The sequence below is a fragment of the Streptomyces sp. NPDC031479 genome, from assembly GCF_055581065.1.
The window spans coordinates 49910-104667 of sequence record NZ_JBVIKC010000013.1; the positions used below are offsets into that span (position 1 = coordinate 49910).

Consider the following 54758-nt stretch of genomic DNA (forward strand, 5'->3'; position numbering starts at 1 on the left):
CCGAAATGAACCGAACCAAGCCCGAACTGGCCGCTTTTTTCCTGCTTCTTTGGTGCCCCCCCCCCCACGACGGGCGATCGGGCCCCGGGTCAGGGGCAGCTGATGCGGATGTCTCCGGAGTCGGTGGTGCAGGTGTCGGTGCCGCTGCCGCCGTTGGCGGTGTCGTTGCCCGCGACGCCGTCGGTGGTGGTGAGGCGGTCGTTGCCGTAGTAGCCGGTCAGGGTGTCGCTGCCGGGTCCGCCGTCGAGGGTGTCGTCGCCGAAGCCGCCGTCGATGTTGTCGTTGCCGTAGCCGCCGTAGACGGTGTCGTTCCCGTAGCTCGCGCGCACGGTGTCGTTGCCGCCGAGCGCGCAGATCACGTCGTTGAAGTAGCCGCCGTTCAGGGTGTCGGTTCCGCTGGTGCCGATGACCGTGCAGCCGTGTGCGTTGTTCACCGAGGTGGTGGAGGTGGCCGTGTTGTCGGAGGCGGCCGGGTCCGGCTGGGTGGCGCTGACGCTGGCCGTGCCGGTGAGCGTGCCGGTGGCCCGCGGTTCGGCGGTGACCGTGACCGTCGCGCTCGCGCCCGGCGCCAGGCTGCCGAGGGCGCAGGTGGCGGCGGTCGCCGTGGTCGTGCAGGTGCCCTGGGTGGGGGTGGCCGAGGTGAGGGTCACACCGGCCCCGGAGAGCGTGTCGGACAGGCTGACGCCGGTCGCGGTGGCGGTGGAGGACGCCGAGTTGGAGACCCGCACCGTGTACGAGGCGCGGTCTCCGATGCTGACGGTGGTCGTTCCGGTCCTCGTCACCGACAGGTTGGCGCTCGGCGGCGGCGGGGGTGTGCCGTCGCCTCCCTCGTAGCGGGCGAGGGCGAAGGCGGAGCCGGCCGTGTAGCCCGCTGCGACGATCTTCCCGTCCGGCTGGACGAGCACCCCGCGCGCGGCGTCGAAGTCCCCGAAGCCGGTGACCACGAAGCCGTCGCCGCCGAAGCCGGTGTCCACGGTGCCGTCGGTGTTGAAGCGGGCCAGGCCGAAGTCGTTGGCCTCGGAGCTGTTGGGGTCGTCGGCCTGCCCCGCGGTGACGATCTTTCCGTTCGGCTGGAGCGCCAGGGCGGAAGCGCCTCCGCCGTCGCCGGGGAAGCCGACGGAGCGGCGTCCGCCGGTCCCGAATCCGGTGTCGGCGCTGCCGTCGGCGTTGTAGCGCAGCAGGGCGATGCCCGCGCCGCCGTCACCCGCGGCGACGACCTTCCCGTCCGGCTGCACCGCCACGGCGTTGCCGAACTCGGTGCCGCCGAAGTCCGCGGTGACCATGCCGTCGCCGCTGAAGGTGGTGTCGAGGGTGCCGTTGGTGTTGTAGCGGGCGACGCCGATGTCGAAGGCGGTGTTGCCCACGTAGCCGACCAGGAGGACCTTGCCGTCCGGCTGGAGGGCCATGCCGCGGGCGGTGCCCCCGGCGTCCTGGGGCGAGGCCGGGGTGAAGCCCGCGACCACCGCCCCGTCCCCGCCGAGGCTCGGGTCGAGGCTTCCGTCGGTGGTCAGGCGGACCAGCGCGAAGCCGCCACCGCCGCCCTTGCCCCCGGCGATGATCCTGCCGTCGGGCTGTACCGCCACGTCCGCGCCGTCGGCGGACCCGCCGAACTCGTCGACCCGTACGAGGCCGCCGTCGCCGAATCCGCCGTCCAGGCTGCCGTCGGTGTTGTAGCGGGCCACGGAGAAGAAGCAGCAGCCGCCTCCTTCCCCGGGCACCTCGGTGGTGCCCGCCACGACGATCTTCCCGTCCGAGGGCTGTACCGCCACCGCGTTGGCCACGTGCGCGCCACCGCCGAAGTCACTGGTCACCCGGCCGTCACCGTCGAAGGTGGTGTCGAGGGTGCCGTTGGTGTTGTAGCGGGCGAGCGCGAAGCCGTCCTGGCTCAGGCCCGCCACGACCAGCTTGCCGTCGGCCTGCCGGGCGACGTCGTGGCCTTCCGCGAACCCGGGGAAGACGGTCGTCACCCGGCCGTCGGGGCCGAAGGTGGGGTCGAGGTCTCCCGGGGCGGCCAGCGCGGTGCCGGGCAGCAGGAGTACGAGTACCAGGCCGAGCGCGGCCGGCAGCCCGGCCCTCCCGCCGGGTCTGCGGCGCGGCTGCGCCGGTCTGGGGTGTGCGTGGGTCATGGGGGTACGGACCTCCGGTCCTCGCGCGTCGTACGGGAAGCAGCGCACAGCTTCGTCCCGCGCACCGCCCGCACCCCGCGGAACGTGCCGCACCACGCCCGCCGGAGCGCCGGGAACCACCCCGGCGGAGGAGCGCGCGGGGTGCACTCGGCGACGAGAGCCCGCCGGCGCCCGGCGCCCGCCCGTCCGGTGTCCGCCGCCGGTTCCGCCGGGGCTGACGGGTCGGGTGCGTTCGGGGCCGTCAGGGGCGGGGCGCGGAAGTGATCGTGGTGAGCGCGTCGTGGAGGCTGGTGGCGCTCGGCGGGCGGCCCCGCCAGCGGGCGCCGATGTGGCCGTCGGGGCGGACGAGCAGTGCTCCGTGCGGGGCGAGTCCACAGCGCTGCGCGTGCTCGCCCCTGAGCGGCTCGATCCGCAACGGCCAGGACGGGGCGATCTGGCGCGCCCAGAGGGCGGGGTCCGCGGTGAGCAGGGTGAACCACGGGCCGAAGGCGTCGAGCGTGGAGCGGTCACGGGTGAGCCAGAGGTGCGGCATGCGGTGGCCCGGCTCCGCGGTGGGGACGTAGTGCGTGTCCGCGTCGTCCGCGCCGTCGGCGTCATCCGTGTCGTCGGCGTCGTGCGTGTGCCCGCCGTCCGTGTCCCCGGTCGCCACGTCGTCCGCGTCGGGAGCCGTGCCGTCGCCCCCGAGCACGGCGCCGGAGCGGTAGGCGACGCCGAGTACGAGACCGAGCTGGGCGAAGAACCCCTCCGACCACGGTAGTTCGACCTCTCCGGGCCGCGCCGCCGGACCGCCGGCCGTACGCTGCTCGCGGCGCCGCCCCTGCACGTCGAGCGCGCGTCGGGTGTTGGCCACCGTCCGGCGGAGCGTCCGGCCGGCCACCGGCAGGCGTTCGGGCTCGTAGGTGTCCAGTACGCCCGGGCCGGCCCAGCCCCGCAGGACACCGGCCAGTTTCCAGCACAGGTTGTGCACGTCGGCGAGGCCGGTGTTCATGCCCAGGCCGCCGAAGACGGGGACGGCGTGGGCGGCGTCGCCCGCCAGCAGGATCCGGCCGCTGCGCAGGCGTTCGGCGACGAAGGCGTTCATCACCCAGTGCTGGACCCGCAGCACGTCGGCGCGTACGCCGTCGCCGGGGCCGAGGGCGCGCGCGAGGAGAGCGGGCCAGTCGACGTCCGCCGGATCCTCGGGGGTGGGCCCGAACCAGGCCCAGCCCCCTTCGGGGTACAGCGGGGCGAAGGAGCCGTGCGCGGTGAAGTAGACGCCGGCCGGCCGGTCGGCGCACCATCGTCCGAGGTCGGCGTCGAAGACGACGGTGGTGAAGGCGCCCAGCGCTCCGGGGCCGGTGGTCCCGATCCCCAGCCGTCGCCGCACGGGGGAATCGGCTCCGTCGGCGGCCAGCACGTAACGGGCGCGGACGCGCGAGCGCGCCCCTCCGTGCCGGTGGTCCACCAGCGTGGCCAGGACGTCCCGCGGCCCTTCGGCCAGGCCGACGAGCTCGACTGCGAACCGCACCCGCGCCTCGGCTGCGGCGAGCAGGACGGGCTCCAGCCGGTCCTGCGAGGTGACCACGCCGATCACCGGGCTCTCCGGGACCGGCGCGTTGACCCCGGCCATCGGCGCGGTGGCGAAATCGCCCGCGCAGAAGGTGTCGCGGAATCGGATGCGGCCGAACTCCGGCGCGAAGGCGCGGGCCGCGATGCCGTCGGCGAGGCCGAGCTGGCGGTAGATCTCCATCGAGCGCGCGTTGACCAGCCGGGAGCGGGGAAACGGCGACAGGGCCCGGCGTTTCTCGACCAGCAGGGTGGGCACGCCCCAGCGCTCCAGCAGCGCCCGCGCGGTGAGCCCGACCGGCCCGGCCCCGACGATCAGGACGTCGACCTCGGTTTCTGCCACGGACATGTCGGGCTCCTCCTGCTCGCCTCGGGCAGCCGGGGCCCGCGCGAACCTCTCGCGCGCCGCGCCGGCCTGGGACCGTCGCGACCATCAAGCACCTCCACCCGCGCCGTCCGCCCGCGCCTCGCCCGTCCTTCGCCCCGAGCGGAGATTCCTTCACCCCTCACCAATAGTCTATTTGGACTGATAGATTTCGACCATGCCTCGTCGAGCCCTGGACAACCCGATCGTGCTGGCCGTGCTGGGCCTCCTCCTGGAACAGGCCGCACACCCCTACCAGATGCTGTCCGAGCTGCGGGAACGCAGCGACAGCCATGCCGCCGCGATCACGCGCGGCACCCTCTACAACACCGTCGCCGCGATGGCCGAGGCCGGCTGGGTGACCGCCCGGGGCCAGCAGCGCTCGGGCAACCGGCCCGAACGGACCGTCTACGAGCTGACGGGAGCGGGCCGCGAGGAACTCGTGCGGCGGCTGGACTCCCAGATCCGCAACCCGGAGCGGGAGTTCTCCCGCTTCCTCGGAGCCGTCACCTACCTGGGCGCCCTGGGACCCGACGGCGCCGCCGAGGCGCTGACCGAGCGCGTCGGGCGCCTCCGGGAGCGCACGGCGGCGGACGAGAGCCGCCTCGCCGAGGCCCTCGCGGCCGGCGCGCCCCGGCTGTTCGTCATCGAGGCCGAGTACGCGCTCTGCCTCGCACGCGCCGAGACGGCGTGGATCGACACCGTCCTCGACGACATCGGCACCGGTGCGTTGACCTGGCCCCCGGCCGGCTGAAGCCGGGACCGGGACCGGACAGAACGAAGGGAAAGCGAAGACATGACAGCGACAACGCCCGGGGGATTACTCTTCGGGATCTACCCCGGCGGACTCAGCGGCGACGACAGCGGCGGTCTGACCACCGGCCCGCCCGACGACCCCGCCCGGGTGACCGCGGCCCTCGACCGGCTCCAGGGCCGGGCGGACCGCCCGTTCCTCGTACGCGCGTACGTGGGTTTCGACGACGCCACCCGGCTCGGCGGCCCGCATCCGACGGCGACACCGGCCGACGCCGGGCGGTACGCGGTCCGGGGCCGCCGGCTCGACCTGGTGGCCCAGTACCGGTCCCCCTCCGGGGACGTGGACGGCTACTGCGCCTTCCTGCGGGAACTGGTCGTCCAGTACGGCGCGGTCACGCGCACGCTCCAGGTCGCGGAGGAACCGAACGTCACGTCCAACCCGCTGCTGGACGGCTACTACCCGCGCGTGCGCGAGGCGATCGTGCGCGGGGTGTCCGCGGCCGGGGCGCAGGCCCGCGCGCTCGGGCTCACCCACCTGCTCATCGGCTTCAACACCACCCCGCTCTTCGGGCCGGACACCTCCTTCGCCGGCGACCTGACCGATCTGGGCGGCGCACGCTTCGTCGCCGACCTCGACTACGTGGGGCTGGACTTCTTCCCCGACGTCTTCCGGCCCGTGGCCGCCGCCGGTCTCGCCTCCGCCGTCGAAGGGCTGCTACGGCACCACCGTGACGCGGTGCTGGCTCCGGCCGGCCTGGGGCACCTGCCCCTGCACATCACCGAGCACGGCTGGCCCACCGGCCCCGACCGGCCCGCGCTCCGCCAGGCCGAGGTCGTGGAGACCCTGCTCGGCGTCGTCGCCGCGCGCGCGGGGGAACTCGGCCTCAGCGGGTACACGCACTTCGCGCTCCGCGACGCCGACAGCGCCGGCCCGGACCTCTTCCACCGGTTCGGCCTCACCACCGACGACTACACCCCCAAGCCCGCCTTCGAGACCATGCGGAGGCTGGTGGAACGGCTCAGCATCTGACGGCCCCGGCGTCACCGGTGGCCCCCGCGGCGCTTCCCGCGACCCCTGCGGCCGGTGACACCCGGCCGCAGGGCCACCGGGCGCCGCGGCGTTCCGGTTCCCTTGCGAACGCGTGACATGCGTCACGCCCCACTCGGCGGCCCGGGCGGCCCGGCAGGGGCTGCACCGTCGCCGACATTTCAGCTTTTGTACCTATTTCACGTGGACATTCCGGCCTCTGCCAGAAACGGAATCAGAGCCTCCTGTCTTGTTCGGGGCAACGCGGCTGGTGGCGAGGGGTCCTAGTGCCGCGTCAGATGCGTGCCCGACCGGCCGCCGCAAGGACATGCACGATCTTCCGGACGTTTCAAGCCGCAGCCTCCCGTCCCCCGGCGGTGCCGGGACCACGGCTTGCCAGGCCGCTGCCGGGTTTCTAAGAATGGCGGCTCCTCCGGCGTCCTCGCGGTCCGGCGCCGGAAGGTTCGCGATCACCGAGTGAGGTCAGGCATGCGGAAGCACCGTAAGAAGACGCACCATCGGAAAATAATCGTCACCCTCGGGGCCCTGGCCCTCGTGGGTGTGCCCTCTGCCGCCATGGCGTGCCTGGGCCCGCAGGGCTCCGGCCCCGCGTCGGCCGGCGCCGCCCGGCACGACGGCCGGCCCTGGGACGACGCTCCCGGCTTCGGGGGCCCGGGTTCGCAGCCGCCCGTGGAAGCCCCGGTCGAGGCGGCCGCCCCCGCGGCCCCCGCCCAGCCCGTCGCCGAGCCGGCCTCCGAGCCGCCGGTGGAGCCCGCGGACGAGAGCGCGCCGACCGCGGAGCAGCCGCAGGCGCCGCAGCCCGTGCAGCCGCCGGCCGAGACGGCGGCGCCCGCCGCCCCCGCCGCCCCCGCGGCTCCCGAGGCCTCCGCGGCACCCTCCGGCCCCGTGGCCGAGGTCGTCGCGCTCGTCAACAAGGAGCGTGCGGCGGTCGGATGTCCGGCGGTCACCGTCAACGACCGGCTCACCAAGGCCGCGCAGGACCACAGTGCCGACATGGCCGCCCACGCCACCATGTCCCACACCGGCTCCGACGGCTCCGATCCGGGCCGGCGCATCACCGGTGCCGGATATGTGTGGAGCACGTACGGCGAGAACGTCGCCTACGGCTACCCCACGGCCGCGAAGGTCATGGAGGGCTGGATGAACAGCCCGGGCCACAAGCGGAACATCCTCGACTGCTCCTACAAGGAGATCGGGGTCGGCCTCGCGCAGCCGGGCCAGTACTGGACGCAGGACTTCGGCGCGGCCCGCTGACCCGCACCGCCGTCTCGGCGAACGCAACGAAGGCCCCGGCCTCCCTGAGGAGGCCGGGGCCTTTCGGTCGAGCGCTGGGCAGGCCTTGCACCTGCATTCCCCCACGGGAAGTGGGGTGTCTTTCCTTGGACCACCAACGCCGGTCCCACCACCGTGTTTCCACGGCTGCGAGAACAAGATCAGCATAGCGCACGGATCCGGTCCCGCGCACCGGGCGGTCAGCGGCCCGTGGACACGGACGGCTTGCGACCCGGGTAGACGTGGCCGGGGGTGACGACGCTCGTGATCGCCTCGCCGAAGAAGGTGCTGGGTTCCTGGCCGCCGACCGTGACGTCGGTGTTCATCAGCACGACCATCGTCGCCTTCTCCTCCGGCAGGTAGACGGTCAGCGTCTCGTACCCGGGGATCGACCCGTTGTGGCCGATCCAGCCCTGGACGTCGAAGATGCCCAGGCCGTAGCCGGCGCCGGGAATGCCGATGGACCGGGTCCTGAGGCGTTCGGCCTGGGTGGCGGGCGTCAGCAGGGTGCCCGTGGCGACGGTCTTCGCCCAGCTGCGCAGGTCCTGGAGGTCGGAGATCATCGCTCCGGCCGACCAGGCCCAGGAGGGGTCCCAGTCGGTGGAGTCCTCGATCTTTCCGCTCGCGGTCTGGTTCGTGTAGCCGCGTGCGTGCGGCGTCGGGAACTGCGCGCCGGCCGGGAAGAGGGTGTGGTGCAGCCCCGCCGGCTTCAGGACGTCCCGGGCGATGACGTCGCCGATCGGGCGGCCCGTGATCTTCTCCACCACCAGGCCGAGCAGGATCAGGTTGGTGTTGGAGTACTCGAACTCGGCGTCCGGGGCGAACTGCACCGGGTGCTTGAAGGAGTACCCGAGCAACTCCCGCGGGGTGAAGGGGCGGTCGGGGTCCGTGGCGAACGCCTTGTCGAAGGCGGGGTCCTCGCTGTAGTTGAAGAGCCCGCTGCGCATCCCCGCGAGCTCGCGCAGGGTGATGCGGTCACCGTTCGGCACTCCAGCGACGTACCGCCCGATGGGGTCGTCCAGGCCGACCTTCTTCCGGTCGACGAGCTGCAGCAGGGCGGTGACCGTGAACGTCTTGGTCTCGCTGCCGATGCGGACCAGGAGGTCGGGCGTCATCGGGGCGGACGTCGCCTTGTCGGCCACGCCGAAGGCCTTCACGTAGCTGCCCTTGCCCGGCGCCCACAGGCCGACGATCACGCCCGGGACCCTGGTTTCGCGCAGGGTCCCGAGGATGGCGGCGTCGAGCTTCGCCGCGACGGCCGGGGTGAGCTTCGGGAATCCGGTGTCCGCCGGCGGGGAGGGGGTCGCGCGGGCCGGGGCGGGCGCCCCGTACGCGGAGCCCGCGGCGACCGGGGCGATGAGCACACCTGCGGCGGCAACGGCCACACAGGCCCGGCGCAGCCCAACGCGGATCGGCTTCACGGCGCGGCCTCCTGCCGCCGGGAGCGGGACGACATCACCACCGTAGGGCCGCGCCACCCCGCCCGCGCGGTGAGCCGTCGAGGACCGTCGGCACGAAAGGCCGGATCCCCCGCGCCGGCGGATGGTCACTGCTCTTCGAAGGACCGGATCCGGTGGTTGCCCATCAGGCTGCCGCCCGCGCCGCCGGGGGTCGATCCGGCGGAACCCGCGTCTACTCGCCGCTTCCGCCGGCCTCGCGCGGGCCCGCGTGGACCAGCGCGGCGTAGCGGCCGCGCCGGTGCAGCAGGCTGGTGTGAGTGCCCGTCTCCACGATGCGTCCCTTGTCGAGGACGATGATCCGGTCGGCGTTGCGGATGGTGGAGAGCCGGTGCGCGATGGTGACGGTGGTACGGCCCGCGGAAAGGGCGTCGAGGGCTCGCTGGACGCTCGCCTCGGTGTACGTGTCCAGGGCGCTGGTGGCCTCGTCGAGGACCAGCAGCGGCGGATTCCTGAGCATGGTGCGCGCGATGGCCAGGCGCTGCTTCTCGCCGCCGGAGAAGCGGTATCCGCGTTCGCCGACGAGCGTGTCGTAGCCGTCGGGAAGTCCCGTGATCAGTTCGTGCAGGTGGGCGGCCTCGGCGGCGTCGATCAGTTCGCGGTCGCTCGCTCCGGGTTTCGCGAAGCGGAGGTTGTCGGCGACGGTGGTGTGGAACAGGTGGACGTCCTGGGAGACCACCCCGACCGTCTCGGCGAGGCCGGCGAAGCTCAGGTCGCGGACATCGACGCCGTCGATGGTGACCCGGCCCCCGGTGGCGTCGTAGAGGCGGGGTATCAGGTAGCCGAGGGTCGTCTTGCCCGCGCCGGTGGCCCCGACCACGGCGAGTTTCCCTCCGGCGGGCAGGTCGAAGTCGATGTCGTGGAGGACGGGTCGCGCGCCGGGGTAGGCGAAGTGGACGTGTTCGAAGCGCAGATGGCCCGCGGGCGAGGCGAGCCGGACGGGGTGGGCCGGTTCCCTGATGGAGCTCTCCAGGTCCAGGTACTCGAAGACCCTCTCGAACATGACGCGGGCGCTCTGGAATCCGATGGCGGACTGGAGGAGGGTGACGGTCGGGCCGAAAAGGCCCTGCTGGAGCGAGGTGAAGGCGACGATCGTACCGACGGACGCGGTGGGCCGCCCGTGCTCCCCGAGGGCCCCGGCGCTCCAGTAGAGGCCGATCGGCATGGCGGCGATCACCATGGAGACGGCCGACTGGCGCCAGCGGCCGACCGCGGTGGACCTGACGCTCAGGTCGGCGAGGTCGCGCGAACGCCTCGCGAACTCGCGCACCACGGTGTCGGTCCGGCCCATCGTGCGTCCCAGGAGGAATCCGCTGACCGAGAGGGACTCCTCGACCAGGGTGGACATCACCGCGAGCAGGTTCTGCCGCTCGCGGGTGAGGGCGCGGCGTTCGCCGCCGACGCGCCGGCTGATCCAGACGAACAGCGGGAGGACGGCGACGGACACCGCGGTCAGGCGCCAGTCCAGGGAGAACATCGCCACCAGGGTGGCGACCACCGTGGTGACACCGGACACCACGGTGGTCGCCGTGCCGGTCACGGTGGCCTGCATACCGCCGATGTCGTTCGAGATCCGGGACTGGACCTCCCCGGTCCGCGTCGAGGTGAAGAAGGACAGGGGCATGCGCTGCAGATGGGAGAACACCGCGTTGCGCAGGTCGTCCATGACCGCCTGGCCGAGGGACGCCGACAGGAAGGCCTGTCCGACGCCCATCGCGATGCCGACCACGATCAGGAGGAGCATGGTCAGGGCCAGTACGGTGAGCAGCCCGAGCCGGCCCTCGGGCAGCGCGACGTCCAGCATCGTCCGCAGGACGAACGGCGGCACGACGGCCGTGAGCGCCCCGCCCATGACGAGCAGGACGACGGCCACCAGGCGGCCGCGGTAGGGGGCGAAGAGCCGTGCGATGCGGAGCAGCGGGACGTGCCGCGCACCGGTGTGATCGGTGGCCATGCGGCCCACCTCGTTTCGGTCCTGGCGTGGGTACGGTCCGCCGTTCCGGGGCACGGCGTGCGTCAGCCCACCGCCAGCAGGCCCTCGCGGACCAGGGTGTGCACGAGCAGCAGGCGGCCCGGCCGGTCCAGGTCCCCCGTGATCGAGGCCGCCGTGAAGGGGTCGTGTCCGCTCTCCACCACGAAGCGCACCTCGTCGGCGACGTGGCGGGGCAGCCGGACGGTCTTGTTGTGGAAGGCCAGTTCCACGTGCTCGTGGGTGAGGGACACCCGCCAGCGCAGGCCCGGCCGCAGCCTCACGGGGGTGTCGCCGTCGAGCCGGGGCGTCCGCTCCAGGTCGGTGAGGTGGCCGCGCAGTACGGGCGGGGCGATGGATACGGCCCTCGTGACGGCGCGGTCCGTCAGTTCCCGTGGGGTCAGCCGGGTGCGTACGGTCTCCAGCAGCCCCTCGATCATCCGCTCGGCCTCCCGCCTGCGGCCCTCGTCGGAGGCGAACCCGATGGGCAGTCCCCTGCGCAGGGCCTCGTCGTCCTCCGCCAGGTCCTGCACGGCCTCGCCGAGGAGGGCGGGGAAGAGCACCGGATGGACGCCGAGGGTCAGGTGCAGGGAAGCCGTATCGGTCGAGGTCGCGGCGTGCACCGTCCCGCGGGGCAGGTAGAGCACGCTGCCGGGTTCGAGGTCGAACTCCTCCTCCACCTCGGGGACGGGCCGTGCCGCGCCGTACCGCTGACTGCGCAGCGGCAGGGCGTCGGGCATGCCGTACAGCCGCCAGCTCTTGGTGCCGTGGGCCTGGAGGATGATGACGTCGTGGTTGTCGTAGTGCGGATCGAATCCGCGGGCCCGCCCGCCGGGGGTGAGGTAGACGTTCACCTGGAACCGGGCACCGACTTCGGCGCTCAGCTCGGTGGTCAGCCGTGTGAGGGGGTCCCAGCGCCGTTCCAGCGCGTTGAGGACGATGGTGGAACCGGAGCGGTACCGCTCGTACAGCATTTCCAGCCGGTCGGTACCGCCCAGCGTCGACACCGGGGTCTCCTGGCCCTCGGAGACCACCCGGACGTTGGAGAAATCCGGCCCGGAGCGACTCAGCAGCGCATCGACGTCGGAAAGGGTCAGCAATTCCGCGAAATACCGGTGGTCGTTCCTCGGGATGCGGAGGGGGCGCTGCTCCCAGTATTCGTTCCGGAATTCCTCCGGGTCCGTCGGGTGAATGAGTCGGCAGAGGGCGGAAGAGGGCTGCGCGGTGCGCGCAGCCGCCCCCCGACCCGTAACGGTCGTCACAGGTTTCGAACTCCTCGGGGATTCGGTTCCGTTGCGGTGGCGGCCGGTGCGTCAGTCGGTGTCGTCGCCGAACCACCCGTCGTGACCGCCGGAGTCGTTGCTGTCGTTGTCGTCACCTTCGTGGTTGCTGTTGTCGTGCGGCGGGACGAGGGTGCCGGCGGGGCGCACCACCGTGATGTCCTGCGGGTCGAGGTTCTTGCCCATTGCGGTGTCTCCTCGTGTTCGTCAGTCGGTGTCGTCCTGGACGGTGAACCAGTCCGCTCCGCCACTGTCGTCGCTGTCGTTGTCGTCCATGGAGAAGTGGACGGACGGGTCGTGCGGAAGTGCCATGGCCCGGGGTGCGCGGACGATGGCGATGTCACTCGGGTCGAGCGACGTGGACATGCTCCTCCTCTCCCGTCCGGGCCCGGCGGCCCGGTCTTTCCGTGCGCTTCAGGATGACCACGGGTGACGGCGATCGTCTTGTACGGACGCGACCTGATATGGATGATCGGGTTCCGCGGGAAGCGCATGGATTCGGCAGCCCGGTTGGCTCAAGATCTCCTTTTCGGAGGAATGGGACTGGTACAGCATGTGCGTACCCCGGAAACCTCCTGCCCAGGAGAGTGAATTCATGCGCCCAGCGCGCTCGACCTCCAGCCGGACCCATTCCTTCAAGGCATGGCGAACCCTGCCCGCACCCGGCCTGAGATCTTCCGTTGAGGTCTATGCGTGCTACGAATACGGTCCCGGCCATCACCAGAACAGGCTGGTGATGCCCGACACCGTCGCGACGATCGGATTCGGGTTCGGCTCCCCCGTCCACACGTTCGACACGGCGGATCCGGAACGCAGCGTCAGCTGCTTTCACCGGGCCGATCTTCCGCTCACGAGCGCCCTGGTGGGCCGGCACGGGGGCGGGGTCCGGGGCATCGTGCTGCGGATGACCCCCATGGGCGCCTACAGCCTGTTCGGAACGCCCATGCACCACTGGGACCTGCCGTACCTGGATCCCGCCGACCTGCTGCCGCCCGCGCTGCGGCACCTGCCGGAGCAGCTCGAATCCGCCACGTGGGACGGCCAGGTGCGGATCCTGGACGCCCTGCTGCTGCCCCTGGTGGGCCGGGGGCCGGCGGTCTCGCCGGAGGTGGCCTGGTCCTGGCGGGAGTTGCACCGGACGCACGGCCGGGTGAAGGTCAAGGAGCTCACGGCCGGGACCTACTGGAGCACACGGCACCTGGAACGGCGCTTCCGGGAACAGGTGGGACGCACCCCCTCCGCCATCGCCCGCATCCTGCGGCTCAGCCACGCGCTACGGCTTCAAGGGACGGGCATGCCGCTGGCGAAGGTCGCTCAGCACGCCGGTTTCCACGATCAGTCCCACTACAACCACGTGTTCAAGTCCATGACGGGTATCACCCCGAAGGCGGTCCCCGCCGATCCCGTCGACTGGTCGCCCTCCACCGAGTTCCCGCGGGACGCGGCCTGATACGGCCGGTCCCTGCGGCGCCTCCCGCGACTTCAGGGCGCGCCGGGCCCGTCACCGGCCCCGGACCTGGCCAGGGCGAGCACCCCCGCGCAGATCAGGGCCAGACCCAGCAGCTGGGGGACCAGCCGCCAATGGGTGCGCAGGTGCTCCTCGTACAGCAGCACCCCCAGGGCGACGCTGACGCCCGCGTCGCCGAGGGTCAGGGCGGGCTGCGAGGCCACCAGCGGCCCGCCCTGCATGGCGTGTTCGAGGAGCAGCACGGCGCAGATGCCGCTCGCGGCGAAGCCGTAGGTCTCCCAGGTCGTCAGGAACGCCCCGACGCCGCCCTCGCTCAGCGCGTGCACCGCCGACTTCATGAGGGCCGCCGTGAGGGCGTAGCAGACGGCGGTGGCCGCGCCGAGGCATCCGGCCCGCATCCGGCCCGGCGGCCGCCGCAGTCCGGCCGCCGCGAGCACGGCCACCGCCGCGGTGCACGCCGGCAGTGCCATCACCCACCGGTCGAGCGGGACGTGCGTGCGGTTGCCCGTGGGCGAGGCGGCCACCAGTACGGTCCCCAGGCCCGCCACCACCGCGGCCACGGCGAGCCACAGCACCCCCGGCAGCCGGCGGCGCCCCACCAGCGAGGCGATCAGCAGGGCGAGCGGCAGCTCCAGCACGAACAGCGGCTGTACGAGGGACAGCGCGCCCGTCGCCAGCGCCGCGGCCTGGCCCACGCCGGCCGCGATCACCGCGAGGATCCCGCCGATCCACACGGGGCGGCGCAGCAGATCGAGGACGAGCCCGAAGCGGAAGCCGTCGCTCTGCGGCACCGTGAGCGAGGCCCTCCGCTGGAGGACCGTCGCGAGGGCGTTGCTGAACGCCGCGAACAGAGCGAAGAGGACCGGCAGTACGAAGCCCATGCCCCGATCCTCACCGCACCCGTCGCGGCGCGCCGCCGTGACACCGTGCGGTACGCGCCCGGCGGCCCCCGTTCCCCCGTCCGGGTCCACGGACGGGGGCGGACCGCGCGGCCCGGGTCAGGCCAGGTGGTCCGCGACGAGCTCGGCGAAGGCCTCCGGGGTGAGGACGGTGACGCCCAGTTCCGCGGCTTTGACCGCCTTCGAGCTGGGCTTTCCGCTCGGGGACGGGGCGCAGACCAGGTAGGCGGTCTTGGAGTTGACACTGCTGCCCGCCTTGCCGCCGGCCCTCTCGATCAGGGCGTTCATCTCCGAGCGTCCCAGTGTCTCCAGCGGGCCGCTCATCTTGCCGGTGACGACGACGGTGCGCCCGGCCAGGGGGCCCTCCGTGAGGGGGCGCGGTTCCCGCGGCTCCTTCATGTTCACGCCGGCTTCGGCCAGCTTGTCGATGACGGGCGCCAGCAGGGCGACCTGCTCGACGATGACCGGGGCCTTCTCCCCGCCGATGCCGTCGACCTCCTGCAGGGCGGCGGCGTCGGCCGCCCGGATCGCGTCCATGGTCTCGAAGTGCGCGGCGATGCGGCGGGACATGCTCCGCCCCGTGCCGAGTACGCCCAGGGCGCAGAAGACGCGGCTGAGCGGCCGGGACCTGGCGGCCTCGATCTGCTCGGCGAGTCTGGCCCCGCGCTTGGCGCTGCCGGAGGCGACGGTGAGCTGCTCCTCGGTGAGGGTGAAGAGATCGGCGACGTCGGCGACGTCACCGGAGTCGATCAGGGCCTTGACGTACGTCTTGCCGAGGCCGTCTATGTCGAGCATGTCGCGTCCGGCGGCGTACTCGATCAGGGCGGGCAGTGCGCAGGCGGTGCCCTTGGCGCAGCGCCACCGTTCCTGGTCCTTGTTGATCTCGCCGGCGCAGTTCGGGCACGCCGTGGGCAGCGGCACCTCGCGCGCCCCGGCGGGACGGAGGCCGGTCACCGGGGCCTGGACGCGGGGGATGATGTCGCCGGCCTTGTAGACCGTCACGGTGTCCCCGAGGTGGAGGTCGCGGCGGCGGATGTCGGCCGGGTTGTGCAGGGTGGCGCGGGTGACGGTGGATCCGTCGATGTCCACCGGTTCGAGGATGGCCGTCGGGGCGAGGACGCCGGTGCGGCCCACGTCCCAGACCACGTCCTTCAGTACGGTCTGCCGCTCGACGGCCGGGAGCTTGAAGGCCGTCGCCCAGTGCGGGAACCGGCTGCCGAACCCGGCCGCGGCCTGTTCGGCCGCGTCGTTCGCCTTGATCACGACCCCGTCGATGCCGAACGGGAGGACGGGACGCAGCGCGGCGATCTCGTCTACCTTCCGCTGCGCCTCGGTGAGGGTGGCGACGACGTGCAGCCCGGCGGGCGTGGCGGCGGTGGTCTGCACCCCGGCCTCGGTGACGGCGGCCAGGACCTCGGCGTGCGTGGCGCCGGCAGGTGCGAAGGCGATGCCGTCCAGCTCGACCGCCCCGTACGCCCAGAAGGTCATCGCGAGCCGGTACGGGCGGTCCTTGGCGCGCAGGGTGCCGGCCGTGCCGTTGCGCGGGTTCGCGAAGACCTGTGCGCCGTGCGCGGCGCGGACCTCGTTCGCGGTCTCGAACTGCTGCTGGGTGAAGAGGACTTCGCCCCGCACCTCGAAGGTGAGCGGTACGGGCAGTCGCTCGGGCAGGCCCTCGATGGTACCGATGACGTGGCTGACGTCCTCGCCGTGGGTGCCGTTGCCCCGGGTGACGATCCGTTCCAGCCGGCCGGCGCGGTAGCGGGCGGCGACGGCCGCGCCGTCCATCTTCGGCTCGACGGTGAACCCGCCGGCGGGCTCGTGGCCGAGGCGGCGCTGCAGGGAGGCGCCCCAGGCCGTGAGGCCGGCCGGGTCGAAGACGTTGTCGAGGCTGAGCAGCCGGGTGGTGTGCGCGACGTCTCCGGCCGGGGCGGCGCCGTCCCCGACCAGACCGGTCGGGGAATCCGGGGCGACCTCGTCGGGGTGCGCCTGCTCCCAGGCCAGCACGGCGAGGCGGAGCCGGTCGTAGGTGGCGTCGTCGACGGGGCTGTCACCGTCGCCGTAGTACGCCCGCGACGCATCGCGCAGGCGGCCGAGAGCGGCTTCGTAGTCGTCGCGGCCGGACATGCTGGACAGCGCCTCATCGGCGTAAAGGCTCTTCATGTCCTTGATCCTGCACCACGGGTCTGACAACGGCCCCCGGCCGTTGGCCGGTCGCCGGGCGGGGATCATCCCGGCAGTGCGGACGACTCCCCGAACGCGGCGAGCAGCTGCAGCGGCCACTCGGCATCGGCCTGGCCGACGGCCAGGCCGACCCAGCGGCCGGACCCGCCCGGCAGCCACACCTGCAGGGTGGAGGTCACCCCGGAGAGGAACCCGATCGGCTCCGGCTCCTCGGCGTCGAAATCGGGATCGGGATCGGTGTGCGTACCGGCACCGGTACCGTCGGAGCCCGCGCGGGCGCCGAGGTCGACCGTGGCCGGTGCTCCCCAGCGTCGGGTGAGGAGCTCGGCCAGGGCGGCGCGATCGGCCTCCACCCCCGCCTCGGCCTCCTCGACGAGCCCGGTGTCGCGGTCCTCCCAGAAGTCCTGGCTCTCCACCAGCACGACCAGGTGGTACCCGGGTCCGCCCCACCGGTCCCCCGCCCGCTCCTCCTGCCGGGGGAAGCGCAGCGCGTGAAGGTCCTCGACGGTGTGGAGCAGCTCCTCGGTGGGGCGCGTCCGGGGGCGGGGCGGCATGCGCACAGCGTAGCCCGCCGCTTGACCGGAGGAGGGCCGACGGCTCACCGGCCGTCAGCGGTCAGGCGGTCAGAGCGCCGTCACCGCCCGGCGAGGAAAGGACGGCGAGGCGGGCGTACCACTCCGTGGGGAACGGAGCCGGCGGCCGGTCACCGGTGCGGTTCCGGCTCCGGCCGGTCGTCGGGCGGCGGCTGCTGCTGCGGGCCGGGCAGGAACCTGGCCGACTTCGAGGCGAGGTGACCCGCGAGGTATGCGGCCGCGTCGTCCGGCCGCATCCGGGCGAGTGCGACCAGAGCGGTGATGGCGGTGTCCGCGACCTCCGCCTGGACGTCCGGCCAGCCGTGGCTGTACCCCTTCCTCGGGTTGGTGCCGCGGGCTCCGATCACGGCCTGCGCCGCCTCCCCGAACTCCTCCCCGATCTTGAGGACTTGGAGGGTCCACTGTTCTTCCGCGGACACCCCCCGCTCGCCGTCGCGGCGCGCGAAGGACGCGGCGAGCCGCTGGATGACGGGCCAGAGGTCCTGCGTACCCGTCCCGGTAGCGGGGATCTCGCTCACGCATGGCTCCCTTCAGGAGCAACGGCCTTCCGGCAAACCGTGGTGCGACCGCCGGAGGGGGGTCGGCAATGACGAGTCTGGCCCGCGGGGCGGCCCTCCGGGCCCGGACGCCTTCAACTCACACGTTCGCGTGGACACGGCCGACCGGCGTGGCGGCCCGGGGCGCGCGGGCCGGTCGGCGGTGTGGGGCTCAGTGGTTGACGAAGGTGAGGCTGTTCGCGTCGTAGCGGGTGCCCGCGATCCGGTCCGGCGACGCCGCGGCCTCGATGGCCTCCAGCTCCTCGGGGGACAGTTCCACGGCGAGTGCGGCGAGGTTCTCCTCCAGGTAGCGCTGCCGCCGGGTCCCCGGGATCGGCACCACGTCGGCACCCCGGCCCTGCACCCAGGCCAGGGCGAGCTGGCCGGTGGTGACCCCCTTGGCCGCGGCCAGCTCGTTCAGCTTCGCGACGATCGCGAGGTTGCGTTCGAGGTTGCCGTCGGCGAAGCGCGGCTGCGTGCGCCGTATGTCGTTCTCGGACAGCCCTTCGACCGACTGGTACTGCCCGGTCAGGAAGCCGCGCCCGAGCGGGGAGAACGGGACCAGGCCGATGCCGAGTTCGCGGCAGACCGGCGCGATCTCCGCCTCCAGGTCCCGGGTCCACAGCGACCACTCGCTCTGCAGCGCGGCGATCGGGTGCACGGCGTGGGCCCGCCGGATGGTCTGCACGCCGGCCTCGGACAGTCCGAGGTGGCGGACCTTGCCCTCCCGGACCAGCTCGGCCATCGCACCGACCGTCTCCTCGATCGGCACCCGCGGGTCGACCCGGTGCTGGTAGTAGAGGTCGATGTGGTCGACTCCGAGGCGGCGCAGCGACGCCTCGCACGCCTGCCGGACGTAGGCCGCGTCACCGCGGACCAGGGTGGGCTCGCCCAGGCGGTTGGCGAAGCCGAACTTGGTGGCCAGCACCACCTCGTCGCGGCGTCCCGCCACGGCCCGGCCGATCAGCTCCTCGTTGTGGCCGACGCCGTAGAAGTCGGAGGTGTCCAGGAGGGTCACCCCGAGATCGAGGGCACGGTGCAGGGTGGCGATCGACTGGGCGTCGTCCGACGTGCCGTAGCCGTGGCTCATGCCCATGCAGCCCAGTCCCTGTGCGGAGACGGCCAGTTCGCCCAGGTGCCGGGTGGGAAGGTCGGTCATGGTGATGCCTCCTGAGATCGAGTTCGTCTGCTCAGGACGCTAGGTGTTGGAGTGCACTCCATGTCAACCGACTTCCACGGCCGGGCAGGCCGCGACCGGCCTCGGCCCGGCCCCGCCTCAGCCGCGGGGCGGGTGGAGGGCGATCGTCCAGGTGTGGACCGTGTACCGGCTCGGGTGACCGGGCCGCGGCTCGGCGATGACCGCGGTGACGTTCCCGCCGTCGCGGCGCAGGGACACCGTCCGGCGAGGGTCCTCCTCGGCGGTGGCGGGCAGGAGCTCCGCGAGCACGGTGGCACCGAGCCGGCGGTCCACGGCGCGCAGCACCCCCGCGTCGAGGACGAGGATGGTGCCGTCCTCCAGGACCACGGGCCGCGCGGCCGACGCTCCGGTCAGGCGGGGGCCGCGTTCGATGACGCCGCCGGGCAGCAGGCGGACGACACGGCTGCCGGCCGGAAGGCTCCGGTCGGTCTCGACGACGCGGACGCCGGTGCCGATGACGTAATGGCCGTAGCTGCGCCAGGAGTCGACGAGGTCGGCGTCGCGGTCGTACTTCCGGGTGTGGAAGGCGTCGTACCCCTCCAGGCCGAGCAGGAAGCGGCCACCGCCGAGGGCTGCGCCGCGCTTGCCCCGCAGTTCGGCGATCCGGGTGCCGTCCGCCAGGTCGAGGAGGAGGGCCGGGCCGAGGTGGCCCCAGGGGGTGTAGTCGAGGGAGTCCGTGGTGACCAGGACCCGGTCCCCGCTGACATGGGCGGCGTTGGGCAGGCCGGCGCAGCGGTGGGTCCAACGGGTCAGGCCCGAGCCGTCGACGCAGGTGACCCGGCCGACCGTGCCGTGGATGCGCAGGCCGTCGCGCGAGGCGAGCGGCCGGGCCCTGCCCGCGCGGTGGCGCTCGTACGGGGGGAGGCCGGTCGCCTGCCGGTACTCGACGACGCCGACGCGCCAGGGCGCGGAAGGCACGGAAGGCGCGTCGTCCTGCGCCCGGCCGCTCTGCTCGGGGTCCGCCATGCCCGTGATGGTAGTCGCCCCCGGCCGGCCCCGGCCGCCCCTTCCGGATCGTCGCGCGCGGGCGGCGCCGGCCCGGGAGCGCCGCCGCGCCGTGCGCCGTACGGCCCCACCGCGCGGGTGGGGCCGTACGGTCGGCCTCCGCACCGGGGCAGCCGTCGCTGCCGTCGCTGCCGTCGCTGCCGTCGCTGCCGTCAGAGCTTGCGCGTTCCGCGCCAGGTCCAGCCGGCCGCGAGGACGGTGTCGCGCAGGGGGTGCTTCATGTCCCGGGTGTCGAGGCGGAACGTCTCGACCTTCTGCCGGCGGCCGTCGGCCCCCTTCTCGAAGGTCCACTCCTTCTGCACGAGGCGGATGGGGCCGCGGCCGTGTTCGCGCTGCACGGTCCGCCCCGGCGGGTTCCCGGCGCGGGTGACCGCCCACTGCTCGTCCATGGCCCGTACCTCGCGCTCCTCGGGGAGCAGCCGCATCCAGATCTTGAAGGTCCGCTCCACCTGCCGCCGGGTCATGCCGGAACCGGTGGGGGGCTCCATGACCCGCCACTCCGCCAGGAGGTGCGCCCCTTCGCCGGGTGTCTCGCGCACGCCGAACGGCACGCCCGTGCCGGTCAGCGCGAGCAGCGCTTCGCGCAGTTCCGTGGCCGGCGCCGCCGGGGCGCCGTCGTCCGGCCGCATGGTGCCCATGTACCTGTCCCAGAGACGGCCCACGGTCAGGCCCCTTCGCCCGGGTCGGGGCGGACGCTGCGCACGAACGACCGGAAGTCGTCGACGACGGCGTCGTGCTGGGCCGCGGTGGCGGTCAGGGCGAGCCGGAGCACGGCCCGACGGCTGGGATCCGCGATGTCGACGAGGGCCAGGAACACCTGGGACTGGACCAGGTCGCGCCGGACGTCCCCGGCGACGGCGGAGAACGTCATCCGCTGGGTGAGGGCGGGGGAATCCGCGGACCCGGCCTGTCGGCGCTGGACCACCTGGACGGACTCGGCGACCTCGCGCAGCCTCCGCACCGAATCGTCGGCGAGGTCGACGAGGGTCGCGCCCTCGGGCGGGAAACCTCCGTCGATGGTGATGTTGGCGGCGAAGCCGGCGTCGGGCCGCGGGTGCACCGCGGCGAAGGCCACGCCGGGGTCGAACGCTTCCCGGTGGGCCGGGAGCCAGCCGTCGGGCAGGTGGAACTCGATCGGTACCGGCAGGGTGGTGGGCATCTCGGGCCCTCCTTCCAGGGGGGAGTACATCAGTCGAACCAGCCGGTGACGGTGTCCTTGACGTCGCCGGCGGTGTCACCCACGAAGTCGGCCACGTCTCCGGCGGCCTTGGTCACCTTGCCCGGGTCCACGGTGATTTCGAGGCCGACGGCGCCACCGAGGCCGGGGGCGATCCCGGCCTTGCCACCGAGCTTCCACGCGCCGGTCTCCTTGTCCTTGCGCAGGCCCCAGGAGGCTTCCGCGCCCGCGCCGGCCCAGCCCTCGCCGGTCACGCCGACGCCTATGCCGCCCGCTTCCACGCCGGTGGCGCCGGATATCTTCGCTCCGGCGAAGGCCTTCGCGCCGACTCCGACGTCGGTCTTGGTCACCTTCGCGGTGGCCGAGGCCTCGGCGCCGGCGAATCCCTCGACGCGCCCGTAGCCGCCGACCTGTCCGTACTCGGCGCGGCCCTCGACCAGTGACCTGATGCCCGCCGACGCCTCGACCTTTCCGGAGACGCCCTGGTCGGTGAAGCCCCAGTTGGCGCTGGCGCGCGCCCCAGCGTACATGTCGTCCACGCCGGAGAGCGTCCAGCGCCCGTCGGTCATGGAGCCCTTGGCCGTGGCGTGGAAGAGGTCGGCGTAGGCCTTGACCGAGCCCTCCTTGCCGTACTTGGTGCCGCTGATGGAGAAACCGGCGGCGGGCCCGGTGACCGTGGTGGGGTCGTGCTTGTCCGCCGGGGCGGTGTCCGCCGGCAGGGTCTTCGGGGCCTTGGACAGGTCGCCCTCGGGGTGGGCGTTGAACCCGTTGAACGTTTCGTCGGCGCCCTTTCCGAAGCCGTCCCGGTTGCCGTCGACGACGGCGGCGCTCAGCGCCGCCCTGACGTGCTGGTCGAGCTCGGACACGGCTCGCACCCGGTCGTCGAGGTGCTTCTGCCACGTGCCGACGGCGTCGGAGATGGTCTTCTGGCCGTCGGGGTCGTGGTGGTAGGCGCTGCGCTCGGCCGGGGTGAGCCTGGCGTAGTCGAAGACGACGCGTCCCTGTTCGGAGACGGTCATGCCGGCGGCCACCGCGTCGTCGCGGGCGCTCTCCAGCTTCTTCCTGAGGTCGGTGAAGCCCTCGTGGGCGTCGCGGAGCAGGCTGGCGATGGCCTTGGCCTGGGTCTGCGCGGCGGCGTACTCGTAGCGGGTCGCCGTGAAACTGGAGTGGGCGGTCCCGGCGCTGACGCCGGACCAGTTCGGCCCCGTGGTGATCTTCTGGACGGATTCGCCGTAACGGGTCTCGACCTTCTTCAGCTCACCCGCCATCGAGTCCCACTTGCCGGCGGCCGTGGTGAGCAGGCCCAGGTCCGTGGTCATGACCTCGTAGTAGTTCAGCACCGCGGCTCCCCCTACAGGCCGTTCAGCTTGGAGTTCGAGCCCGCGGTGCGCAGCTGGTCGCCCACTCCCGTGTCATTGCCGGTGATGAGACTGCTGGCGCCGCGCAGCGCGTTCTTCTCGCCCGCCAGCCGGCCCATGAGGGTCTTCACCTGCTGGTCCCACGTGTCGGCGACCGTCTTCAGGCCGGCGGCGGTCTGCCAGCCGTCGAAGCCCTTGCCGGCGGCGCCGGTCGCGTCGTCGGCGTGTTCGGTGGCCTTCTTGGTGTTCGGCTGGAGCTCGGTCTCGATGGTGTTGGCGGCGGCCTTCTTCTCCGCGGGCGTCGAGGCGAAGTCCGGTGAACCGCCCGGGGCGAAAGGCCCCATCGGGCCCGGCGCCCCGTTCAGCCGCGTGCCCACCCGCTGGTCCGCGCCGCCCGCGTTCCCACCACTCCACAACTGGCCGGATTCGTCTGGCATATCGATTCTCCCCGTTAGCAGGCCACCGATCCTATGCATGACAACCGGACAGCAACCAAGGCCCCCTCCGCTCTACGGAAAACCCTCGCCGGATCCTTACGAAGCCGGTCCGGACCGGGCGCCGGTGCGGGTGGTCGACGCCTCCGGGGAAAGGGAATGCAGGCCGGTTCCGGGCGGATTCCCATCGGTTCCGGACCGGTCGGCATGGCCGGTATCCGCCGCACCCGCGTCAAGGAACTCCGCCACGGTCGCCACGAAGCGGCTGGGGTCGTCGATCCACGGGTAATGGCCCGCTCCGGGCTGGACGACGAGCGTGGCGTCGGGGAAGAGCTCGGCGAATCCGGCGACCATCGAGGGCGGGCTGTTCAGGTCGAACTCCCCGGCGAGCAGGAGGACCGGGGCCGCGAGGGTGCCGAGCGCCGCCCGGGTGGCCTCGGGGTCGAAGGCGCCGTCGGCGGCGAAGTGGGCCACCGCGTCCGGGTTCCGCGGCTGCCCGGCCTCGTGGTGCTCGCGCGCCGCGGCGTCCCACCGGCCGCAGAAGAACGGCGCGAGGGCCGCCCGGTCGGCCGCTCCGCCGGCGCCCCGGGAGACCGCCTCCAGCGCGGCGAAGGCCTCGGGGAACCACGGTTCGTCCTTCCGCAGCAGTGCGAGCCGGCGCCGCTCCGCACCGCTGACGTCGATGCCGACGGCTCGGGCGCCGGGGCCGACGAGGGCGAGCCTGCCGGTCCGCTCCGGGTACCGGGCCACGTACCGCGCCGCGAGGTTCGCCCCGCCGGAGTGGGCCAGCAGATCGGTCCGGGCGAGCCCGAGGTGTGCGCGCAGGGCCTCCACGTCGTCGACCAGGCGGTCGCACCGGTAGGAGGCGGTGTCCTCGGGGACTGCGGACCGTCCGGTGCCGCGCAGGTCCGGCAGGATCAGCCGACGGTGCCGGGCCAGACCGCCGAGGTCGCCGAGGTAGCGGGAGTCCGCGGGGCCGCCGGGGAGACAGAGCAGGGGGTCGCCGGCTCCGATCGTGCGGTAGGCGAGCAGGGTTCCGTCAGGTGCGGGATAAGTGGGCATGAGGTGGATCCTGCCACCCTCAACCCGGTTGTACAACCAGGTTGTACAACCGAGGTGTAAAACCGGGTTATGGCCACGCCCTCCCCCGGTGTATAACCGAGCCATGACAGGCACGACAGGCGCGACGGACCACTCCGGGCCACTGAGCGAGGAACAGGCGGGGCGGATCCTCGCCGACATGAACGAGGTCATCCGGGCGGGCGAGGAGATGCGCAGGCTCCGCTCCGAGATGATCAAGGTGTTGGTGGGGCTGGGCTGGACCCAGGAACGGATCGCGCGGCTCACGGACATGAGCCAGCCGGCCGTTTCCAAGCAGGTGGTGAAGTACCGGGCGGAGGACCCCACGCCGACCCCGATGGAACTCTCCCTGCGCCAGCACGACGCACCCTGGCTCGAAGGGCGCCTGTGGGGCCTGGCCGAGGAGATCTCCGAGACCCTCGGCGCCGCCGCCCGCTGCACCCGTCACGTCGACGCGTTCGCCCGCGGCCGCAAGCGCTTCACCCCGCGGACGGTGGACGAGCTGCGGCGGCTGGTCGAGGAGGACCTGCGGCTGCGCCGGGCCGAGCTGCCCGACGGCTGCCGCGAGGCGTACGACGAGATCAGCCGCGGCCTCGACGTCCCCGCCGGGCCCCCCGCGGCCGCCCCGGGGCCGGCCTCCGTACGGCGTGCGCTGGCGCACCGCATCCAGCGCGACCGGCTCGGGGGTACGGCCTGACCCGGGCGGTCACTCCCCGCGCAGGGCGCCCCGCAGGCCGGACTGGCTGATGAGGATGCCCCCGTCCACGGGGAGGGTCACACCGGTGATCCAGGCGGCGTCGCGGGACGCCAGGAAGGCCACGGCCGCCGCGATGTCGCCGGGCAGGCCGACCCTGCCCAGCGGATAGTGCCCGGCGGCGGCCTCCAGCCCGGCCTCGCGCCCCGCCCAGCCGTCGGTGTGGACCGTGCCGGGGGCGACCAGGTTCACGCGGACGCCCCGGGGCGCCGCGTGGCCGGCGAGCGTACGGGTCAGTCCGGCGAGGCCCGCCTTGGCCGCGCTGTAGGCGTGGTTGCCGAAGTCCTGCTCGCCGTTGACCGAGCCGACGCTGACGATCGCGCCCCGGCGGCCGGGTGCCGCCGCGAGGTGCGGGAGGGCGGCGCGGGCGCAGCGGTAGGCGCCGGTGAGGGTGATGTCGAGGTCCCGTGCCCACGTCTCGTCGGTCCCGTCCTCGAAGAGGGGGGTGTCCGGGTGGCAGGAGTGGGCGTTGTTGACCAGCACGTCGAGCGTGCCGAAGTGGCGGACCGCGTGGGCGACGGCCGCCTCGACCGCGGTGCGGTCGGCCACGTCGCAGCCCATCGCCTCGGCGGCGCCCCCGCCCTCCCGGATACCGGCCGCCGCCTTTTCGGCCCGTTCCCCGTCCAGGTCGGTGACCAGCACCCGCGCGCCCTCGTCGGCCAGCCGTCGGGCGACGGCCTCACCGATGCCGCGCCCCGCGCCCGTGACCAGTACGCCGTACCCCTCGAAACGTCGCATGCCCGCCTCCCTACCCCTCGACCACACGGCCCGAACCGGGAGCCGGCGCTCGCCGTCGGACGGCACCGCCCGGCAAGGGCCGCCCGCTCCCGCGGGCGGCCCTTGTCCGGTGACCGGTGACGGCCTACGGAGCCATCTCGTACGTCCCCGACAGGGCCTCGACGCGCTCCCACACCCGCGCCGAGCGGGCGTCGTCGACGACCGGGCGCCGCACCGCACCGAGCGCCCAGCCCTGCTGCTGCTCGGTGGCGGAGTCCTTGCCGTGCAGTTCCACCGCGTGCGCGGAGAAGTCGCGCACCAGGACCGCGAACAGCTCGTCCAGCACGTCCTCGTCGAGACCGGTCAGGCGGGCCTGCTCCAGGATGAGCTGGCCGTGGACCACGAGCGCGAACAACTGGCCGACGGAGAGCAGGAGGTCGAGGTCGCGGCTCTGCTCCTCGTCCGGGGCCGCGGTGGCGACGAACTCGCACAGGGCGTCGGCCTGCTCGCGGAAGCGGGCGACGTTCGGCACGGCGGCGTACGCGTCGTAGGCGGTGCGCCAGTCGTGGAAGCGGACGGATCCCAGACCACGGGCGGGGCCCTGCCGGAAGAGGAAGGCGTCGTCGGCCGCGTCGTGGCGGGTCGGTACGGGGGCGTACTCGACCGGCTCCAGGAGGTGGTTGCGCATGAACTTGAGGATCAGCGCGAGGTTGACGTGGACGGTGCCTTCGAGCTTGGGCAGCCCGCGGATCTCGACGGCGGCCTGGGCGAAGTAGGTGTCCTTCTCGAAGCCCTTGGCGGCGATGACGTCCCACATCAGGTCGATGACCCTCTCGCCCTCCGTGGTCACCTTCATCTTCGTCATCGGGTTGAAGAGCAGGTAACGACGGTCCTCGGGGCCGGCCGAGCGGAAGTAGTCGACGGCGCGGTCGCTGAAGAGCTTCATGCCGACGAGGCGGACGTAGGCGTCGGCCAGCTCCCGGCGCACGTGCGGGAACGCGGTGACCGGGCGGCCGTAGAGGACGCGGTTGTGCGCGTGGGTGACGGCCTCGTACATGGCGTGCTCGCAGATGCCGATGGACGCGGTGCAGAGGTTGAACTTGCCGACGTTGACGGTGTTCAGGGCCGCGTCGAAGGCGGCGCGGCCGGTGTGCAGGACGTCGGCGGCGGCCACGGGATAGCCGTCGAGGCGGAACTCGCTCACGTACTTGGAGGAGTCCACGACGTTCTTCACCAGGTGGTACGCCGGGTGGCGGCTGTCGGCGGCGAAGAAGACGTACCCGTCCGGACCTTCGACGTCGGTGCGACGGCCGAAGACGGAGACGAGTCCGGCGGCGTTCCCGTTGCCGATGTAGTACTTGGAGCCGGTGGCGCGGAAACCGCCGTCGCCGTCGGGCTCCAGCAGCATGTCCGTGGAGTAGATGTCGGCGCCGTGGGTCTTCTCGGACAGGCCGAAGGCGAACACCTCCCCCTGGGAGAGGAGTTCCGCCGCGCGGGTGCGGGCGGCGGCGTTGTCGCTCTGCCAGACCGGGCCGAGGCCGAGGATGGTGACCTGCCAGGCGTACCAGTAGTCGAGACCGTAGAAGCCGAAGATCTCGTTGAGGGCGGCGATCCGGGCGGTGTCCCAGCGCTGGTCCTCCTGCCCGGCCTCGGAGGCCGGGGTGAGGAAGGTGGCGAACAGGTTCTCCTTGGCGGAGAACGCGAGGAAGTCCCCGAGCCAGGCACGGGTGCGGTAGTCCTCGATCAGCCGGCGCTTGCCGCGGGCCTCGAACCAGTCGACGGTGGCACGCAGCAGCCGGCGCGTCTCGGGGTCGAAGTGCGCCGGGTCGTACGTGTGCGGGTTGAACAGCAGGGCGTCGGCCATGGAGGTTCGCCTTCCTGAGGTTGCGGGACGAGGGGTGCGGAACGAGCGGTGCGCGACGTTCTGTGCACGACGTTCGGCGTGGAACGGGCCGTGCGGAACGGGCGGTGCGGAGAAGCGGATCGGGGCGCGCGGTGCTGCGCGGTTCAGGCGGGCGGGAGCGCGCCGTCGAGCCGGTGCAGGGTGGCGAGGACGTCGTCGAGCCAGGCGATGGTCATCCGTTCGTACGCGATGCCTCCGCGCAGCACGACGTGCTGGAGCTCCCGGCCCTGGTCGAGCGGTGCCGGAGCGTCGGGCCCGGTGAAGTCGCGCCGCTCTCCCGCGAGGTAGTGCGCGAGCCGGCCGCTGTGCACGGCGTGGTGCCGCTCGACCTCGCGGATCAGCGCGGCCGGGTCGTCGAAGGCCGCGCCGCGGATCTTCACGGCGAGGTCGTGGCGCATGCTCTCGGGTTCGATCGGTTCGTGGAGCCAACGGGAGAGGGCGGCGCTGCCGGGCGCGGCGACGGAGTACTCCTTCTTGTCCGGCCGGCCCTGTTGGGCCACCTCGCGGACGGCGAGCAGGCCTTCGCCCTCCATCCGCTTGAGCACGCGGTAGATCTGCTGGTGGGTGGCCGTCCAGAAGTAGCCGATGGAGCGTTCGAACCGCCGGGCCAGCTCATAGCCGGATCCCGGCTTCTCCAGCAGGGAGACGAGTATCGCGTGTTCGAGCGCCATGCCCCGATCTTTCTATGCAACTCGTTGCATAGACAAGCGCGGGCGCCCCGGTGAGACGCGGGTCACCCGCGACCGGCCGTAACCCGGTCCGGGGTGAATCGTTTCTTTCTACGTCGCAGATACACACCCGCGTCCCCCGCGGCATCAGCGGCACGAGGGTCCGGGGACCTCCATCACTCCCCGGGCCCTCGCTCTCCGGCCGGCGTGGACGGGTAGCTGGCCGGCCCGCCCGGTCACCGCCCCAGCGGCCTCCGCCGCGCCTGCCCTGCCGACGCCACCCCCGCCCCTAAGGTGGGCGCGGACGGCCGGCGGGCCGCACCGGGCGGGCGCGGGAGGAGGGTACGGACATCGTGGTGGCCGACGGGAACGGCACGGGCGCGCGGGAGCTCTTCGACGTCCCGCGGGAGGTGTCGTACTTCAACACGGCCGCCATCGCCCCCACCCTGACGGCGTCCCTGGAAGCGGGCCGGGCCGCTCTGGCGTGGCGCGCCAGGCCCTGGGAGATCCGGACGGACGACTGGTTCGACGGCGCCGAGCGCCGCCGGACCCTGTTCGCCTCCCTCATCGGCGCCGCCCCCGGGGACATCGCCCTCATCCCGGCCACCAGCTACGGGTGCGCCACCGCGGCCGCCAACGTGGCCGTGGGGCCCGGCCGGCACGTGGTCGTACTGGACGGCGAGTACCCGTCGGGCATCTACACCTGGCGCCGCTGCGCGGCCGAGCGCGGGGCGGAACTGCGCACCGTGTCCCGCGGGCCGGGGCAGGGATGGACCGAGGCCGTACTGGAAGCGATCGGTGAGCGGACCGCCGTGGTGTCGGTACCGCAGGTCCACTGGACGGACGGGGCCTCGCTGGACCTGGTCGCGGTCTCCCGCGCGGCCCGCGCGGCCGGAGCGGCACTGGTGGTCGACGCCAGCCAGTCCGCCGGCGCCGTGCCCCTCGACGTGCGTGAGGTCCGCCCCGACTTCCTCTTCGCGGTGGGATACAAGTGGCTGCTCGGGCCGTTCGGACTGGGCTACCTCTACGTGGACGCCGCCCACCACGGCGGCCGGCCGCTGGAGGAGAACTGGATCGTGCGCCGGGACGCGCGCGACTTCAGCCGGCTCGTCGACTACCGCGACGACTACCAGGGCGGCGCCCGCCGCTTCGACGTGGGACAGCGCACCGAGTTCGAGCTCGCACCCATGGCCGTGGCCGCGCTGGAGCAGATGGACGAATGGACCCCGTCCGGGGTCGCCCGGGTCCTCGCCCGGCACACCGCCCGCATCGGTGAGGCCGCCCTGGCCGCGGGCTGGACGGTACCCGAGCCGCGCGGCCCCCACATGCTCGGCGTCCACCTGCCCGAAGGCGTACGGCCGCGCCTCATGGAGTACCTGGAGGCACGGGGCATCCACACCGCCGCACGCGGTGACGCCCTGCGGATCAGTCCGCACATGCACACCACCGACGAGGACGTCGACCGGCTCACCGCCGCGTTCCGCCACCACCACTGATCCCGGAAAACGAAGAACCCCGGCCTCCCTGAGGAGGCCGGGGCCTTTCGGTCGAGCGCTGGGCAGGCCTTGCACCTGCATCCCCCCACGGGAAGTGGGGTGTCTTTCCTTGGACCACCAACGCGAGTCCCACCACCGTGTTCCGCGGCGGCGAGCTCTAGATCAACTGTACCGCACCGGTCCTGCCCCGGCGGACACCCGGTCAGTCGACGTCGAGGTGGTACGCACCGGCTCGGGCGTCGGCGAAAAGGGTGAACTGCACCTGCTCACCGCTGGGGTCGTCGCCGGTGTCCACCTCGACCGGTTCGGCGTCAACCAGGACGTACTCTCCGTACCCTTCGAAGTCTCCCGGTCCATCGGCCACACCGATGTGGATGGGCGTCTCGTCGGGCAGGTCTGCGAGTGCCGCGCGCAGCCGCGCTGCGGTCCACACCTGTGGGGTGTGGTCGAACATGTCAGCCATGCCCCGAGGTTAGGCCCGTCGCCCGTACGCGCCTCCGCGCCGCGCCGCGCACACGCGGTGGTGGCGGCATACGGGTGGAACGACGGCGGGACGACGGCGCCACATCGGCTTTCTCCGGAACGCGAGAGTGCGGCGGATCTTCACGGAAGGGCAGTTGCGCCCGCGTGTTGGCGGGTAGCATCCGGCAGCAACACCGTGAGGTATGAGGAGAGTGAGCCGCAATGGCGAACGAGTCGGACACCACACCCATCCACAACGTGTACGCGCAGCGGTTCGCCGCCGATCTGGAGACCAACCGCAAGGAGCAGGAGTACGTCTCCGTCCAGATCGCGGAACTCGAAGTGCGCCTGGCGCAGTTGAAGGCGGACGAGAACTGGCTCCTCGGCATCCAGGGCACCCTGCCCTCGGAAGGGGAGAAGGAACAGACGGCCCTCCCCACCGATGTCGAGGCCCAGGACGCACCGGCGGCGTCCGTCGCGCCCGCCACGCCGGCGGCGTCCGCGACGGGCCCGGCCTCCGGCGGTGTGCCGAAGCCGCGGCAGGCGAGGAAGACCACGGGGACGACCGCGCGCGCCAGGACCGCCACACCGGCCAAGAAGGCCTCCGTCGCCGCGCCGGCCGAGGCGAAGACCGACTCCAAGGCCGAGGCGAAGACCGCGACGAAGGCGAAGGCCACCGCCCGCAAGTCAGCCGCCCCGAAGCCCGCGGCGGCCCCGAAGACCTCCGGGCCGAAGGCCCCCAAGGCCGCGGAACCGCCGCTGCGCGAGCTGGTCCTGACCCTCCTGGTCGGAGCCGCGGAGCCCCGCATGGTCAGCGAGGTCGCCTCCGCGCTGGCCGAGGCCCACCCCGGCCGGCCGACCTCCACCCAGGTGGTGCGCAACGCCCTCGAAGCGCTCGCCAAGAAGGGCTCCATCGAGAAGGAGCACAAGCAGGGCTCGGTGATGTACACCGCACCCCGGCCCGCCGCTCCCGCACCGGCGGCCCCCGCCGCGGAGCCCGTCGCGGAACCCGCCACGGCTCCGGAGCCGGAGGCCGTAGCCGCCGAGGCCTGACCTCCCCTCCGGGCACCGCACACGGCCGGGGGTTCACGCGCGCACCGTGGACCCCGGCCGGTCGGTGGCCGGCGCGACGCCGTGCGGTCCGCACCTCCCCGGGACGGCAAAGGCCCCGCCCTCCGCGAGGAGGACGGGGCCTTGATCGAGCGCTGGGCAGGCCTTGCACCTGCATCCCCCCACGGGAAGTGGGGTGTCTTTCCTTGGACCACCAACGCGAGTCCCACCGCCGCTTCCGCGGCCGCAAGAACAAGATCAATGTAGCACGACGTCACCCGGGGCCCAAAGAGGAGCGCCGGGCGGCGCCGTGCCTACAATGGCGGAATGATCTTCATTGTGGTGAAATTCGCCGTCAAGCCCGAATACGTCGACCAGTGGCCCGAGAAGGTCGCGGAGTTCACCCGCGCCACCCGGGCCGAGCCGGGCAACCTGTGGTTCGAGTGGTCGCGCAGCCTGGAGGAGCCGGACACCTACGTGCTGGTCGAGGCCTTCCAGGACGACGCGGCGGAGGCGCACGTGACCTCGGATCACTTCCGTGCCGCCCTGGAGGCGATGCGTCCGCTGGTCGCCCGGACGCCCGACATCGTCAGCACCACCATCGAGGGCGCCACCGGCTGGAGCCGGATGGGCGAGCTCCAGGTCGACTGACCGTCAGCTCCCGCTCTCCGCCCGCGCCCCGTCGGCCCACGCGTCGGCGCCGGCGCGGGCCCGGGCCACGTAGGGCCGGGAGGCCAGGGTGACGGTGGCGGAGAGCAGGGCGACGACGGCGATCGTGGCGCCGGGTGCGAGGCACTGGGCGGCGCCACCGGCGATCGCGGCGCCGAGGCCCTGACAGGTCATCCGGCCGGCGGACTCGACGCCCTGGACCTGGCCACGGACCGCCTCGGGGGTCAGTTCGAGGAGCGCCTCCTGCAGGGGCAGCGTGGCGGCGAACCCGATGCCGGCCACGAACACGGCCGCCGTGACGACCACGAGGGGCGGGGAGAAGGCGAACAGCAGGTACGGGACCGCGAGCAGCAGCCGCAGGGCGAACGCGTGGCGCCGGCGCCGCTCGGCCGTGAGCAGGCGCCCGACGGCCAGGTCCCCGAGGAGCATGCCGGCCGACCCGGCGGCCAGGAGGGTACCGGCGTCCCGGGGTGCGTAGGAGATGAACAGCGCCTCGCAGCCGACGATCAGTCCGTTGGGCACCCACAGGTTCAGCAGCAGCGCCCGTCGGCCCGGGTGGGAGAAGAGCGCGAGGTTCGTCGTCCAGGTCTGCCTCAGTCCGGGGCGGCGGGTCAGCCGGATGGAGCGTTCCCGGACGGTCGTCGCGACCACCAGCAGTGAGAGTGCGGCCAGGGCGGCGGCGACGCCGACGAGCCCGCGCGGGCTAGTGTACCGGAGCAGCAGCGCCCCGACGGCGTAGCCGAGGATCGCCGTGCCGCCCGAGGTGATGTTGATCAGGGAGCGTGCCAGTACGTACGCGGAGGCCGGCACGACCTCGGCGAGCAGCCCCATGCGGGTGCCGGTCCCCAGGGACTGGAAGAACCCGAGCAGCAGGAGCAGGGCGAACCTGGCGGCCAGCGGGAGCCCCGGAACCGCCTGTGCGGCCACTCCGGCCAGCGTGAGGCACTGGAGTGCGACGAGGGTGCGACGGGGGCGGTGGCCGTCCGCGACCGACATCAGGGTCAGTGCTCCGAGCACCGTGGCGAAGGTCGCGCCGTACATGGTGACGGCGGTGAGGAAGGGCGAACCGGTCTGCCGGTCGACCAGCGTGCCGAGGGCGAAGCCCGACAGGGTGGCGGCGGCGGCCGTCAGGGTGAATCCGGCGTAGAGACCGGCGAATTCGCGGGACCGGAGCAGGGCCCGGTATCCGGTGGGGACGGGGGCGGGCCCGCCGTCGGCGGAGGAGGCGGAAGCAGAGACGGAGTGGTCAGAAGGCATAAAAAAAGCCTCCGAGCAGGCGCATCGGGTGCGCCGCTGAAGGCCAACTCCTGGATTATAGCAGGCCCATGGGCCCACACCGGTACCCCGGGCCGGTCCGCTCCCTCCGTGAGGTCGGCCCGGCCCGGGTGCCGATCCGGTGGGACTAGGGTCCGAACGGGCCCGGCGGGGGGCCGCCGGCCGGGAGCGAGGCCTCCCTGAGCGCCGCGATCGCGTAGAGGGTGCCGTCGGTCCGGCCCGCGAGCAGGCCCCGTGGGGTGTGGACGCTCCACAGGTCCTCGGAACCGGGTTCGGCTCTGCCGACGGGGAACGGGCGGGTGATGTCGGTGACGTCCCAGATGACGACGGCGCCGCCGGAGCGGGCCGCGCTGTAGACGCGGCCCATGCACTTGAAGACCCACGGATTCGAAGTGATCTCGCCGAGTCCCAGGGCGTGCACGCCCTGATCGGGCTTGGCGCCGGGAACCAGACCCAGCATTACGCCTCCATTACACAGTGTGTCTGCCTGGAATCCCATGGTAGTCACAATGCGCGGGCGTGAACCTCCCGTCAGCCGCCGCCTCCTCGCCAGATGTTGTCGAACGCCGCCTCCTCGATGGCCCTCCGCTGCCGTACGGCGCCCAGCTCGACCACCGCGTCGTTGACGGCGGCCAGCACCGTGGCCACCGAGTCGTCGGTGACCTCCGGGACCTCCGGCGCGTGCGGCGCGTCCGCGTGCCCGTGGCCCGGGACCCCCACGGCCTCCGCGAGCAGGACGAGAACGGGGTCCTCCGATGCCCAGCGGTCCGCGGCCCGGCGGCGTGCGGGCGAATCGGCGGGCACCAGCGGGCCGGCCCGGAAGGACATGCCGCGACGCTGTTCCCGGACGAGCAGCCCGTCCGCCTCCAGCGCGGACCGGTAGGCACCGGACAGCTCGCGGCCCCTGCGCCACAGCCAGTCGGCCACCGGTTCGTAGGGCGCCTCCCGGACGAGAGCGGTGGCCGCCTCCGCCAGCAGGCGGTCGGCCGGGGCCGCTCCCCCGCCCGGCACGATGCGGTCGCCGTCGAGGGCGGCGACCCCTGCGGCGAGGAGGTCGACCAGCTCGGCGCCCGCGAGCGCGAGCGACAGGTCGCCCTGTCCGGGGGGCGGTCCGGACGCCCTGTCCATGGTGACGATCAGCAAGTCCCGTGGTGTGGTCATGAAGTGCTCCACGTCCTCTCCTGGACCCGGGCGGGGCGGGCCGCGCCGTCGCCCCGTCGGGTGCGTCCGCGGGCCCTCGTCCGGGCCCGCGCGTGCCCGAGCTTACGGAGCGCGGGCCGCCACGGCATGCGTCCGGGGCGGCGCGGCACTCCCCGACGGGGGTGTCGGGGGCATAGTGCATGATCAGGGGCCTGTTCACGTTCCCCTGGGGGGTTTCATGAGACGTTCCGTACCCACGGCCCTGGCCGTTCTGCTTGCCCTCGGCGCCACGGCGGGGTGTGGCGCGAACGCCGCGCGGCCGGCCGCCGGCCCGGCCGTGTCGGCGGCGGCGTCGCCGGCGGGCAGCCCGTCCGCCGCTCCGGTCAAGGCCCCGCCACTCACCGAGGACGCGGCGCGCGAGGTCGTCAAGGACATCGGCGCGAAGGTCGAGGCGGACAGCTTCGACGCCGAGTACTGGAAGGGGATCACCGAGGGCCCGCTGCTGGAGCAGCAGCTCGCCGTCGTGGAGACCTCCCGCAAGTACGGGACCGACCGGCAACCCGGGCCCGCCAACACCCCGGAGACCGACCCGGCGGTGCACACGTGGACCACCGGCCGGGACGACGGGAGCGACCGCTGGATCCTCGGCGCCCAGGAGCTCTCCGGCCACACGGTGGGTGCCGCCGAGAACGAGACGGTGCTGCGCTGGTCCCTGTTCCACCAGCAGCGGACGGGCTCCCCCTGGCACGAGAGCTTCCTCGCGCGCGCCATCGACGCGAAGGACCTGCCGCAGGTCGCCGTCGGCCCCGACGGCCGGGCCGCCACCGGCGGGGACGCCTCGGGGCTCGCCGCGAACCCGGCGGACGTCTGCGGGCGCTACGGCGACTACCTGCACACCGACGCCGGCGCGGGCGGCGTGAAGTGGAGCCAGGGGGTCGTCTCCCTGCGCGAATCCTTCGCCGACGGCCTCAAGGCCGAGCGCGAGCGCCTCGGCGACCCGGCCGGGCTCGAAGCCGGGGCCGAGACCGTCCGTACCCCGCACGGTCCGGTCTGGCGGACCACCGACGGCGGCGCGCTCGTCGCCTGCACGACCGTCAGCAAGCTGTCCACGGAGATGGGCCCGGGACGCTCGACGACGTTCGCCAGCAGCGGCTGGGCCGGCACGACGGGCATCCCCTGGACCTCGTACACCCAGCGGATCATGGGGCTCACCGTGCTGAAGGTCCCGGCGGGCGGATCCGGTGAGGTGTCCATCGCGGCGCAGTCGCACCTGCCGTACTCCTTCGAGGGCACCAGGTACACCGGCTGACGGCGCGGCCGTCACCCCCGTGCCGCCCCCGGGCTCACCGGGGCGGCCGCGGGCCGTCGCGCGCACTGGCGGGCGACGGTGTCGGCGAAGGTGCGGGCCAGGGGGGAGAGGGCGTCCCAGCGGCGGACGGCCCAGCCGGCGCCCAGGGGTGGGAGGGCGGGGAGCGGGACCAGGCGCAGGTCCGCGTGACCGGGGCCGAGCCAGCCGGGGAGGGCGGGCACCAGGGCGCAGCCCAGTCCCAGCTCCGCCAGGAGGATCGCGGTGTCCCAGTCGGCGACGCTGGTGTCGAAGACGGCGCGGATGCCCGATTCCCTGAGCCAGTGGTCGAGGTGGGAGCGGGAGGTCGAGTTCTCGGGCAGTCCGACGATGCGGATGCCCTCCAGGTCGGCGGGGGCGATGGACGGGTTCGCGGCCAGGGGGTGTTCGGCGCTGACGGCCAGGACCCAGGGCAGTTCGACGACGGGACGCTGTTCGATGCCGCGCACCGGCTCGCCCATCGTGATCCAGGCGAGGTCGACCCGGCCCGCGGCCACCGCCCCGCAGCAGCCCCGGCTGGAGTTCTCCGTCTCGAACTCCAGGCTGACCTGCGGGAACCGGCGCCGGAAGTCGACGACGGCGGCGGACATGAAGTGACGGACCGTCGTGGCACCGGTGGTGATCCGCACGGACCCACCGTCTCCGCGTACGAGGTCGTCGATGTCGCGCAGGGCGCGGTCGATGCTGCCGAGGCCTTCGTCGACCGCCATCCACAGGAGCTGTCCGGCCTGGGTGGGGGCCACGCCGCGGGGGTGTCGCTCCAGGAGGCTGAGGCCGAGCTCGCGTTCGAGTCGTTTCACGTGCTGGCTGACGGCCGATTGGGTGCAGTCCATGTCGCGGGCCACGGCGCTGAGTGAACCCGCCTTGCACACCGCGGAGAAGAAACGAAGATCGTCAAGAGTCACACCCCCAAGCTATCCCTTGGGTGACTGGAACCAAACCCTAGGATTGACTTGGATATTGGCCCTTGCCATGATCTTTCCCGGGCCCAGGGCGGCAACCCGGCAGGGGCCTGAGCATCGGTCCGGACCACCGCTCAGGACACTGCCGGGTGTCGACCCGACCTCACCCCACCCGGGAAGGAACGATCCAGATGCCACGATCGGCCGACCGCGTATCCGCCGCCTTACGCCTCCTGGAGGAACTCGGCGCCTCCACCGCCGACCATCCCGGCGGCACCCTCGGCGCACACCTGCGACGGGTACGGGAGCAGCTCGAACGCTGGGACGCGCGCCCCGCCCTCCAGCTCGCCGGACTGTGCCACGCCTTCTACGGAACCGACGGCTTCGCCAACGCGCCCCTGCCGCTCGGACAGCGCTCCCGGCTGGCCGAGGTGATCGGCGCCGAAGCCGAATCGATCGTCTACTTCTACGCGAGCTGCGACCGCGCCGCGTCCTACCCCACGCTGGCCGACGCCGGCTCACCCTTCCGCGACCGGTTCACCGGCGCCCGGTTCGTCCCCACCCCGCGCCGGCGCAGGGACTTCGTGGAACTGACCGCCGCCAACGAGGTGGACATCGCGCGCGTCGACGGCGACTTCCGCGCGAGGTGGGGAGCCGACCTCCTGTCCATGTTCACCCGGCTGCGGCCACTGCTGAGCCCGCCGGCCTGGCAGGACTGCGTGACCGTACTCGCCCCTCCCCCGTAGTTACGCAAACTTCCCTCACTCATGTACTTTGAGGGAAGTTAAGGGTCCCACCGCGCAGGGAGGCGGGGCAGGGAGCAGAGTGGCGACGGGGTGGACGGTGTGACGCGGCAGCAGCTCTACTACTCGGTGGAACAGGTGGCGGACCTGCTGGGGCTGCATGTACGGACCGTCCGGGGGTACGTCCGGGACGGCCGGCTGAAGGCGGCCCTCGTCGGCCGGCAGTACCGGGTCACCCACGAGGACCTGGAGGCCTTCACCGGCCTTCCCGCCCCCTCGCCCGCCCGCCCCGCGCGGCACACCGAGGTGTCGGGCATCGTACAGATCGACGCGATCGCCCCCGGTTCCGTCGACCGCCTGACCAATCTGCTGATGGCCGCCGTCGCGGGCCGCCACGGCGACGACCGGCTGCGCGTGGAAAGCGTCCACGACAGGGAACGCGCCACCCTCAAGATCATCGTCTTGGGCGGCCTGGACACCACGGCCGAACTCCTGCGGCTCATCGACTCGGTGATCGAGGACCTGGAATGATCCGGCGTCCGCCGGACCGCCCCACGACGAAAGGGACGCCTCCCATGGCTGACACGATCGAGGAACTCGCCGGCACCTCCGTCCTCTTCCGCTCGGGCGACGCAGCTCCCGTCCGCGACGAGCGCGATGCGACCGACCTGATCGGCGAGGGGATGTACCGGGGCGCGGAGTGGGTCGTACTGCCGGCCGAGTGCCTGCCGGAGGACTTCTTCCGGCTGCGCACCCGTCTGGCGGGCACCGTCGTCCAGAAGTTCGCCAACTACCGGATGGGACTGGCGGTCATCGGTGACATCGCGCACCACATCGACGCCAGCGACTCCCTGCGGGACTTCGTCCGGGAGAGCAACCGCGGCACCCAGCTGTGGTTCCTGTCCGACACGGAGGCCTTCCGCACCCGGCTGGCCGGCCTGCGGGCCTGAGGAGCGAGGGGCCCGAGGGGGCCGAGGGGCCGGGGCGGGTGGCCGTCAGCCGAGCGCCGCGGCCAAGAGCGCCGCCGTCCTGGCCACGAGCGGGTGGTCGGCCGCGGCGTCCGGCCGGTCGTGGGTCGTCAGGACGGCCATCACCACGGGCGGGCGGTGCGGGGGCCAGGCGACGCCGGCGTCGTTGTTCGTGCCGTAGGCGCCGCCGCCGGTCTTGTCGCCCAGGGTCCAGTCTGCGGGCAGGCCCTTGCGGAAACGCTCGGTGCTCGTGGTGTTCGCCAGGAGCCATCCGGTGAGCCGCTCGCGGTCGTGCGCCGCGAGCGCGTCTCCGAGGACCAGTGCTTCGTAGGTCCGCCCGATGGCGCGCGGGGTGGTGGTGTCGGTCGGCCGGCCGGGCTCGGCGGAGTTCAGTTCGGGCTCCCAGCGGTCCAGCCGGGTGGTGCGGTCCCCCACCGACCGGCAGAAACGGGTGACCGACTCCGGGCCGCCCAGCTCCCGCAGCAGCAGGTTCGCCGCGGCGTTGTCGCTCTGGCAGATCGCCGCGGCGCACAGCCGCTCGACGGTCATGCCGGCCGCCAGGTTCTCGGGCAGGCCGGTGACGGGACCGAATCCGGAATCCTTCACTTCCTGTTCGGTGTAGAAGAGGCGCGTGGCCAGGAACTCCCCGTCGCGGTCGAGGTCGCGCAGGACCGCGGCGACGGCGAGGGTCTTGAAGACCGAGCACATCGGAAAACGCTCCTCCGCCCGGTGCAGCACGGTCCGGCCGGTGGCCGTGTCCCGGGCGTACACCCCCAGGCGGGCGGAGTGTTCCCGTTCGAGGGCGCGCAGCTCCCGCAGGACGTCCCCCTCCCCCTTCCCCGGCGGCGCGGCGAAGGCCGCGGACCCTCCCAGGGGGATCCCCGCCAACACCGCTCCCGCTGTGGCGGTCAGCACGGCACGACGGGTCGGACGGGCTCCTGTGGTCCCCACGATGCGCTCTCCCCTACGGCTCTTGCGGTCCCCGTACGCCCTTCAGAACGCCTCGGGCGGCCCACCGGTTCCCTCGCCCACCGCCGGTCCGCGGTGCATCGTCGCTTCGAGCCAGCCCCGGTAGGCGGGGACCGAGGTCCATATTCCGGGACCGTCGCCGCACTTGGGGTCCACGGCGTGGTCGCCGTCACCGGAGGTGGCGCCGACGAGCCTCCAACGGCCGCCGGTCCGCTGGATCTGCGGTCCGCCGGAGTCTCCGTAGCAGGCCATCGCGCCGGGCTCCCGGCTGGTCGTGCACAGCTCGCCGGCGGCTGCCAGCCCGAGGCACACGGTCGGGGCGGCGCTCCGGGTGTCCAGCTCCTGCAGCCGCTCGGACAGCACCCATTCCTCGGCGGTCTGCACGTCGGCCAGGGCTCCGAAGCCGAGGATGCGGGTGTCGGCGCCCACCCGGGGCGCGCGTGCGGCGATCTCGATCGGTTGCTGCGGGACCGGACGGTCCAGCCGGAGCAGGGCGATGTCGTCGTGCGAGCGGCCTTCCCGCCCGTCGTAGCCGGGGTGGACGACCTTCTCGACGATGGTGCGGACCGTGCCGCCCGAGTGCCGGCGCTCGCTGCCGACCCTGACGGTGCCTGTCGGGTGGGAGGTCGGCGTCTCCTCGGCGCAGTGGGCGGCGGTGACCACCCAGTCGCGTGCGATCAGCGATCCGCCGCACACCCCGTCGATCCGCTCGGCGCCGTAGGCGTAGGTCATCGGAATGGACACCATGAACGGGTAGGGCCCGGCGGCGTCGTGGCCGTTGACGATGGCGTGGGCACCGCCGACCGTCGCGGTCGCGCACAGCGCGACGACCGCCCCGATCACGGCGACCCGTACCGGCGTACGGCGCGGCCCTCTGGTGCGGGCGGCGGCCGGGGGCCGGCGGGGGACGGCCTCGGTGGCAGCGGACATGGTGGCGCCCTTCCCTTCTCCGGGACGGGAAGCGCCTGGTGGCGGGGTCCCGGGGCCGGCCCGGAACCGCGGCGCGTGGACCGGTCCCCGGCGGGTGGTGGGCCGCGCCGGTGGGGAACGGCCACCATGCCACCGTAGGCGGATCCCGGCCTGGTCGGCCACGCGGGCGGGGCCCCACCACCCGCCGGGGACCGGTCGTCCGGATCCGGGCGTGACCCCGCCCCCGGACGCTCGTTGAACGGGGCGGTCAGCGAAGTGCACGGAGCCCCGGGATGGTGTCCCGGGGCTCCGTGGTGGGTGCGGGCCGCCGGGATCCGCGCGCGACCGGATCAGTGCACGAGCGGCGTCAGTACACGAGCTTGTACGTCACGTCCTTCGCGACCGGCGCCGGTGCGGTGTCCGGGTAGACGAGCCGGATCTTGGTGAAGCGTCGCAGGTCGGGGGCGGTGGGCCACTGGTCGGGCTCGCTCAGTGTCACCTTCACCGGGTAGCCGAGGAAACGGCCCTCCGCGCAGTTGGGACGGCATTCGTTCACCATGTCGATTCCGGTGGCCGTCGCGGTCCGCCGGCCCCAGCTGTCCCAGTGCAGCCGGACGAGGCGGTTGTTCCCGTCACCGCAGGCCAGCACGAAGTCGTCGGGCCGCACCTGGGCCTTCTCGAAGCAGTCGACCACCACCACGGGGGCCTGATCCGGTGTGGCCGCCGGCCGCGCGGCGGCCGGAACGGCCGCCACGGCCAGGACGGCGGCCGCGCACAGCACGGTGGCCGTCCGCAGCCGGCTCCGGGGCGTGCGGATGAGCCGTTCGTCTCCTGAAGCGTCCACGAGGCCTCCCTCGCCCGTCCGGACTGCTGTCGGCCCTGAGGCCATGCCCAGCTTCCCCCACTCGGGCGAACCGCGCACCCGCTGGCAACCCCGACGGCCGTGCCGGGATGCCCTTGAAGATCTTCTTCAGGCCTCTTCCGGTGCGGCGTCGGCCTCCTCACCGGCGGCCAGGAAGTCGGCGACCCGGCGGTCGGTCTCCGCGGGCGCGGCGGTGGGCAGCGCGAAGTGGGTCAGGTGGGCGACGGTCTCGATGCGGGCGTGCGGTGCTGCGGCCGGCGTCTCCGAGGATGTCGACGGCGAGCACCCGATGACGCGCCCCGAGGGCACGGGCGTTGGCGAACCAGACCGTACCGGTGGAGCCGCCGCCGTGGAGCAGGAGGAGCGGGGTGGCGTCCGCGGGCCCGTAGGCGTGGACGCGGGTGGTGCCGTACGGGGTGGGGACATCGATCTCGGTGGTGCCCGCGGGCCAGCGGGCGAGCAGTGCGTCGTAGGCGGCGAAGAACTCCTGGGATCCGGTCACGGTCGACTCCTCGGCGTTCGGCATCGGTTGGCCGATTCTCCCGTTCGGCGCGATACCGGCACGGCGGGCGGTGACGCCCCTTCCGCTGATGCGGCCGGTCCACGTCCCGGGACGGATGCCGGTGCCGACGGGCGGAGGTGGCGTTCCGTGTGCGGATTCAGGTGAAATGGGCGGTGTCCGTATCCACTCGCCGGTCGTGCCCATCCCGGGGGAGCCCGTGTACCAGCCTCAGGCCCGTCGTCCCGCTCATTCGTTACGCGCGGAGGCGGCGTTCCACACCCGCCTCGACGACGTCGGCGCGCAGCTCCTCGAACCCGTCTGGCTCGGCAACGCCACCCCGCACCGGGTCCGCTGCGCGGCCGGCCATCTGTGCGCCCCGCGCCCGTCGAACGTCCAGCAGGGGCAGGGCCTGTGCCGGACCTGCGCGCGCAAGGACCCGGCCGCCGCCTCGGCCGCCTTCGTGGAACGTCTGACGGCCGTCGGCGCCGTCCTGCTCGAACCCCTCTGGCTCGGCGTCCACACCCCTCACCTCATCCGCTGCGCCGCGGGCCACATCAGCCGCCGGCGGCCGTCCGCGGTGCGCCGCAGCGGCCGCGTCTGCCGCGCCTGCCCGCGGTCCGGGGGCGCTCCGGGGGACGGTTCCCAGGGGCGGGCGCCGTACGATGCCCGGCCAACCGCCCTGGAGGGCAACGGCTGTTGCGGGGCACCCCCTTCGGACGGGGGAGCCGACGGCCGGGGTACTGTCGCGGGGGATCGTCTCGTGCGTGCGATCGGCGCCGTGTCGGCGCACGGCGGAGCGGAGAGCCGCGGTCCCGGCCCGGCCCACTTCCACCTCTGCCCCCAGGAGCCACCCATGGCGCGCTCGCTCGACGGTCTCGTCTTCGTCCCGGTGTCCGATCAGGCGCCCGGCCAGGTCGGCCGGCAGACCCGTTTCGAGTACCACGAGCGGGACGGCCACGTCTGGGCCGAGTACCGCGGCGGGGACGTCGTCAGGGGGCACCTCGTCGGTACCCGGACCGGTGACACCGTCGACTTCCGCTACGTCCAGCTCCGGCTCGACGGCACGACCGCGTCCGGACACTGCGTTTCGCTCGTGAGGGCCCTCGCCGACGGCCGCCTCCGCCTGGAGGAGACCTGGACGTGGGAGTCCCAGGAGGGAAGCGGCACCAGCGTCGTCGAGCAGCCCGCGGCCTGAGCCCGCGGTCTTCTCCGGCGCCCCATCCACCGCCGGCCGCCGTGCGGTCACAGGCGGAGAACGACCAGGGCGGTGTCGTCCGTGATGCCGGCGGGCGGGACCAGGTCGATCAGGAGGGCGTCGGCCAGGCTGTCGGGGTCGGCGGTCCGGTGGCGGATGACGGAGTCGGCGAGCCGGCGCAGGCCGATGTCGATGTCCTCGTGGCGCCGCTCGACGAGTCCGTCGGTGTAGAGGACGAGGGTGGAGCCCTCGGTGAAGCCGGTCCGGCTCTGCGGGCGGCTCACGTGTTCGGGGCGGGCGCCCAGTGGGGGGTCGGTCGCCTGGTCGAGGAAGGTCACGCTGCCGTCCGGGTGGCAGAGCACCGGCGGGGGGTGGCCGGCGCTGCTGTAGGTGAGGGTGTGGGCGGACCAGTCGATGAAGACCGACACGGCGGTGGCGGACTCGGCGCCCTTGACGAAGCGGGCGTAGAGACCGAGGACCTCGAGGGCCTGGGCGGGACCCCCGGCGACCCGGGAGGCGGCGGACAGGGCGCTGCGGAGCTGGCCCATGACACCGGCGGCGGTCAGTCCGTGGCCGACGACGTCCCCGACGGCGACCGCGGTGCACCGGCGGCCAGGCAGGTCGAACAGGTCGTACCAGTCGCCGCACACGTTGAGGGATCCGGTGGCGGGCCGGTAGCGCACCGCTGCACCGTGGTGACCCAGCGGGTCGGGCTCGGGCAGCATCGCCTGCTGGAGGTGGAGCGCGACCTCGCGTTCTCGGGCGTGGGCCTCGCGCAGGCGCTGGTTCAGCTCCTGCAGTTCCCGGGCCCGGGTGTAGAGCTCCGCTTCCAGGACCCTGGCACGGGCACCGCCGCTGCGGGTACCGCGGGCACGGATGAGTTCCGTGACCTCCTCGACCCGGTGGAGCACGAGCACCACGGAACCGTCCGGGCCGAGCACCGGTACGTTGACCGGGCTCCAGTAGCGCTCCTCCCACGTGCCCGGCCGGTCGGGGTCCTGCACGTCGTAGCGCTGCAGGGCCATGCTGTCGGCTTCCCCGGTGGAGGCGACCCGGCGGAGGGACGCGTGGAGGTTGCTCATGCCGCTGGCGGCCGGGTCGCCGGGGTTGTCGGGGAAGACGTCGAAGAGGTAGCGGCCCAGGACCTCCTCGGCAGCGCGGCCCGAAAGGCGCAGGTAGGCCTCGTTGGCGTCGGCGAACACGAGGTCCGTGGTCAGCAGGGCGACCGCGCCCGGCAGCGCCCGGAAGACCGCTTCGAAGTCGATACCGGTAGCGCCCACACTCCACCTGCCCGCGTACGACCGTTCGGTCTTGCACTTCTCTCACCATAGGCAGGGCGGAGGGATCCGACCCGGTGGCACGCACGGGCGACGGCGCAGGGCCACCGGCGCCCGCGCCCGCCGGGCCGGGACGCAGGGGCTCGCGGGCGTAGGGGCTCGCGGGCATAGGGGATCCGGGCATAGGGGATCCGGGCGCAGCTCCGGGCGCAAGGGGGTGCCGGTGCGCCCCGCGGCGGGGGCACCCGTACGCGGGCAGCCCCGAGCCGCCGGCACGGAGGTCGGCAAAGGCGGGACTCGCCAACACTTTACCCACCTCTGATGGCATGCTCGCGTCAAATCTGCAAGGCTTCCGGCAGCTGTCGCCCCGACCCGGGCGGCACCGCACCCATCTCACCACCGCGCTCGCGCGAGCGACGCGCACAGCCCCCGGCCGCCCTCCGGCGCACCCTCGCCGTCCGGGCGGTCACCGAGCAGGCCGGGATCCCGGCCGCCTCAAAGGAGTTCCGTGTGAGATCCACCCCCCACAAGGCCCTCGCGACGACCGTGCTGGCCGTCGCCGCGCTGGCCGCCGCCTCGGTCACCGCCACCCCCGCGGCCGCCGCACCGGCCCCCGCCCCACGGGCCGCCGCCTGTACGCCGGCCCAGGTCGTCACCAACGGTGGTTTCGAGAGCGGCACTTCGCCCTGGAGCCAGTCCCAGGCCGGCGTCATCACCAGCCGCGCCGGCCAGAGCGCCCACGGCGGTTCCTCCTTCGCCTGGCTGAACGGCGTCGGCAGCACGCACACCGACACGCTGTCCCAGAGCGTCACGATCCCCTCCGGATGCAGCAGCGCCACCCTCACCTTCTGGCTGCACATCGACACCGCCGAGACCACCACGTCCACGAAGTACGACAAGCTGACGGCGAAGATCGGCAGCACGACGCTCGCGACGTACTCGAACCTGGACAGGAACACCGGCTACGTACAGAAGTCCTTCGACGTGTCGGCGTTCGCCGGCCAGACCGTGAGCGTCGCCTTCACCGGGACCGAGGACTCCAGCCTCCAGACGAGCTTCGTGGTCGACGACGTGGCCCTCGACACCTCCGGCGGCACCACCCCGCCCGGGGACTCCACCCGTACCCCGTCCGCCCCCTCGTACACCGTCAGCCTCAGCAGCAACACCGCGGGAACCGGCTGGACCGGGCACGAGAGCGCCACTTTCACCAACTCCTCCGCCACCGCGCTCAGCGAGGTGTACCTGCGGCTGTGGGACAACTACCACGGCACCTGCTCCGCCATGCCGATCACGGTCACCAACGTCACCGGGGGCACCGCGGGCGCGCTCAGCGTCGGCTGCACGGCCCTCAAGATCGACCTGCCCGCGCCGCTGCCCCAGGGGCAGAGCGCCACGATCGGCTTCGACCTCGGCATCACCGTGCCCAGCGGCGCCGACCGCTTCGGCTACGACGGGGCCTTCAGCATGCTCGGCAACGCCCTGCCGGTGCTCGCGGTCAGGGACGGGGCGGGCTGGCACCTGGACCCGTACACCAACAACGGGGAGTCCTTCTACTCCCTGGCCTCCGACTTCAAGGTGACCCTGGACCACCCGAGCGCCCTGCTCGTACCGGCCACCGGCGCCTCCGTCGACACCCCCGGGACCAGCGGGCGCACGATCACCACCGCCACCGCCGCCAAGGTCCGGGACTTCGCCTGGGCGGCCGGTCCGTTCAGCAAGATCTCCGGCACCTCGGCCGGCGGCACCCCGGTCAACATCTACTCCGTCTCGGGCATCAGCTCGTCCGACGCGCAGTCGATGCTCAGCACCGCCAAGTCCGCGGTGGACGCCCACTCGGCCCGCTTCGGGGCGTACCCGTACGGCGAGCTGGACGCGGTGATCGACAACAACTACTGGTTCGGCGGGATGGAATACCCCGGGTTCGTCCTGGACCTGGTCAGCACGACGGCGCTCACCCACGAGATCGCGCACCAGTGGTGGTACGGCATCGTCGGCGACGACGAGTACACCAGCCCCTGGCTGGACGAGGCCTTCACCGACTACGCCACCGACCTGGCGCAGAACAAGACCGGAACCGGCTGCTGGAACAGCGTCTCCTGGGCCTCTTCCGCCGAGAAGATCACCAACAACATGGGCTACTGGGACGCCCACTCCTCCCGGTACTCCACCGTCGTCTACGGCTACGGCAAGTGCGCCCTGCACGATCTGCGGCGCGTCCTCGGTGACACCGCGATGGCCAAGGTCCTCAAGGACTACGCCACTTCGCACTGGTACGGGGTCTCGACCACGGCCGAGTTCAAGACGGCCGCCCAGGCTGCCACGGCCACGGACCTGACCTCCTTCTGGACCCAGCACCGCATCGACGGCTGACGGTCCGACCCGGTCCGCCGCGGTGGGCGCCCGCTCGGGCGTCACCCGCGACGGACCGGCGGCGGGGGTGCGGGCCGGGTGGGTGGCGGGCCGGTGAACGGCCCGTGTGACCATGGCGCGTCGGCACAACCGCACCTCACGGGGGACCCAGCCATGCGCACGCGCACCACCACCGCCACCACCCGCCTGGCCGCCGCGCTCGCCGCGCTGCTCGTCCTGGCGGGCTGCAGCTCGTCGGGCGAGGAGCCGAACGGGAAGGCCGGTTCCGCCGCATCGGCCCCCGCACCCGCGCAGGGCGGTACGGGCGGGTACGAGGGCCCCCGGCCACAGGACCAGAACCTCCTCGCCTGGACCGGCGACCCCAATGACGCCGGGCACGTCACCGCCCAGTCGGCCGCGGGGGTCGGCGGGCGCGTCACCCTGGTACGGATCGTGCTGCGCGAGCAGATCACGTGGTCCAACATCTGGCTGGGCCTGGCCGGCATCGACCCCAACGCGCAGCTCTCCAACTGCTACCTGGGCGTCTACGACGACAAGGGCGCCCTGCGCTCGGCCACCGCCGACATCTCCCCGCAGCTGATGACGGACGCGATCGCCAAACCGCTGCCCCTGGCCAAGCCGTTCACCGCCGCCCCCGGGACCTACTTCATCGCCCTCCTGCTCAACGGCAACTGGGCCACCAACGCCCTCACCCTGAAGTCCACGGGCGCCGGAATCTCGGTCAACGCCGGCCTGACGCCGCCCAGGCTCCGCTACAGCACCGTCCTGACCGGCCAGACCTCGCTGCCGGCCACCGTGAACCTCGCCGAACAGGGCACGAGCACCATCAACACCGGCTGGGCGAGCCAGTGGTACGCGGTCTCCTAGGCCGCGCGGTCTCCCAGGCCGCGCGGTCCCGACACCCACGGGCCTTGACCTCAAGCGGAGTCGAGGTATCAGAATGATCCGCATGGACACCGAAACCGTAGACATCAAGGCCATCGAACAGGTCGTCGCCGCCGTCGAGCGCACTCAGCGCTCCAAGGACGCCGAGGGGTTCCTCGCGCTCTTCCACCCCGACGCCCTCTGGACCACCGCCCACGGCAAGGTCCTCGTCGGCCGCGACGCGATAGCCGAGTTCACCCGCGCCGTCCTGCCCGACGCGAACTGGGACGGCGAGGTCACCTACGAGGCGGTGCACACGCGGTTCCTGCGGCCCGACGTCGCGGCCGTCAAGGTCCGGCAGGTCTACCACTCGGCCGAGGGCGACACCGAGGGCGCCCCGCTGTACGTCATGACCAAGCAGGAAGACGGGACCTGGCTGCTGCACGCCTGCCAGAACACCGAGGTGCGGGGCGGCTAGCCGGGCGTCCGGACGGTCGTGGTCGTGCCGGTCCAGGCGATCTCGAAGTACGTGACGCGGTCGTCCTCTCCCACGGGTCGCATGCCGGCCGCCGTCATGACGCGGTGGGACGCGATGTTCTCGTGATCGGCGTCGCCCCGCACGCACCTGATGCCGTGGTCCCGTGCACACACGAGCAGCGCGCGGAGGGCTTCGGAGGCGTATCCCCGGCCCCGCGCCGAGGGGATGAGGCCGTAGCCGATCGTGACGCGGCCGTCCTGGTCCGCGGGTCCGTGGAAGCCCGCGCCGCCGATCGCGGCGCCGTCCTCGCGGCGGCGGATCTCATAGTTGCCGAACGGCCGGGGGTCGCCGGTGTCCGCGAGGGTGCGCAAGAGGCGCTCGGCGGCGACGACGTCGCCGTGGGTGGGGTATCCGGGCGCCCATCGGGCGCCGCGGGGCGGTTCGCCCGCCGCCAGCCGCCCGGCCTCGTCGCCGGTCATCGGATGGAGCACGAGCCGCGCCGTCACCAGATCTCCCATGGCAGGAGGACTATCACGCGGAGCGCTCGGCGCGCACGGGAACAGTCAGGCCGGGACGGCGAGAACGCGCCGGAGCGGGCGCGGTGACGGCGGGGCCCGGGTGACGCGGGCCCGGCCGGCCGGGGCGACCCGGCCGACCGGGCCCGCGGCCGGTGGTCAGCGGTCGGTGGTCAGCGGTCGGTGGTCAGCGGTCGGTGGTCAGCGGTCAGTGGCCGAATTCGAACCAGTTGACGTTCACGAAGTCGGCCGGCTGACCGCTGGTGAAGGTCAGGTACACGTCGTGGGTGCCGGTGACGCCCGAGATGTTCGCCGGGACGGTCCGCCAGCTCTGCCAGCCACCGGTGCCGGCGACGGCGAAGCTGCCGATCGGGGGGTTGGCGCGGCTGTCCAGGCGCACCTCGACCAGTCCGCTGACCCCGCCCGCCGCACCGCTCGCGACGCGGGCCCGGAACTGGGTCGCGGCCGAGGCGCCGAAGTCGACCCCCCGGTAGCGGGCCCAGTCGCCCTGGGCGGCCGAGCCGACGTCCTGGCCGCCGCCGGTGTCGGTGGTGGTCTCGGCCGTCAGGCCCCCCTGGCCGTCGTACGACTCCGCCTGGATCGCCGCGTAGGCGTCACGGCCGCCGGTCGGCGGTGTGGGAGTCGGTGTGGGGGTGGGGGTGGGGGTGGGGGTGGGGGTCGGGGTGGGCGGGGTGGTGGCGCCCGTGCCGCTCTGCCAGACCGCCACGTAGTCCACCGTCATGGGGTGACCGGGCTCGGTGCCGGCGTCCGGGCCGCCGCCGAAGGCCCCGGGGAACGCCCCGCCCATGGCGACGTTCAGGATGAGGAAGAAGCCGTGGCCGGTCGCCGCGTTCCAGGTGGCGGCGTCCATCCGGTCCGCGCGGACGGTGTGGAAGTTGACGCCGTCGAGGTAGAAGCGGACCTCTTCGGGGCTGGTGCCGCGGTCCCATTCGGCGGCGTAGGTGTGGAAGCCCCCCTGACAGGTGGCCGGTGAGCAGACCTGCTGGCCACCGATGCCTGAGGTCTCGTTGCACGGTCCGCCGGGGCTGGTGCCGCAGTGCATCGTGGCCCACTCGTTGTTGATGCCCTGGACGTTCTCCATGATGTCGATCTCGCCGATGCCGGGCCAGTTCCACCAGTTGCCCCGGTAGGGGGCGCCCAGCATCCAGAAGGCGGGCCAGTAGCCCTTGGCCGCCGCGCCCGTGACGTTCGGCATCTGGACCCGGACCTCGACGCGCAGCTTGCCGCCGGCGGGCGGCTGGAAGTCGGAGCGCCTCGTCTCGACGCGGCCCGAGGTCCAGTTGCCGGCGCCGTCTCGCCGCGGGGTGATGCGCAGGTTGCCGGCGCCGTCGAGGGAGACGTTGGACGGGTCGGCGGTCATCGTCTCGACCTCGCCCGTGCCGAAGCCGGCCGGGCCGCCCGGGTAGCTCGTCCCGGTCGTGTACTGCCAGTCGGCGCCGTTGACCCCGGATCCCGCGGGACCGTTGAAGTCGTCGCGGAAGACCGAGGTCCAACCGGGCGGGTCGGCGGGTACCGAGGCGTCGGCCGGGATGGCGACGAGCACGGCGGCGGCCGGCAGGAGCAGCGCGGCGACGGCGAGGGCCGCTCGCCTCAGGAGTCCTCGCGGTGGGGGCGTAACTCTCATGGGAACCCTCTCTGGGGGGTGGCCGGGTGGGAGATGAGAGCGCTCTCAATGAACGGGTGCGCCGCCACTGTGCCCCTCGGCCCCACGCGTGGGCAAGAGGTGAACACGTAAAACCCGAGCACGAACCGAAGCCTTCACTTACTGAACGACGCCGCCGCGCGCGATGACGTCGGCGTACCAGCGGGCGCTGTCCTTCGGTGTCCGCCGCTGGGACGCGAAGTCGACGTGGACGATGCCGAACCGCTTGCCGTAGCCGTGCGCCCACTCGAAGTTGTCCAGCAGCGACCACAGGAAGTACCCGCGCACGTCGGCCCCCCGCCCGATCGCCCGGTGCACCGCGGCCAGGTGGGCCCGCAGGTAGGCGATCCGTTCCGGGTCGCGGACCCGGCCGGCCGGGTCCGCGTAGTCGTGGTACGCCGCCCCGTTCTCGGTGACCAGCAGCGGTACGCCGGGCAGTTCCTCGGCGAGCGCGGTGAGCAGCCCGTAGAGCCCCTCCGCATCGACCGGCCAGTCCATGGCGGTCCGGGGGCCGGGGAGGCTCGGGAAGCGTACGTGCCCTTCGGCCGCAGGCCAGGGCGAAGGCGTCGGGCAGTCGCCCGCCGCGACGACGGTCGGGGCGTAGTAGTTGACGCCGAGGGAGTCGACCGGCGCGGAGGCGGTCCTCAGGTCGCCGTCGCGCACGAAGGACCAGTCGGTGACCGGTGCCGTGTCGCGGACCAGGTCCTGCGGGAGCCGGGCGTGGAAGACGGGGTCGAGGAAGATCCGGTTGCCGAGGGCGTCGATCCTGCGGGCGGCGTCGCGGTCGGCCGCGGAGTCCGTCAGCGGGCGCACCGCGTGCAGGTTGAGGGTCAGGGAGACCTCGGCCGAGGGCGCCGCGGAGGCGCGCAGCGCCTGGACGGCACGCCCGTGGGCGAGGTTGAGGTGGTGGGCGGCGCGCAGGGCGGCGGCCGGGTCGGTGCGGCCCGGGGCGTGCTCCCCGGAGGCGTAGCCCAGGAAGGCGGTGCACCAGGGCTCGTTGAGGGTCGTCCAGGTCGTCACCCGGTCACCGAGGGCCCCGGCGGTGAGGAACGCGTACTCGGCGAAGCGGTCGGCCGTCTCCCGGCGGGGCCAGCCCCCAGCGTCCTCCAGTTCCTGGGGCAGGTCCCAGTGGTAGAGCGTGGCGACCGGGCGGATCCCGGCGTCCAGCAGCGTGTCGGTGAGCCGCCGGTAGAAGTCCAGGCCCCGCGGGGAGGCCGGGCCGCAGCCGGTCGGCTGCACCCGGGGCCAGGAGACGGAGAAGCGGTAGTCGCTCACCCCGAGGCGCTTCATGAGGGCGACGTCCTCGCGCATGCGGTGGTAGTGGTCGGCGGCGACGTCTCCGGTGTCGCCGTTGCGGACCTTGCCGGGGGTGCGGCTGAAGGTGTCCCAGATGGACGGGGTGCGGCCGTCCTCGGTGGCCGCACCCTCGATCTGGTAGGCGGCGGTGGCCGTCCCCCAGCGGAATCCCCGGGGGAATCGCAGGAGCGGCGAGGCGTCGGGGCGTGCGTCGACGGCTGTCATCGGAGGGGAACTCCCGGGGTGTGAGGGCGGACGGGACGGGACTGGGGGGAGGGAACGGGACGGCGGGCGGGTACGGGTGCGGGGTGCGCGGCGTCAGCCCTTGACCGCGCCCTGCATGATGCCGCCGACGATCTGACGGCCGAGGAGGCCGAAGACCAGCAGTACGGGAAGGGTGCCGAGCAGGGTGCCCGCCATGATCACGGACTGGTCGTGGACGTATCCGCCGCCCAGCTGGCGGAGTGCGACCTGCACGGTCGGTTCCTGCGAGGAGAGCGCGACGACGGGCCAGAAGAAGTCGTTCCACGCCGTCATGAAGGTGAGCAGGCCGAGCACGGCCATGCCGGGCCGGGCGATCGGCAGCACGACGGACCGGAAGATGCGGGCGGTGGAGGCGCCGTCGACGCGGGCCGCTTCGATCAGTTCGTCGGGCAGGGACTGGACGAGGACCTGCCGCATGAAGAACACGCCGAAGGCCGATACGAGTCCGGGCAGGACGACGGCCTGCAGCTGGTTGACCCAGTGGAGCCGGGCGATCAGCATGAAGAGCGGGATCACCGCGAGCTGCGGCGGGATCATCATGGTGGACACGGTGAGGGTGAGCAGCAACCCCCGCCCGCGGAAGCGCAGTTTGGCGAAGGCGAAGCCGGCGAGGGTGGAGCACAGGACGGTGCCGACGGTGATCGAGCCGGAGACGATCAGGGAGTTGAGCAGGGCCTTGCCGATGTCGGCCTCCTCCAGGACCTGCCGGAGGTTGTGCATCAGGTGCGGGCCGGGCAGCAGCGAGGGCGGGGTCCTCGCGAGGTCGGCGTTGGAGCGGCTGGCGGCGACGATCGTCCAGTAGAACGGGAACGCCGAGACCAGCACGGCCGCGGTGAGGACCGCGTACGTGAGCCGGCCGCCGCGCCGCGGTCCGCCGGTCCGGCCGCGCCGGCGGACGGGGGCGGTGGGGGGCCCGGCGGCCGCGCGGCGCGAGGGCGGGGCGGTGACGGCGGTCATCGGGCGGCCTCCTTGCGGGAACGGCTGCGTACGAGGAGGGCGTTGGCGCCCACCAGTACCAGGATGAGCAGGAACGTCACCCAGGCGATCGCGGCGGCGCGGCCCAGGTGGAAGAAGCCCCAGCCCTGTTCGTACAGGTAGAGGCCGAGGGTCTGATATTGGTGCGAGATGCCGCCCGAGACGGAACCCTCGAAGAGCAGCGGTTCGCCGAAGAGCTGGGTGGCGCCGATGGTCGAGACGACGGCGGTGAAGACGATCGTGGGGCGCAGTCCGGGCAGGGTGACGTGGACGAACTGCCGCCAGCCGGAGGCTCCGTCCAGCTCGGCCGCCTCGTAGAGCTCGGCCGGGATGCTCTGCATGCCGGCCAGGTAGATCAGGGCGTTGTAGCCGGTCCAGCGCCACACGACGATCGAGGAGACCGCGAGCTGGGAGGCGACGGTGCCGGTCTGCCAGTCCACCGGGCCGATGCCGGTGAGGCCGAGGAGGTAGTTGACCATGCCGAAGTCGCGGCCGAAGAGCTGGGCGAAGACGAGGGTGGCGGCGGCGACGGAGGTGGCGTACGGGAGCAGGACGGCGGTCCGGAAGAAGGTGCGGGCGCGCAGGCGGCGGTTGAGCAGGTGGGCGAGGCCGAGGGCCATGGCGAGCTGGGGAACGGTGGAGAGGACCCCGATGGTGAAGGTGTTGCGCAGCGCGGTCCAGAAGTAGCTGTCGGAGAAGAGCGCCGCGTAGTTGTCCAGGCCCCTCCACTGCATCGCTCCGGGCGTCTGGAGTTCGACGCGGTAGAGCGAGACGTAGGCGGTGTAGAGGAGCGGGAAGAGGCCGAAGGCGGCGAAGAGGGTGAAGAACGGGGCGACGTAGGCGTACGGGGCCAGGGAGCGCCGGACCCGTCGGGCGGGTGGCGGGCGTCCGGTACCGGTGGTGGTCGATGGGGCGGGGCGGGTCATCGGCGGGCCCTTCGGGGGCGACGGCTGGGGGGCGGGAGGGGCGGCGGCGGTCAGCCGGTGGCGTTCCGTACGCCCTTCCCGGCGGTCTCCCACGCCTTGTCCGGTGCGGTGCCCTTGCGCTCGACCTCGCTCAGCGCGTTCGTGATCTGGTCCGCGATGGTCTTGTCGGCGGCTCCGAGCACCTGGACGGGTGCGGCCTTGGCGGCGTCTCCGAAGATCCGGCCGGTGGGGGCCTGCGAGAAGTAGGGGTCCTTGACGTCGGCGACCTTGGCGATCGCGCCGGTGGAGGAGGGGAAGGAACCCTGCTTCTCGAAGAGGCGGGCCTGCTGTTCGGGGGCGGTGAGCCACTGGATGAGCGCGTAGGCCTCCTTCTTGTGCTTCGCGGCGCGCGGGACCGCGAGGTAGGAGCCGCCCCAGTTCCCGGCGCCGCCCGGCAGCGCGGCGACGTCCCACTTGCCCGCGCCGGCGTCGCCCGCCTGGCCCTTGATGTAGCCGAGCATCCAGGCGGGGCACGGGAGGGTGGCGAAGGAACCGGCGGCGAAGGCCTGGTTCCACGGCGGGGACCACTGGTCGAGCTTGGCGCTCAGTCCGTCCTGGGCGGCGCGCACGGAGGTGTCCCACGCCGTCCTGACGGCCGGGTTGGTCTCGTACACCAGCGCGCCGGAGGCGTCGTAGTAACGTTCCTTCGCCTGTCCGGTCATGACGGCGTAGAGGCTGCCCACGCTGTCCAGCCAGGCACTCTTGTCGGGGGCGTGGTCGCGGTAGCGCCGGCCCAGCTCCAGGTACCCGTCCCAGGTGGACCACTGGGCGGCGAGTTCCTCGCGTCCGGTGGGCAGTCCGGCCTTCTCGAACAGGTCGCGGCGGTAGCACATGGCCTCGGGTCCGACGTCGGTGCCCAGGCCCAGTACCTTGCCGTCCTTGGTGGTGGCCGCCGACCACTTGGCGTCGGCGAAGGAGTTCCGCAGTGCGCCCGCCCCGTAGGCGGTGAGGTCCTCGAACCTGTCCGACTGCTGCTGCGTCACCGCGGCGATCCGGCCGACCTCGATGCCCTGTACGTCGGCGAGGCCTCCCCCGCCCGCGAGCCGGGTCTGCAGGGACTTCCAGTAGTCCTGCTCGTCCTCGGTGTCCGTCTGCTTGACCGTGACCTCCGGATGCAGCTTCTCGTACTCCGCGTAGAGCCCGGCCTCCTTGTAGCCGAACGAGCCGAAGAGGTCGACGGTGACGGTGACCTTGCCCCCGGCGCCCGCGGCGGCGCCCTGCGGTTCCCCACCGGATCCGCAGGCGGCCAGCAGCGCCCCGGCGAGGGCGACCGCGCCGAGGCGGAGGGCGACGCCCCGGGTTCTGGCGGGGGTGGTGCCGGCGGGGATGCCGGCGGTGGTGGCGGCTCGGGCTGTGGGCATGGCTGATCTCCCCTGGGCTTCGGCGTACACGGCTGAGAGCGCTCTCAAGCGCTGCGTCTGGAGAGTGCCCCGCCCGGATCTTCCCGTCAAGACCTGAACGCGTAACGGCTGTGCGGGCAGGCGTGGTTGACGGCCGGAAGGCGGGTCCGGGGAGGCGGCCCGGACGGCGCGCCCGTCCGGGTGCCCGGAGCGGACGCCCGGACCGGGACGCCTTCCGCACCCGGTCAGGCCGAGTCGCGGCGCACCAGCCCGGTCGGGGTGATCAGGGAGGTCGGGGTGAGGATCCCCCCGCGGTCCCGGTCCAGAGCGCCCAGCAGCAGCCGGGCCATCATCCGGCCCATGCCCTCGATGTCCTGGTGGACGGTGGTCAGCGGCGGATCGGCGCACTCGGCCACCGACCGCATGTCGTCGAAGCCGACCAGGGCGACGTCCTGCGGTACGCGCCGGCCCCGCTC

Annotated in this window: 54 protein-coding genes (1 of these 54 cut by a window edge); 16 read left to right on the forward strand and 38 right to left on the reverse strand. The window is 73.0% G+C overall.

What is annotated here, in order from left to right; genetic code table 11:
* Positions 1-89: 89 nt before the first annotated feature.
* Both ACZ5D2_RS16880 and ACZ5D2_RS16885 read right to left on the reverse strand, forming a co-directional pair.
* Positions 90-2126 (reverse strand): calcium-binding protein, encoded by a 2037-nt coding sequence (locus ACZ5D2_RS16880; protein ID WP_468929965.1) that lies wholly within the window; start codon positions 2124-2126, stop codon positions 90-92.
* 241 nt (positions 2127-2367) lie between these two features.
* Entirely contained in the window at positions 2368-4020 is a 1653-nt protein-coding gene (locus tag ACZ5D2_RS16885) for an FAD-dependent monooxygenase (protein WP_371675006.1), read from the reverse strand.
* 193 nt (positions 4021-4213) lie between these two features.
* On the opposite strand from ACZ5D2_RS16885, the gene ACZ5D2_RS16890 reads away from it, so the two are divergent.
* From ACZ5D2_RS16890 to ACZ5D2_RS16900, 3 genes are all read left to right on the forward strand, one after another.
* Complete coding sequence (locus tag ACZ5D2_RS16890) at positions 4214-4789, forward strand: PadR family transcriptional regulator (RefSeq protein WP_371675007.1); 576 nt, start codon at positions 4214-4216, stop codon at positions 4787-4789.
* 42 nt (positions 4790-4831) lie between these two features.
* Positions 4832-5821: a hypothetical protein gene (locus ACZ5D2_RS16895; protein WP_371675008.1), complete on the forward strand. Its 990-nt coding sequence runs from the start codon at positions 4832-4834 to the stop codon at positions 5819-5821.
* Positions 5822-6307: 486 nt separating this feature from the next.
* Complete coding sequence (locus tag ACZ5D2_RS16900) at positions 6308-7093, forward strand: CAP domain-containing protein (RefSeq protein WP_371675009.1); 786 nt, start codon at positions 6308-6310, stop codon at positions 7091-7093.
* A 218-nt stretch (positions 7094-7311) separates the two neighbouring features.
* On the opposite strand, the gene ACZ5D2_RS16905 is transcribed toward ACZ5D2_RS16900, so the two are convergent.
* The 5 genes from ACZ5D2_RS16905 to ACZ5D2_RS16925 all read right to left on the reverse strand — a co-directional run bounded on the left by ACZ5D2_RS16905 (position 7312) and on the right by ACZ5D2_RS16925 (position 12183).
* Complete coding sequence (locus ACZ5D2_RS16905) at positions 7312-8532, reverse strand: serine hydrolase domain-containing protein (RefSeq protein ID WP_371675010.1); 1221 nt, start codon at positions 8530-8532, stop codon at positions 7312-7314.
* A gap of 211 nt (positions 8533-8743) precedes the next feature.
* On the reverse strand, positions 8744-10522 hold the full coding sequence (locus ACZ5D2_RS16910; protein ID WP_371675011.1) for an ABC transporter ATP-binding protein: 1779 nt from the start codon (positions 10520-10522) through the stop codon (positions 8744-8746).
* Positions 10523-10584: 62 nt separating this feature from the next.
* Positions 10585-11637: a cupin domain-containing protein gene (locus ACZ5D2_RS16915; RefSeq protein ID WP_371675012.1), complete on the reverse strand. Its 1053-nt coding sequence runs from the start codon at positions 11635-11637 to the stop codon at positions 10585-10587.
* A 213-nt stretch (positions 11638-11850) separates the two neighbouring features.
* A complete protein-coding gene (locus tag ACZ5D2_RS16920) occupies positions 11851-12003 on the reverse strand; it encodes a hypothetical protein (protein ID WP_371675013.1) in 153 nt (50 codons plus the stop codon).
* A 21-nt stretch (positions 12004-12024) separates the two neighbouring features.
* Positions 12025-12183: a hypothetical protein gene (locus ACZ5D2_RS16925; RefSeq protein ID WP_371675014.1), complete on the reverse strand. Its 159-nt coding sequence runs from the start codon at positions 12181-12183 to the stop codon at positions 12025-12027.
* 370 nt (positions 12184-12553) lie between these two features.
* Here ACZ5D2_RS16925 and ACZ5D2_RS16930 point away from each other — a divergent pair, with 370 nt between their 5' ends.
* On the forward strand, positions 12554-13267 hold the full coding sequence (locus ACZ5D2_RS16930; RefSeq protein WP_371675015.1) for a helix-turn-helix transcriptional regulator: 714 nt from the start codon (positions 12554-12556) through the stop codon (positions 13265-13267).
* A 32-nt stretch (positions 13268-13299) separates the two neighbouring features.
* Here the strand turns inward: ACZ5D2_RS16930 and ACZ5D2_RS16935 are convergent, their stop codons facing one another.
* The 11 genes from ACZ5D2_RS16935 to ACZ5D2_RS16985 form a co-directional block, all read right to left on the reverse strand.
* A complete protein-coding gene (locus tag ACZ5D2_RS16935) occupies positions 13300-14166 on the reverse strand; it encodes a DMT family transporter (protein ID WP_371675016.1) in 867 nt (288 codons plus the stop codon).
* A gap of 117 nt (positions 14167-14283) precedes the next feature.
* Positions 14284-16344, reverse strand: a complete 2061-nt coding sequence (gene ligA / locus ACZ5D2_RS16940) for an NAD-dependent DNA ligase LigA (RefSeq protein WP_371675017.1) — start codon at positions 16342-16344, stop codon at positions 14284-14286.
* A gap of 65 nt (positions 16345-16409) precedes the next feature.
* Positions 16410-16919: a hypothetical protein gene (locus tag ACZ5D2_RS16945; protein ID WP_371675018.1), complete on the reverse strand. Its 510-nt coding sequence runs from the start codon at positions 16917-16919 to the stop codon at positions 16410-16412.
* A 149-nt stretch (positions 16920-17068) separates the two neighbouring features.
* Complete coding sequence (locus ACZ5D2_RS16950; protein ID WP_371675019.1) at positions 17069-17476, reverse strand: MazG-like family protein; 408 nt, start codon at positions 17474-17476, stop codon at positions 17069-17071.
* Positions 17477-17666: 190 nt separating this feature from the next.
* On the reverse strand, positions 17667-18653 hold the full coding sequence (locus ACZ5D2_RS16955; protein WP_371675020.1) for an aldo/keto reductase: 987 nt from the start codon (positions 18651-18653) through the stop codon (positions 17667-17669).
* A gap of 117 nt (positions 18654-18770) precedes the next feature.
* On the reverse strand, positions 18771-19658 hold the full coding sequence (locus tag ACZ5D2_RS16960; RefSeq protein WP_371675021.1) for a hypothetical protein: 888 nt from the start codon (positions 19656-19658) through the stop codon (positions 18771-18773).
* A 191-nt stretch (positions 19659-19849) separates the two neighbouring features.
* Entirely contained in the window at positions 19850-20359 is a 510-nt protein-coding gene (locus ACZ5D2_RS16965; protein ID WP_371675022.1) for a hypothetical protein, read from the reverse strand.
* 2 nt (positions 20360-20361) lie between these two features.
* Entirely contained in the window at positions 20362-20856 is a 495-nt protein-coding gene (locus tag ACZ5D2_RS16970; RefSeq protein ID WP_371675023.1) for a hypothetical protein, read from the reverse strand.
* A gap of 29 nt (positions 20857-20885) precedes the next feature.
* Positions 20886-22214: a hypothetical protein gene (locus ACZ5D2_RS16975; RefSeq protein WP_371675024.1), complete on the reverse strand. Its 1329-nt coding sequence runs from the start codon at positions 22212-22214 to the stop codon at positions 20886-20888.
* A gap of 11 nt (positions 22215-22225) precedes the next feature.
* Positions 22226-22669: a hypothetical protein gene (locus ACZ5D2_RS16980; RefSeq protein WP_371675025.1), complete on the reverse strand. Its 444-nt coding sequence runs from the start codon at positions 22667-22669 to the stop codon at positions 22226-22228.
* Between the two features lie 96 nt (positions 22670-22765).
* Positions 22766-23728 carry an alpha/beta fold hydrolase gene (locus ACZ5D2_RS16985; RefSeq protein WP_371675026.1) on the reverse strand — a complete coding sequence of 321 codons (963 nt, stop codon included), beginning with the start codon at positions 23726-23728 and terminating at the stop codon, positions 22766-22768.
* Positions 23729-23831: 103 nt separating this feature from the next.
* Between ACZ5D2_RS16985 and ACZ5D2_RS16990 the strand changes: the two genes are divergently transcribed.
* The gene (locus ACZ5D2_RS16990) at positions 23832-24443 is read left to right on the forward strand and encodes a sigma-70 family RNA polymerase sigma factor (RefSeq protein WP_371675027.1); all 612 of its coding nucleotides are present in this window, start codon (positions 23832-23834) and stop codon (positions 24441-24443) included.
* A 9-nt stretch (positions 24444-24452) separates the two neighbouring features.
* Here the strand turns inward: ACZ5D2_RS16990 and ACZ5D2_RS16995 are convergent, their stop codons facing one another.
* The 3 genes from ACZ5D2_RS16995 to ACZ5D2_RS17005 all read right to left on the reverse strand — a co-directional run bounded on the left by ACZ5D2_RS16995 (position 24453) and on the right by ACZ5D2_RS17005 (position 27791).
* Positions 24453-25238 carry an SDR family NAD(P)-dependent oxidoreductase gene (locus ACZ5D2_RS16995; RefSeq protein WP_371675028.1) on the reverse strand — a complete coding sequence of 262 codons (786 nt, stop codon included), beginning with the start codon at positions 25236-25238 and terminating at the stop codon, positions 24453-24455.
* A 124-nt stretch (positions 25239-25362) separates the two neighbouring features.
* On the reverse strand, positions 25363-27081 hold the full coding sequence (locus tag ACZ5D2_RS17000; protein ID WP_371675029.1) for an acyl-CoA dehydrogenase family protein: 1719 nt from the start codon (positions 27079-27081) through the stop codon (positions 25363-25365).
* 143 nt (positions 27082-27224) lie between these two features.
* Positions 27225-27791: a PadR family transcriptional regulator gene (locus ACZ5D2_RS17005; RefSeq protein ID WP_371675030.1), complete on the reverse strand. Its 567-nt coding sequence runs from the start codon at positions 27789-27791 to the stop codon at positions 27225-27227.
* Positions 27792-28141: 350 nt separating this feature from the next.
* On the opposite strand from ACZ5D2_RS17005, the gene ACZ5D2_RS17010 reads away from it, so the two are divergent.
* Entirely contained in the window at positions 28142-29284 is a 1143-nt protein-coding gene (locus ACZ5D2_RS17010) for an aminotransferase class V-fold PLP-dependent enzyme (protein WP_468929986.1), read from the forward strand.
* A 202-nt stretch (positions 29285-29486) separates the two neighbouring features.
* Here ACZ5D2_RS17010 and ACZ5D2_RS17015 read toward each other — a convergent pair whose 3' ends face one another.
* Positions 29487-29747 carry a DUF6225 family protein gene (locus tag ACZ5D2_RS17015; protein WP_371675032.1) on the reverse strand — a complete coding sequence of 87 codons (261 nt, stop codon included), beginning with the start codon at positions 29745-29747 and terminating at the stop codon, positions 29487-29489.
* A gap of 221 nt (positions 29748-29968) precedes the next feature.
* On the opposite strand from ACZ5D2_RS17015, the gene ACZ5D2_RS17020 reads away from it, so the two are divergent.
* Both ACZ5D2_RS17020 and ACZ5D2_RS17025 read left to right on the forward strand, forming a co-directional pair.
* Complete coding sequence (locus ACZ5D2_RS17020; protein ID WP_468929993.1) at positions 29969-30799, forward strand: hypothetical protein; 831 nt, start codon at positions 29969-29971, stop codon at positions 30797-30799.
* A gap of 324 nt (positions 30800-31123) precedes the next feature.
* A complete protein-coding gene (locus ACZ5D2_RS17025) occupies positions 31124-31447 on the forward strand; it encodes a putative quinol monooxygenase (RefSeq protein WP_356217513.1) in 324 nt (107 codons plus the stop codon).
* Between the two features lie 3 nt (positions 31448-31450).
* Here the strand turns inward: ACZ5D2_RS17025 and ACZ5D2_RS17030 are convergent, their stop codons facing one another.
* The 3 genes from ACZ5D2_RS17030 to ACZ5D2_RS17040 all read right to left on the reverse strand — a co-directional run bounded on the left by ACZ5D2_RS17030 (position 31451) and on the right by ACZ5D2_RS17040 (position 33901).
* On the reverse strand, positions 31451-32722 hold the full coding sequence (locus tag ACZ5D2_RS17030; protein ID WP_468929998.1) for an MFS transporter: 1272 nt from the start codon (positions 32720-32722) through the stop codon (positions 31451-31453).
* Between the two features lie 145 nt (positions 32723-32867).
* Positions 32868-33200, reverse strand: a complete 333-nt coding sequence (locus tag ACZ5D2_RS17035) for a hypothetical protein (protein ID WP_371675035.1) — start codon at positions 33198-33200, stop codon at positions 32868-32870.
* A gap of 71 nt (positions 33201-33271) precedes the next feature.
* The gene (locus tag ACZ5D2_RS17040; RefSeq protein ID WP_468930001.1) at positions 33272-33901 is read right to left on the reverse strand and encodes a GOLPH3/VPS74 family protein; all 630 of its coding nucleotides are present in this window, start codon (positions 33899-33901) and stop codon (positions 33272-33274) included.
* Between the two features lie 217 nt (positions 33902-34118).
* On the opposite strand from ACZ5D2_RS17040, the gene ACZ5D2_RS17045 reads away from it, so the two are divergent.
* Complete coding sequence (locus ACZ5D2_RS17045) at positions 34119-35189, forward strand: DUF8094 domain-containing protein (protein WP_371675037.1); 1071 nt, start codon at positions 34119-34121, stop codon at positions 35187-35189.
* Positions 35190-35200: 11 nt separating this feature from the next.
* On the opposite strand, the gene ACZ5D2_RS17050 is transcribed toward ACZ5D2_RS17045, so the two are convergent.
* On the reverse strand, positions 35201-36130 hold the full coding sequence (locus ACZ5D2_RS17050; protein WP_371675038.1) for a LysR family transcriptional regulator: 930 nt from the start codon (positions 36128-36130) through the stop codon (positions 35201-35203).
* 188 nt (positions 36131-36318) lie between these two features.
* Here ACZ5D2_RS17050 and ACZ5D2_RS17055 point away from each other — a divergent pair, with 188 nt between their 5' ends.
* The 3 genes from ACZ5D2_RS17055 to ACZ5D2_RS17065 all read left to right on the forward strand — a co-directional run bounded on the left by ACZ5D2_RS17055 (position 36319) and on the right by ACZ5D2_RS17065 (position 37820).
* Positions 36319-36873 (forward strand): DUF6817 domain-containing protein, encoded by a 555-nt coding sequence (locus tag ACZ5D2_RS17055; protein ID WP_371675039.1) that lies wholly within the window; start codon positions 36319-36321, stop codon positions 36871-36873.
* Between the two features lie 99 nt (positions 36874-36972).
* On the forward strand, positions 36973-37401 hold the full coding sequence (locus tag ACZ5D2_RS17060; protein ID WP_371675040.1) for a helix-turn-helix domain-containing protein: 429 nt from the start codon (positions 36973-36975) through the stop codon (positions 37399-37401).
* A 44-nt stretch (positions 37402-37445) separates the two neighbouring features.
* Positions 37446-37820 carry a DUF4180 domain-containing protein gene (locus tag ACZ5D2_RS17065; RefSeq protein WP_468930007.1) on the forward strand — a complete coding sequence of 125 codons (375 nt, stop codon included), beginning with the start codon at positions 37446-37448 and terminating at the stop codon, positions 37818-37820.
* Between the two features lie 45 nt (positions 37821-37865).
* Here ACZ5D2_RS17065 and bla read toward each other — a convergent pair whose 3' ends face one another.
* The 4 genes from bla to ACZ5D2_RS17085 all read right to left on the reverse strand — a co-directional run bounded on the left by bla (position 37866) and on the right by ACZ5D2_RS17085 (position 41080).
* The gene (bla, locus tag ACZ5D2_RS17070; protein WP_468930010.1) at positions 37866-38789 is read right to left on the reverse strand and encodes a class A beta-lactamase; all 924 of its coding nucleotides are present in this window, start codon (positions 38787-38789) and stop codon (positions 37866-37868) included.
* A gap of 42 nt (positions 38790-38831) precedes the next feature.
* Positions 38832-39737, reverse strand: a complete 906-nt coding sequence (locus ACZ5D2_RS17075; protein ID WP_371675043.1) for a S1 family peptidase — start codon at positions 39735-39737, stop codon at positions 38832-38834.
* A 346-nt stretch (positions 39738-40083) separates the two neighbouring features.
* Positions 40084-40560: a hypothetical protein gene (locus tag ACZ5D2_RS17080; protein ID WP_468930014.1), complete on the reverse strand. Its 477-nt coding sequence runs from the start codon at positions 40558-40560 to the stop codon at positions 40084-40086.
* Between the two features lie 157 nt (positions 40561-40717).
* Positions 40718-41080 carry an alpha/beta fold hydrolase gene (locus tag ACZ5D2_RS17085; protein ID WP_468930017.1) on the reverse strand — a complete coding sequence of 121 codons (363 nt, stop codon included), beginning with the start codon at positions 41078-41080 and terminating at the stop codon, positions 40718-40720.
* An 853-nt stretch (positions 41081-41933) separates the two neighbouring features.
* Between ACZ5D2_RS17085 and ACZ5D2_RS17090 the strand changes: the two genes are divergently transcribed.
* Positions 41934-42275 (forward strand): avidin-fold protein, encoded by a 342-nt coding sequence (locus tag ACZ5D2_RS17090; protein ID WP_371681068.1) that lies wholly within the window; start codon positions 41934-41936, stop codon positions 42273-42275.
* Between the two features lie 47 nt (positions 42276-42322).
* Here the strand turns inward: ACZ5D2_RS17090 and ACZ5D2_RS17095 are convergent, their stop codons facing one another.
* Positions 42323-43555 (reverse strand): PP2C family protein-serine/threonine phosphatase, encoded by a 1233-nt coding sequence (locus ACZ5D2_RS17095; protein ID WP_468930020.1) that lies wholly within the window; start codon positions 43553-43555, stop codon positions 42323-42325.
* A 507-nt stretch (positions 43556-44062) separates the two neighbouring features.
* On the opposite strand from ACZ5D2_RS17095, the gene ACZ5D2_RS17100 reads away from it, so the two are divergent.
* The 3 genes from ACZ5D2_RS17100 (at position 44063) to ACZ5D2_RS17110 (ending at position 47264) form a co-directional block, all read left to right on the forward strand.
* Positions 44063-45922, forward strand: a complete 1860-nt coding sequence (locus ACZ5D2_RS17100; RefSeq protein ID WP_468930022.1) for a M1 family metallopeptidase — start codon at positions 44063-44065, stop codon at positions 45920-45922.
* Positions 45923-46075: 153 nt separating this feature from the next.
* Positions 46076-46789: a hypothetical protein gene (locus ACZ5D2_RS17105; protein WP_371675048.1), complete on the forward strand. Its 714-nt coding sequence runs from the start codon at positions 46076-46078 to the stop codon at positions 46787-46789.
* 73 nt (positions 46790-46862) lie between these two features.
* Positions 46863-47264 carry an SgcJ/EcaC family oxidoreductase gene (locus ACZ5D2_RS17110; RefSeq protein WP_371675049.1) on the forward strand — a complete coding sequence of 134 codons (402 nt, stop codon included), beginning with the start codon at positions 46863-46865 and terminating at the stop codon, positions 47262-47264.
* On the opposite strand, the gene ACZ5D2_RS17115 is transcribed toward ACZ5D2_RS17110, so the two are convergent.
* The 7 genes from ACZ5D2_RS17115 to ACZ5D2_RS17145 form a co-directional block, all read right to left on the reverse strand.
* Positions 47261-47782 carry a GNAT family N-acetyltransferase gene (locus ACZ5D2_RS17115; RefSeq protein WP_468930026.1) on the reverse strand — a complete coding sequence of 174 codons (522 nt, stop codon included), beginning with the start codon at positions 47780-47782 and terminating at the stop codon, positions 47261-47263. The genes ACZ5D2_RS17110 and ACZ5D2_RS17115 overlap by 4 nt on opposite strands.
* 205 nt (positions 47783-47987) lie before the next feature.
* Positions 47988-49424, reverse strand: a complete 1437-nt coding sequence (locus tag ACZ5D2_RS17120; RefSeq protein ID WP_468930029.1) for a glycoside hydrolase family 16 protein — start codon at positions 49422-49424, stop codon at positions 47988-47990.
* A gap of 138 nt (positions 49425-49562) precedes the next feature.
* Positions 49563-50963, reverse strand: coding sequence for a GH1 family beta-glucosidase (locus ACZ5D2_RS17125; RefSeq protein WP_371675052.1), 1401 nt, complete (start codon positions 50961-50963; stop codon positions 49563-49565).
* Between the two features lie 93 nt (positions 50964-51056).
* Positions 51057-51959, reverse strand: a complete 903-nt coding sequence (locus ACZ5D2_RS17130; protein WP_468930032.1) for a carbohydrate ABC transporter permease — start codon at positions 51957-51959, stop codon at positions 51057-51059.
* On the reverse strand, positions 51956-52903 hold the full coding sequence (locus ACZ5D2_RS17135) for a carbohydrate ABC transporter permease (RefSeq protein ID WP_468930035.1): 948 nt from the start codon (positions 52901-52903) through the stop codon (positions 51956-51958). The genes ACZ5D2_RS17130 and ACZ5D2_RS17135 overlap by 4 nt, the downstream gene beginning before the upstream one ends.
* A 50-nt stretch (positions 52904-52953) precedes the next feature.
* Complete coding sequence (locus ACZ5D2_RS17140; protein ID WP_371675055.1) at positions 52954-54303, reverse strand: ABC transporter substrate-binding protein; 1350 nt, start codon at positions 54301-54303, stop codon at positions 52954-52956.
* A 224-nt stretch (positions 54304-54527) separates the two neighbouring features.
* A protein-coding gene (locus tag ACZ5D2_RS17145; RefSeq protein WP_371675056.1) for a LacI family DNA-binding transcriptional regulator crosses the window boundary here: on the reverse strand, positions 54528-54758 show its 3' portion. The gene runs 813 nt beyond the window's last position; the window shows 231 of its 1044 coding nt (coding positions 814-1044); its start codon lies beyond the right edge, outside the window — the gene reads right to left on this strand; its stop codon occupies positions 54528-54530.

Bases quoted from the DNA above. Each gene is read 5' to 3' on its own strand.
- ACZ5D2_RS17140 (WP_371675055.1), bottom strand. From the start codon at position 54,303: ATGCCCACAGCCCGAGCCGCCACCACCGCCGGCATCCCCGCCGGCACC.
- ACZ5D2_RS16900 (WP_371675009.1), top strand. From the start codon at position 6,308: ATGCGGAAGCACCGTAAGAAGACGCACCATCGGAAAATAATCGTCACC.
- ACZ5D2_RS17040 (WP_468930001.1), bottom strand. From the start codon at position 33,901: ATGACCACACCACGGGACTTGCTGATCGTCACCATGGACAGGGCGTCC.
- ACZ5D2_RS16890 (WP_371675007.1), top strand. From the start codon at position 4,214: ATGCCTCGTCGAGCCCTGGACAACCCGATCGTGCTGGCCGTGCTGGGC.
- ACZ5D2_RS16985 (WP_371675026.1), bottom strand. From the start codon at position 23,728: ATGCCCACTTATCCCGCACCTGACGGAACCCTGCTCGCCTACCGCACG.
- ACZ5D2_RS17065 (WP_468930007.1), top strand. From the start codon at position 37,446: ATGGCTGACACGATCGAGGAACTCGCCGGCACCTCCGTCCTCTTCCGC.
- ACZ5D2_RS16895 (WP_371675008.1), top strand. From the start codon at position 4,832: ATGACAGCGACAACGCCCGGGGGATTACTCTTCGGGATCTACCCCGGC.
- ACZ5D2_RS17115 (WP_468930026.1), bottom strand. From the start codon at position 47,782: ATGGGAGATCTGGTGACGGCGCGGCTCGTGCTCCATCCGATGACCGGC.
- ACZ5D2_RS16885 (WP_371675006.1), bottom strand. From the start codon at position 4,020: ATGTCCGTGGCAGAAACCGAGGTCGACGTCCTGATCGTCGGGGCCGGG.
- ACZ5D2_RS17075 (WP_371675043.1), bottom strand. From the start codon at position 39,737: ATGTCCGCTGCCACCGAGGCCGTCCCCCGCCGGCCCCCGGCCGCCGCC.
- ACZ5D2_RS16995 (WP_371675028.1), bottom strand. From the start codon at position 25,238: ATGCGACGTTTCGAGGGGTACGGCGTACTGGTCACGGGCGCGGGGCGC.
- ACZ5D2_RS16955 (WP_371675020.1), bottom strand. From the start codon at position 18,653: ATGACCGACCTTCCCACCCGGCACCTGGGCGAACTGGCCGTCTCCGCA.
- ACZ5D2_RS17110 (WP_371675049.1), top strand. From the start codon at position 46,863: ATGATCCGCATGGACACCGAAACCGTAGACATCAAGGCCATCGAACAG.
- ACZ5D2_RS17130 (WP_468930032.1), bottom strand. From the start codon at position 51,959: ATGACCGCCGTCACCGCCCCGCCCTCGCGCCGCGCGGCCGCCGGGCCC.
- ACZ5D2_RS17125 (WP_371675052.1), bottom strand. From the start codon at position 50,963: ATGACAGCCGTCGACGCACGCCCCGACGCCTCGCCGCTCCTGCGATTC.
- ACZ5D2_RS16880 (WP_468929965.1), bottom strand. From the start codon at position 2,126: ATGACCCACGCACACCCCAGACCGGCGCAGCCGCGCCGCAGACCCGGC.
- ACZ5D2_RS16935 (WP_371675016.1), bottom strand. From the start codon at position 14,166: ATGGGCTTCGTACTGCCGGTCCTCTTCGCTCTGTTCGCGGCGTTCAGC.
- ligA (WP_371675017.1), bottom strand. From the start codon at position 16,344: ATGAAGAGCCTTTACGCCGATGAGGCGCTGTCCAGCATGTCCGGCCGC.
- ACZ5D2_RS16945 (WP_371675018.1), bottom strand. From the start codon at position 16,919: ATGCCGCCCCGCCCCCGGACGCGCCCCACCGAGGAGCTGCTCCACACC.
- ACZ5D2_RS17045 (WP_371675037.1), top strand. From the start codon at position 34,119: ATGAGACGTTCCGTACCCACGGCCCTGGCCGTTCTGCTTGCCCTCGGC.
- ACZ5D2_RS17105 (WP_371675048.1), top strand. From the start codon at position 46,076: ATGCGCACGCGCACCACCACCGCCACCACCCGCCTGGCCGCCGCGCTC.
- ACZ5D2_RS17135 (WP_468930035.1), bottom strand. From the start codon at position 52,903: ATGACCCGCCCCGCCCCATCGACCACCACCGGTACCGGACGCCCGCCA.
- ACZ5D2_RS16980 (WP_371675025.1), bottom strand. From the start codon at position 22,669: ATGCCAGACGAATCCGGCCAGTTGTGGAGTGGTGGGAACGCGGGCGGC.
- ACZ5D2_RS16925 (WP_371675014.1), bottom strand. From the start codon at position 12,183: ATGTCCACGTCGCTCGACCCGAGTGACATCGCCATCGTCCGCGCACCC.
- ACZ5D2_RS16910 (WP_371675011.1), bottom strand. From the start codon at position 10,522: ATGGCCACCGATCACACCGGTGCGCGGCACGTCCCGCTGCTCCGCATC.
- ACZ5D2_RS17020 (WP_468929993.1), top strand. From the start codon at position 29,969: ATGGCGAACGAGTCGGACACCACACCCATCCACAACGTGTACGCGCAG.
- ACZ5D2_RS16970 (WP_371675023.1), bottom strand. From the start codon at position 20,856: ATGCCCACCACCCTGCCGGTACCGATCGAGTTCCACCTGCCCGACGGC.
- ACZ5D2_RS17120 (WP_468930029.1), bottom strand. From the start codon at position 49,424: ATGAGAGTTACGCCCCCACCGCGAGGACTCCTGAGGCGAGCGGCCCTC.
- ACZ5D2_RS16930 (WP_371675015.1), top strand. From the start codon at position 12,554: ATGCCCGACACCGTCGCGACGATCGGATTCGGGTTCGGCTCCCCCGTC.
- ACZ5D2_RS17005 (WP_371675030.1), bottom strand. From the start codon at position 27,791: ATGGCGCTCGAACACGCGATACTCGTCTCCCTGCTGGAGAAGCCGGGA.
- ACZ5D2_RS16960 (WP_371675021.1), bottom strand. From the start codon at position 19,658: ATGGCGGACCCCGAGCAGAGCGGCCGGGCGCAGGACGACGCGCCTTCC.
- ACZ5D2_RS16990 (WP_371675027.1), top strand. From the start codon at position 23,832: ATGACAGGCACGACAGGCGCGACGGACCACTCCGGGCCACTGAGCGAG.
- ACZ5D2_RS17090 (WP_371681068.1), top strand. From the start codon at position 41,934: ATGGCGCGCTCGCTCGACGGTCTCGTCTTCGTCCCGGTGTCCGATCAG.
- ACZ5D2_RS17000 (WP_371675029.1), bottom strand. From the start codon at position 27,081: ATGGCCGACGCCCTGCTGTTCAACCCGCACACGTACGACCCGGCGCAC.
- ACZ5D2_RS17030 (WP_468929998.1), bottom strand. From the start codon at position 32,722: ATGCCTTCTGACCACTCCGTCTCTGCTTCCGCCTCCTCCGCCGACGGC.
- ACZ5D2_RS17055 (WP_371675039.1), top strand. From the start codon at position 36,319: ATGCCACGATCGGCCGACCGCGTATCCGCCGCCTTACGCCTCCTGGAG.
- ACZ5D2_RS17035 (WP_371675035.1), bottom strand. From the start codon at position 33,200: ATGCTGGGTCTGGTTCCCGGCGCCAAGCCCGATCAGGGCGTGCACGCC.
- ACZ5D2_RS17025 (WP_356217513.1), top strand. From the start codon at position 31,124: ATGATCTTCATTGTGGTGAAATTCGCCGTCAAGCCCGAATACGTCGAC.
- ACZ5D2_RS17015 (WP_371675032.1), bottom strand. From the start codon at position 29,747: ATGGCTGACATGTTCGACCACACCCCACAGGTGTGGACCGCAGCGCGG.
- ACZ5D2_RS16920 (WP_371675013.1), bottom strand. From the start codon at position 12,003: ATGGGCAAGAACCTCGACCCGCAGGACATCACGGTGGTGCGCCCCGCC.